The organism is Elusimicrobiota bacterium, from assembly GCA_026388155.1.
Taxonomy (GTDB): domain Bacteria; phylum Elusimicrobiota; class Elusimicrobia; order Elusimicrobiales; family UBA9959; genus UBA9634.
The window spans coordinates 57,183-114,853 of the sequence record JAPLKI010000016.1 but is presented as its reverse complement, the minus strand read 5'-3'; the positions used below and the strand labels follow the sequence as shown (position 1 = coordinate 114,853).

49 protein-coding genes (2 of these 49 cut by a window edge) are annotated in these 57,671 nt (G+C 53.3%); 19 read left to right on the top strand and 30 right to left on the bottom strand.

All coding sequences use genetic code 11. From position 1 onward, the window contains the following. The 8 genes from greA to NTX59_06680 form a co-directional block, all read left to right on the top strand. Window positions 1-394: the 3' portion of a transcription elongation factor GreA gene (gene greA, locus NTX59_06715; protein MCX5785364.1), read on the top strand. It extends 77 nt beyond the left edge of the window; 394 of the gene's 471 nt are visible here — the last part of the coding sequence; its start codon lies off the left edge, out of view; the stop codon is at window positions 392-394. 36 nt (window positions 395-430) lie between these two features. Further along, a complete protein-coding gene (locus NTX59_06710; protein MCX5785363.1) occupies window positions 431-1,783 on the top strand; it encodes a GspE/PulE family protein in 1,353 nt (450 codons plus the stop codon). Window positions 1,784-1,869: 86 nt separating this feature from the next. Further along, a complete protein-coding gene (locus NTX59_06705) occupies window positions 1,870-2,859 on the top strand; it encodes an aspartate kinase (protein ID MCX5785362.1) in 990 nt (329 codons plus the stop codon). Then, window positions 2,856-4,901, top strand: a complete 2,046-nt coding sequence (locus NTX59_06700; GenBank protein ID MCX5785361.1) for a hypothetical protein — start codon at window positions 2,856-2,858, stop codon at window positions 4,899-4,901. The genes NTX59_06705 and NTX59_06700 overlap by 4 nt, the downstream gene beginning before the upstream one ends. Then, window positions 4,901-5,476, top strand: coding sequence for a hypothetical protein (locus tag NTX59_06695; GenBank protein MCX5785360.1), 576 nt, complete (start codon window positions 4,901-4,903; stop codon window positions 5,474-5,476). Before NTX59_06700 ends, NTX59_06695 begins: the two co-directional genes overlap by 1 nt. A 37-nt stretch (window positions 5,477-5,513) precedes the next feature. Then, entirely contained in the window at window positions 5,514-5,723 is a 210-nt protein-coding gene (locus tag NTX59_06690; GenBank protein MCX5785359.1) for a hypothetical protein, read from the top strand. A gap of 259 nt (window positions 5,724-5,982) precedes the next feature. Next, window positions 5,983-7,377 carry a dihydropyrimidinase gene (gene hydA / locus NTX59_06685; GenBank protein ID MCX5785358.1) on the top strand — a complete coding sequence of 465 codons (1,395 nt, stop codon included), beginning with the start codon at window positions 5,983-5,985 and terminating at the stop codon, window positions 7,375-7,377. 449 nt (window positions 7,378-7,826) lie between these two features. Further along, entirely contained in the window at window positions 7,827-8,870 is a 1,044-nt protein-coding gene (locus tag NTX59_06680; GenBank protein MCX5785357.1) for a hypothetical protein, read from the top strand. Between the two features lie 445 nt (window positions 8,871-9,315). On the opposite strand, the gene NTX59_06675 is transcribed toward NTX59_06680, so the two are convergent. The 9 genes from NTX59_06675 to NTX59_06635 form a co-directional block, all read right to left on the bottom strand. Continuing rightward, window positions 9,316-9,603 carry an ORF6N domain-containing protein gene (locus NTX59_06675; protein ID MCX5785356.1) on the bottom strand — a complete coding sequence of 96 codons (288 nt, stop codon included), beginning with the start codon at window positions 9,601-9,603 and terminating at the stop codon, window positions 9,316-9,318. A 360-nt stretch (window positions 9,604-9,963) separates the two neighbouring features. Further along, the gene (ribF, locus tag NTX59_06670) at window positions 9,964-10,875 is read right to left on the bottom strand and encodes a riboflavin biosynthesis protein RibF (GenBank protein ID MCX5785355.1); all 912 of its coding nucleotides are present in this window, start codon (window positions 10,873-10,875) and stop codon (window positions 9,964-9,966) included. A 104-nt stretch (window positions 10,876-10,979) separates the two neighbouring features. Continuing rightward, complete coding sequence (gene truB / locus NTX59_06665) at window positions 10,980-11,711, bottom strand: tRNA pseudouridine(55) synthase TruB (GenBank protein ID MCX5785354.1); 732 nt, start codon at window positions 11,709-11,711, stop codon at window positions 10,980-10,982. Window positions 11,712-11,815: 104 nt separating this feature from the next. After that, window positions 11,816-12,805 carry a bifunctional oligoribonuclease/PAP phosphatase NrnA gene (locus tag NTX59_06660; protein ID MCX5785353.1) on the bottom strand — a complete coding sequence of 330 codons (990 nt, stop codon included), beginning with the start codon at window positions 12,803-12,805 and terminating at the stop codon, window positions 11,816-11,818. Next, a complete protein-coding gene (locus tag NTX59_06655) occupies window positions 12,750-13,160 on the bottom strand; it encodes a ribosome-binding factor A (protein MCX5785352.1) in 411 nt (136 codons plus the stop codon). The genes NTX59_06660 and NTX59_06655 overlap by 56 nt, the downstream gene beginning before the upstream one ends. Before the next feature lie 108 nt (window positions 13,161-13,268). Beyond that, a complete protein-coding gene (gene infB, locus NTX59_06650) occupies window positions 13,269-15,695 on the bottom strand; it encodes a translation initiation factor IF-2 (protein MCX5785351.1) in 2,427 nt (808 codons plus the stop codon). Then, on the bottom strand, window positions 15,670-17,079 hold the full coding sequence (gene nusA, locus NTX59_06645) for a transcription termination factor NusA (protein MCX5785350.1): 1,410 nt from the start codon (window positions 17,077-17,079) through the stop codon (window positions 15,670-15,672). The genes infB and nusA overlap by 26 nt, the downstream gene beginning before the upstream one ends. A 17-nt stretch (window positions 17,080-17,096) precedes the next feature. Further along, window positions 17,097-17,591 carry a ribosome maturation factor RimP gene (locus tag NTX59_06640; protein MCX5785349.1) on the bottom strand — a complete coding sequence of 165 codons (495 nt, stop codon included), beginning with the start codon at window positions 17,589-17,591 and terminating at the stop codon, window positions 17,097-17,099. Window positions 17,592-17,769: 178 nt separating this feature from the next. Then, entirely contained in the window at window positions 17,770-18,489 is a 720-nt protein-coding gene (locus tag NTX59_06635) for a response regulator transcription factor (GenBank protein MCX5785348.1), read from the bottom strand. Window positions 18,490-18,685: 196 nt separating this feature from the next. Here NTX59_06635 and NTX59_06630 point away from each other — a divergent pair, with 196 nt between their 5' ends. The 5 genes from NTX59_06630 (at window position 18,686) to NTX59_06610 (ending at window position 28,856) form a co-directional block, all read left to right on the top strand. Then, entirely contained in the window at window positions 18,686-19,075 is a 390-nt protein-coding gene (locus NTX59_06630) for a response regulator (GenBank protein ID MCX5785347.1), read from the top strand. Between the two features lie 27 nt (window positions 19,076-19,102). Next, on the top strand, window positions 19,103-21,400 hold the full coding sequence (locus NTX59_06625; GenBank protein ID MCX5785346.1) for a gliding motility-associated C-terminal domain-containing protein: 2,298 nt from the start codon (window positions 19,103-19,105) through the stop codon (window positions 21,398-21,400). A 120-nt stretch (window positions 21,401-21,520) separates the two neighbouring features. Next, on the top strand, window positions 21,521-23,134 hold the full coding sequence (locus NTX59_06620) for a type IX secretion system membrane protein PorP/SprF (GenBank protein MCX5785345.1): 1,614 nt from the start codon (window positions 21,521-21,523) through the stop codon (window positions 23,132-23,134). Between the two features lie 2 nt (window positions 23,135-23,136). After that, a complete protein-coding gene (locus NTX59_06615; GenBank protein MCX5785344.1) occupies window positions 23,137-24,636 on the top strand; it encodes a HAMP domain-containing sensor histidine kinase in 1,500 nt (499 codons plus the stop codon). Then, entirely contained in the window at window positions 24,633-28,856 is a 4,224-nt protein-coding gene (locus NTX59_06610; GenBank protein MCX5785343.1) for a fibrinogen-like YCDxxxxGGGW domain-containing protein, read from the top strand. Before NTX59_06615 ends, NTX59_06610 begins: the two co-directional genes overlap by 4 nt. A 124-nt stretch (window positions 28,857-28,980) precedes the next feature. Here NTX59_06610 and NTX59_06605 read toward each other — a convergent pair whose 3' ends face one another. The 17 genes from NTX59_06605 to frr form a co-directional block, all read right to left on the bottom strand. After that, complete coding sequence (locus NTX59_06605; GenBank protein ID MCX5785342.1) at window positions 28,981-30,381, bottom strand: DUF1116 domain-containing protein; 1,401 nt, start codon at window positions 30,379-30,381, stop codon at window positions 28,981-28,983. Between the two features lie 31 nt (window positions 30,382-30,412). Then, window positions 30,413-31,969, bottom strand: a complete 1,557-nt coding sequence (gene fdrA / locus NTX59_06600; GenBank protein MCX5785341.1) for an acyl-CoA synthetase FdrA — start codon at window positions 31,967-31,969, stop codon at window positions 30,413-30,415. A 121-nt stretch (window positions 31,970-32,090) separates the two neighbouring features. After that, window positions 32,091-32,918: a DUF2877 domain-containing protein gene (locus tag NTX59_06595; protein ID MCX5785340.1), complete on the bottom strand. Its 828-nt coding sequence runs from the start codon at window positions 32,916-32,918 to the stop codon at window positions 32,091-32,093. A gap of 109 nt (window positions 32,919-33,027) precedes the next feature. Beyond that, window positions 33,028-33,786, bottom strand: a complete 759-nt coding sequence (locus NTX59_06590) for a hypothetical protein (GenBank protein ID MCX5785339.1) — start codon at window positions 33,784-33,786, stop codon at window positions 33,028-33,030. A 91-nt stretch (window positions 33,787-33,877) separates the two neighbouring features. After that, window positions 33,878-36,286: a xanthine dehydrogenase family protein molybdopterin-binding subunit gene (locus NTX59_06585; GenBank protein MCX5785338.1), complete on the bottom strand. Its 2,409-nt coding sequence runs from the start codon at window positions 36,284-36,286 to the stop codon at window positions 33,878-33,880. Window positions 36,287-36,781: 495 nt separating this feature from the next. Next, window positions 36,782-37,132, bottom strand: a complete 351-nt coding sequence (locus tag NTX59_06580) for a hypothetical protein (protein MCX5785337.1) — start codon at window positions 37,130-37,132, stop codon at window positions 36,782-36,784. A 37-nt stretch (window positions 37,133-37,169) separates the two neighbouring features. Next, window positions 37,170-37,637 (bottom strand): (2Fe-2S)-binding protein, encoded by a 468-nt coding sequence (locus NTX59_06575; protein ID MCX5785336.1) that lies wholly within the window; start codon window positions 37,635-37,637, stop codon window positions 37,170-37,172. Window positions 37,638-37,688: 51 nt separating this feature from the next. Further along, window positions 37,689-38,048 (bottom strand): four helix bundle protein, encoded by a 360-nt coding sequence (locus NTX59_06570; GenBank protein ID MCX5785335.1) that lies wholly within the window; start codon window positions 38,046-38,048, stop codon window positions 37,689-37,691. Between the two features lie 35 nt (window positions 38,049-38,083). Further along, entirely contained in the window at window positions 38,084-38,977 is an 894-nt protein-coding gene (locus NTX59_06565; protein ID MCX5785334.1) for a xanthine dehydrogenase family protein subunit M, read from the bottom strand. 93 nt (window positions 38,978-39,070) lie between these two features. Beyond that, window positions 39,071-39,883, bottom strand: a complete 813-nt coding sequence (locus NTX59_06560; GenBank protein MCX5785333.1) for a cyclase family protein — start codon at window positions 39,881-39,883, stop codon at window positions 39,071-39,073. A gap of 284 nt (window positions 39,884-40,167) precedes the next feature. Continuing rightward, complete coding sequence (locus NTX59_06555; protein ID MCX5785332.1) at window positions 40,168-41,925, bottom strand: proline--tRNA ligase; 1,758 nt, start codon at window positions 41,923-41,925, stop codon at window positions 40,168-40,170. A gap of 111 nt (window positions 41,926-42,036) precedes the next feature. Continuing rightward, a complete protein-coding gene (gene ispG / locus NTX59_06550; protein ID MCX5785331.1) occupies window positions 42,037-43,134 on the bottom strand; it encodes a flavodoxin-dependent (E)-4-hydroxy-3-methylbut-2-enyl-diphosphate synthase in 1,098 nt (365 codons plus the stop codon). Continuing rightward, window positions 43,131-44,207, bottom strand: coding sequence for a M50 family metallopeptidase (locus NTX59_06545; protein MCX5785330.1), 1,077 nt, complete (start codon window positions 44,205-44,207; stop codon window positions 43,131-43,133). The genes ispG and NTX59_06545 overlap by 4 nt, the downstream gene beginning before the upstream one ends. 28 nt (window positions 44,208-44,235) lie before the next feature. Then, window positions 44,236-45,417 carry a 1-deoxy-D-xylulose-5-phosphate reductoisomerase gene (gene dxr / locus NTX59_06540; protein ID MCX5785329.1) on the bottom strand — a complete coding sequence of 394 codons (1,182 nt, stop codon included), beginning with the start codon at window positions 45,415-45,417 and terminating at the stop codon, window positions 44,236-44,238. Then, window positions 45,414-46,223: a phosphatidate cytidylyltransferase gene (locus NTX59_06535; protein ID MCX5785328.1), complete on the bottom strand. Its 810-nt coding sequence runs from the start codon at window positions 46,221-46,223 to the stop codon at window positions 45,414-45,416. Before NTX59_06535 ends, dxr begins: the two co-directional genes overlap by 4 nt. Before the next feature lie 156 nt (window positions 46,224-46,379). Continuing rightward, entirely contained in the window at window positions 46,380-47,087 is a 708-nt protein-coding gene (uppS, locus tag NTX59_06530) for a polyprenyl diphosphate synthase (GenBank protein MCX5785327.1), read from the bottom strand. A 106-nt stretch (window positions 47,088-47,193) separates the two neighbouring features. Next, window positions 47,194-47,763 carry a ribosome recycling factor gene (gene frr, locus NTX59_06525; protein ID MCX5785326.1) on the bottom strand — a complete coding sequence of 190 codons (570 nt, stop codon included), beginning with the start codon at window positions 47,761-47,763 and terminating at the stop codon, window positions 47,194-47,196. A 321-nt stretch (window positions 47,764-48,084) separates the two neighbouring features. Here frr and NTX59_06520 point away from each other — a divergent pair, with 321 nt between their 5' ends. Together NTX59_06520 and NTX59_06515 are read left to right on the top strand one after the other, a co-directional pair. Continuing rightward, window positions 48,085-48,834, top strand: a complete 750-nt coding sequence (locus tag NTX59_06520) for a hypothetical protein (GenBank protein MCX5785325.1) — start codon at window positions 48,085-48,087, stop codon at window positions 48,832-48,834. A gap of 161 nt (window positions 48,835-48,995) precedes the next feature. Then, window positions 48,996-49,493, top strand: coding sequence for a hypothetical protein (locus tag NTX59_06515; GenBank protein ID MCX5785324.1), 498 nt, complete (start codon window positions 48,996-48,998; stop codon window positions 49,491-49,493). A gap of 97 nt (window positions 49,494-49,590) precedes the next feature. Here NTX59_06515 and NTX59_06510 read toward each other — a convergent pair whose 3' ends face one another. The 4 genes from NTX59_06510 to rpsB all read right to left on the bottom strand — a co-directional run bounded on the left by NTX59_06510 (window position 49,591) and on the right by rpsB (window position 52,802). Then, entirely contained in the window at window positions 49,591-50,157 is a 567-nt protein-coding gene (locus tag NTX59_06510) for a D-sedoheptulose 7-phosphate isomerase (protein ID MCX5785323.1), read from the bottom strand. Next, window positions 50,154-50,855 carry a UMP kinase gene (pyrH, locus tag NTX59_06505; protein MCX5785322.1) on the bottom strand — a complete coding sequence of 234 codons (702 nt, stop codon included), beginning with the start codon at window positions 50,853-50,855 and terminating at the stop codon, window positions 50,154-50,156. Before pyrH ends, NTX59_06510 begins: the two co-directional genes overlap by 4 nt. Window positions 50,856-50,918: 63 nt before the next feature. Continuing rightward, window positions 50,919-51,827, bottom strand: coding sequence for a translation elongation factor Ts (gene tsf, locus NTX59_06500; protein MCX5785321.1), 909 nt, complete (start codon window positions 51,825-51,827; stop codon window positions 50,919-50,921). A gap of 99 nt (window positions 51,828-51,926) precedes the next feature. After that, window positions 51,927-52,802, bottom strand: a complete 876-nt coding sequence (gene rpsB, locus NTX59_06495) for a 30S ribosomal protein S2 (GenBank protein MCX5785320.1) — start codon at window positions 52,800-52,802, stop codon at window positions 51,927-51,929. Window positions 52,803-52,965: 163 nt separating this feature from the next. Between rpsB and NTX59_06490 the strand changes: the two genes are divergently transcribed. From NTX59_06490 to NTX59_06475, 4 genes are all read left to right on the top strand, one after another. Next, window positions 52,966-54,612 carry an NAD+ synthase gene (locus NTX59_06490; protein MCX5785319.1) on the top strand — a complete coding sequence of 549 codons (1,647 nt, stop codon included), beginning with the start codon at window positions 52,966-52,968 and terminating at the stop codon, window positions 54,610-54,612. 5 nt (window positions 54,613-54,617) lie between these two features. Next, on the top strand, window positions 54,618-56,042 hold the full coding sequence (locus NTX59_06485; protein ID MCX5785318.1) for a BamA/TamA family outer membrane protein: 1,425 nt from the start codon (window positions 54,618-54,620) through the stop codon (window positions 56,040-56,042). Between the two features lie 304 nt (window positions 56,043-56,346). Continuing rightward, the gene (locus NTX59_06480; protein ID MCX5785317.1) at window positions 56,347-56,946 is read left to right on the top strand and encodes a TetR/AcrR family transcriptional regulator; all 600 of its coding nucleotides are present in this window, start codon (window positions 56,347-56,349) and stop codon (window positions 56,944-56,946) included. A gap of 136 nt (window positions 56,947-57,082) precedes the next feature. Beyond that, on the top strand, window positions 57,083-57,671 hold the 5' portion of the coding sequence (locus NTX59_06475; protein MCX5785316.1) for an ABC transporter substrate-binding protein. The gene runs 125 nt beyond the window's last position; the window shows 589 of its 714 coding nt (coding positions 1-589); it begins with the start codon at window positions 57,083-57,085; its stop codon lies off the right edge, out of view.

Sequence of the window (57,671 nt, the reverse complement as noted above, 5' to 3'; positions counted from 1 at the left end):
GATGGAGCTTGCAAAAGAGATAGGCGAGGCCCGCGAACAGGGCGATCTGCGCGAGAACGCGGGTTACGCCGCCGCCAAGGAACGCCAGGGGATGGTTCTTAAAAGAATAGGCGAAATCGAGGTAAAGCTGAATTCCGCTAAAATAGTTGAAGATTTGACAGTGAACCGCGAATATATACGCATCGGAGCCAGGGTTACGGTACTTGACGCGGCCTCAGGCAGAAAAATCAACTATACGCTTGCCGGAACCGATGAGGCGGACCCCGCGGAAGGAAAAATTTCAGTAAGCTCGCCCTTGGCGCAGGGGCTGCTGGGCTCCAAAGCCGGCGATAAGGTTAAAATCACACTGCCGGGCGGGGAAAAGGATTTTGAAATTCTTTTGGTTGAATACTGATAAATTATTTCACTCTACATCGGCGCAGGAGGCTTTATGGCATTTTGGGGAAACGACAAACAGGAAGGCGGGAACGCTCAGGGACAACAAACGCAGCACTCGCAGCATCCGGCGCTGGGCAGCACCCTCGAGGACGCTTATAACGAGCTTGTAAAGGTCAAAGGACGCACACCCGGCATAGATCTGGCCATCCGTTTGAGCGACCTTATACTTGACTACGCCGTTAAGGAGCGCTCAAGCGATGTGCACATAGAATCCCAGGGCGCGAATCTGCGCGTGCGCTTCCGCGTTGACGGAATTTTGCAGGATATGCTTAATTCTCCGAAGAATTCCGACATCCCTCTTACCCAGCGAATAAGGGTGCTGGCCGGGTTTGACCCCGAACCGCCCACCTCTTTCCGCAACGAGGAAGGCCGTTTTCAGAAGATGATAGGCGGCCGCGCCATACAAGTGCGCGTTTCCTCTTTCCCCACGGTCAACGGCGAAAAACTGGTGCTAAGGGTGCTGGACCGCCAGCAGTTGGGCCTTGACATTGAACAACTGGGGCTTGACCAGGAATCCCTGACTATAATCAAGAAAGTTATCCGCAACCCATACGGAATTTTCTTCATTACCGGTTCCACCGGCTCAGGCAAAACCACTTCGCTCTACGCCATTTTAAAGAACATCAACACCCCGATGATAAATGTGATCACGCTTGAGGACCCCGTGGAATACCGCCTTGAGGGCCTTAACCAGGCGCAAATAAGCGCAAAAACCGGTTTTACCTGGGCTGAGGGGCTGCGCACCATATTGCGGCAGGACCCGGATGTGATAATGGTCGGGGAAATACGGGATTATGAATCCGCTGAAATCAGCCTCCGTTCGGCCCTTACGGGACACCTCCTGTTTACCACCATACACACCATAAACGCGCCCAGCATCATAGAGCGGCTTTTTGAGATGGGCATACCGCCGTTCTTAATCGCTTCGTCAATGCTTGGCGCCATGAGCCAGCGCCTGGTACGCAAGGTCTGCCCGCATTGTTCGCAGCAAGCCGCCCCGCCCTCCGAAGCGGTGGTAAACGAATTCATAAAAAACATGGATCCGGCCGAGGGGAAAATAGTTAAAGAGCTTATACTCAAGCCCGGCGCCACCTACAAGGTGGAAAAGGGCTGCCCCGAATGCCGCAATACAGGCTATCTGGGCCGCACCGGCATTTTTGAACTGATGATAATGAACGAGGAGATCCGCAAGCAGGTTTTAGACCACGCCCCCACCGACCTGATAAAACGCACCGGCGTGCAAACCGGCAAAATGAGAACTCTTTTAATGGATGGCATAATCAAGGCCCGCACCGGGGTTACCACGCTGTCTGAGGTTATCAGGGTTACAGCGACGATGGTGTGATAACGGCAGCGAATAGATAATAGCGAATAGGGATAAGAACGGAATACTTTTCCAGCACCTGAGTTTCAATCCCTCGCCCCAGCCTGATGAAAATCAAAATAATGAAATTCGGGGGAACCTCCCTTTCCGACCCCGAAAAGATACGGCTGGCGGCGGGCCGCGCCGCGGCGGAGAAGAAAAGAGGCTTTTCCGTGGTGCTGGTCCTCTCCGCCCCCGGCCAGGTGACCGACGAACTTCTTGAACTCGCGCGAAGATTAAATCCCGATCCACATGCCAGAGAGCTGGACGCACTGCTTTCCACCGGCGAGAGCTTAAGCGTAACCCTGGCGGCCATGGCGCTTGAAGCGGCGGGGCACCGGGCCGTTTCGCTTTCCGGCGCGCAGGCCGGCATTTTAACCAACTCCGCATTTTCAAACGCAAGCGTGCTGGCGTTGAACCCGAAAAGGATCATTGCCGAATTAAAAAAAGGAAAAATAGCGGTTGTGGCCGGTTTCCAGGGCGTTAACCGTTCCGGCGACATTACCACCCTCGGCCGCGGCGGCTCCGACCTGACCGCCGTGGCGCTGGCTGCCGCCCTCAAAGCGGAAATTTGCGAGCTTTACAGCGACGTAAAGGGGATTTACACGGCAAATCCGGCCATTGTTTCCTCCGCCCGCAAGCTTCCCCGCGTTTCTTACGAGGAAGTAATGGCTTTGGCCGAAGCGGGAACTGAAGTGCGCCAGCTGCGCGCCGTGGCCTGTGCAAAAAAACATAAAATAACCCTCGTGCTTCGTTCCTCCTTTGACAGCGAACCCGGAACTTTGGTGGGGGATTTTAAGCACGCCGGCAAAAAGCCGGAAGTACGATGTTTCTGCATGCGCAAAACCGGAAAACACTCCGAAATAACCCTTATCGGCTCAATGCTTAACAGCGCCGAAATAAAGAGCGCCGTGCGGCGCTCCGCTCTCGCGAACGGCTGCCAGTTGGAGAAAGATGCCTATTTCCCCGCTAAAGCGACACTACTTACGGACCAGCACAGCGGGGAAAATATGTTGAAAGTCCTGCATAAGGTCTTTATAGGGCGCCGGGCCAAATGACCCTTGACAAAAACAGGCGCCGGCATTACACTATAAATACCATGAAAATAAGATTTAACGCTGTATTTGTCGTTCTTTTTGGCTTTGCCGTTACTCCCTGCCTTCTTTCTTTCGCGCAAGAATTTACCGAAGAGGAAAACGCCGCGATACAGCTTTGCGAATCGAACATCACCGATAAAATATATTCACCCAAAAACGCGGAAACCTGCGTCACGGCCCTCCATAAAGATGACGACCGGCTTCTTGAAAAACTCAAGCAAAAAGACGAGGCGGAAAACACCACTAAGCTGCCTTTCATACTGAAACACGAGGAAATGTTCAAAGAGCTGGGGCAATTTTACTCAAGCGATCTCCGCCTGGATAATGGCGGAAGATGTGTTATACGCAAAAAAATGATCAAGCTGTTTGATTTTGACAATGAGGCGAAGGCTTGTTCGCTTTGCGAGTTGGGCCTTGGCCCGCAGCCGGACAGGTTCCTGCCCTGGGTTCAGACCTACGCGAATAAACTTTACATAACAACGGAATTCAGCATGTATGAATGGGACACCTTGAACTACTTTTCGGAATGCAAAAAGAAGCTGTTCGGGGGATATGACTGTACTAAATATACGGTTTCACTTTCCAGCCAGGGCTATTCAGAAGAAACCTGGAAAATGAAAACAGTGAACCGGAGAATGGCCGCGATAATCGCGGACGATGTCCTCACAGGAAGAAACCCCGATTTCATGGACACGGAGAATGCCAGATGCAGCATGATACAGGCGCCCTTGAAAGATTTTCTCGAGCATTATCTTGACCCCGAAATGAGAACTAAGCTTTGGGCGTACCTGGATAAAATCAAAGAAGCAAAAACGGCGGACACCCTGAATACGGGCATTAAAAAAAGTTCAGACAGGATCTCCGCAACGAGCGCTAAGCTGGCAGGCATAAACTCCGATGCGAACAGTTTCTCAACCCTCGGACAGGCTTTTGACGGCTCAAACCTGAGCGGTGCCGAACCGGTGCCCCCGCCGGGTTCTCCGGCTGCAGGGCCCGTTAAACGGGACAAATACACTCTTACTGACGATGAGGCCTCTCAATTGGCCGTGCGGCTTCAGGGCCAGCTGGTGGGGAAAAAAGATGACAAAACCGGCGCCTATTCCGGCGGAGAGTTGAAGGGCACAAAAGTGGGCGATGGCCTGCTTTCAATGTATAATGCTGCGAACAAAGACGGCTCTTCGGAAACCCCGCTTAAATTAAAGGTGATAAAATACAAATCGGACTCTACCGGGGCGGCTTATTGTCCGCAAGGGCTCAAAACTTGCGGCGCTATGAATCCGGCGCCGGGGGAGATTGCGTTAAATAAGACCATGATAGAACAGTGGATGAAAGACAAAGGCGTGACCGCCAAAGAGCTGATGGACCCAAAAAATGATGAATATGTCCAACGGCTTTCCAAACATGTGGCTCCGACCTTTGTGCACGAGGCCACGCATCAGCAGGACGATAAATGGGCCAGAGACCATGGTTTGCCTTACAGATACACGCTTGACGATGAAGTGGGCACTTTCAGCAGGCAGTCGCTGTTCCTTAAAGAAAAGCTGGCCGACCCGAAGACCAACGCTCTTTACATGAGGGACCTGCGCAAATTTGACAACGAAGTGCTTCAAACAGCGGAAACGGGCGGCGCAAGGGGAATTAAACAAATGATCCGCTATTACAATCTCCACGGTATAGAAGGCGAAGCCTCAAAGAGCTTCACCCAGCTTGAAAACGCGCTAAAGGAGCAAAACCTCCGCAAGACCGCCAAAGACTATGCGTTCCCGAAGGCCGACTCCAACAACTGCTGGGCGGGACGGCCGGAGAATTGTTCAAACGCGCAGCTGGACGACATGGTAAGCAAAACCTACCCCTGGTATCAGCAGGCCATGAAAAAGCAGAGGGATAATGTGACTTTTATTGACACGGAGATGAACAGGCTTAACCAGGCCGACAAGTCCGGCAGAGCCAAAAAACTCTATCCCCGCGGCGTGCCCCCGCTTGCAGTTGAAGGAGACAGCTGATGAAAATAAAAATTTTGTTTCCGCTGGCCCTGCTTATGGCCCCGCTTATGCTCAACGCGCAGAACAAAAACAGCCGCCCTTTTGAAAAATTTATCTGTGACGGCAATTTTTTTACCGCCATGATACCCTCCGGCTGGGACAAGCAGGAGGAGATACTCTTAGGCCGTCAGGAAAAGCAGTACGGAGTGGATCTCACGGACACGGAGACCAAAAACAGCGCATTTCCAAGCATCTCACTTATATATTTCGGCCCGGACCACCTGCGCTTTAAGACGCCGGAAGAGTATATCGGCGTCAGCCTGCAAGCCAGGAAAAAGATAAAAGGGGAAACCACCACAACCCCCAAAGACTCCAATCTGAACGACCGGAAAGTAAAGTGTTTTGAAAAGCTGCGTTACATCTCGGTACCCCCCGGAGCCGCTGTTCCCACAATGGTCCTGATGTACGAAAAGTACATTATAATGCCGGCAAAAAAAGGTTTTTTTGTCCTGAGCCTCCAGGCCCCAAAGGACGCGGCGAATACTTATCTAAAGATCTTTTCCAAAGTAGTCGCCTCCTTTAAGCCGAACATATAGCATTGACACTATCAGGGTAAATCTATAGAATTGGTGTATGGCGCTTATCATCCGTTCAATTTTTGCCGTTTTCTGGCTGATCGCCACCTGGTTCATCGGCTATCTGGCCTATATCATAACCCAGACCGAACGCAACCCGCAGGCGATATGGGGCTGGTTCGTGCTTTGCGCTTTCACTTTCATCTCCGCCACCTGGCTCACCTATAACATTATTTTCGCGCATCACCACTCCACCAAGAGCTCGTGACAGAATACTACAAACAATTTGGAGACCCGGCTTTGAGACAAATTCTAGGCGCGACGAGTGAGCATAGCGGGTCTATGTGAGTGAGGAGCAACAAAGAATTTGGCCAAAGAGGGGCCTCCCCCCTGGGGGCCAGGGCGCTATTGGGCTACGACTTCGTCACTCGTCACTTACATACTCCCGGTATGCGCGCTCCTCGTTCCTCGTCTCGCTCCAATTTCGCCATGGCAAATTATTTATATTATTCTGTCACGAGCCCTAAATGAGTTTTGACCTTATAATAAAGGGCGGCAAAGCGGTTATAAAAAACCGCGCGGAGCTTTGCGATATTTTCGTTAAAAACGGAAAAATCGCCCGGATAAAAAAACCATCAAAAAATGCCATTCCGGCTGGCCGCATCATTGACGCGCGCGGCTTGCTGGTCCTACCCGGCATTATAGACGCGCACGCCCACTTCCGCCTGCGCCTTGGTCCCGGGCGTTATACCGCGGACGATTTCATCACTGGTTCCGCCGCCGCCGCCTGCGGGGGGGTGACCACTTTTATTGATTACACCGGACAGGGGCCGGGTGAAAACCTGGTCAAAGGCCTGAACGACCGGATTAAAGGGGCAGCCGGCCGTGCTTATAGCGATTTTTCCTTCCATTGCATGCTAACCGGCTGGGATAAGCTTAAAAAACCTGCCGCGCAAATGGCAGCCGTTGTCAAAGCCGGAGTGCCCACATTTAAGATGTTCACCGCCTATGGCGCGCGCGGCCTTATGGCGGGAGATGCGGCTCTTTTTTCCGCTCTGGAAACCGCCAAAAAGCTGGGCGCGCTTATCTGCGTACACGCTGAAAACGGCCCGATCATAGACCTGCTCACCGAAAGATACGCCGGCACGAAAGGCATAAAAGCCCTGCCATTGTCGCATCCCGCTTTTACTGAAACCGAGGCTGTGGGCCGGGTTTCAGTGCTGGCCGCCGCCGCGAGCGCGCCTGTATATTTTGTGCATCTTTCCGCCGGCGGCTCGGCCAACATAGTCAAGGCGGCCCGTGCGGCGGGCCTCAGTGTGATGGGGGAAACCTGCCCGCAATATCTGGTCTTGAACGACCTCCTCTTTAAGGGCAAAAACGGCCATCTTTATTCCTGCTGTCCGCCGCTGAGGACCAAAGCGGACAACGCGGCGCTCTGGCGCGCCGCTGCGGCGGGGGAACTTCAGGTAATAGCCACCGACAACTGTACCTTCACCCGCGCCCAGAAGAACGCCTGGGGGGGAGACATAAGAAAGCTCCCTATGGGGCTGCCGGGGTCGCAGACGCTCTTGGCGGCGGTTTATACATTTGGGGTGAAGGCAGGCAAAATCAAGATTGAAAGGTTGGTTGAAATGCTTTGCGAGAACCCGGCAAGGATTACGGGGCTTTACCCGCGCAAGGGAGTTATAAGCCCGGGCTCGGACGCTGATTTCGCGATAATAGATCCGAAAGCCGGCCGCAAGGCGGACTGGCGGACCATGAGCCACAACACGGATTATTCTCCCTGGCAGGGCATGAAGCTCTACGGTTTCCCGAAATACACGATTTTAAGGGGCAAAGTAATAGCCCAGGACGGCAAGCTCACCACCCCCAAAACCCCCACCGGTAAATTCCAGCGCCGAATGAAACCCGAAATAGTATAGCCGGGGCTTGCCCCGCACTTTGGCCTCTGGAAAAAGTGCGGGGTCCTGTCACCGGGGTATATTTGCGGGGGTCGGGTAGGGGAGCGGGCCAGGTATGGGGTTGCCCATTCCGCCACGTAGGAAACCCTCCCGTGGTTTCCCTCCAATCAGAATTGGAGCCTCCCATCCGCTATGTGGCTACAGAGCAACCCCACACCCGGCCCTTACAAGGAAATTATTTTAGTTTAAGGTAAATATCTTATCCGGAAAACCCCCGCAAATATACCCCGGTGCCACCCCTCCAGTTTTTATCCATCTTCGCGTTTTTTTAATTAATAGGTTATTTGCCCCACCCTTTTTACGATACATCCGAATTACCCACCCGGTTATATTCCCCAATGAAAATTTGCCACCCGCCCCCAATTACGGTAGGATTATAATCAGAAAAGTGCAGTTATATGGGAGAAAACATGAAATTCATGCTTGGCAATATAACATGGAATAGCAGGCAATGGTCTGGGATCAGCCATGATAAATCTAATTTTAAATGGGTGGGAGCTAATCCTAAGCATATAGCGTCGGAATCTTGGAATTTTAAAACTCAAAAAGGGAAATATCAATATGGTTTTATTGAAAATAACGGAAAATCTTTCCCTTCATTTGAGAAAGGCGGGGTAATATTTTTTATTTCCACAAATATTCCGGAAAGGAAAAGATTTATAGTCGGCCTTTATGGAAAAGCTGAAGAATGCTATAAAGAACGTGCGCAATCAGTAGCAAACTTTAGAGCACCACAACAATTTGCGATACTGCTCCCGCAGTATCTTGAGTTGGACCTTAAATCCCATTTACCAAAGAACAAAGAACCCGGCCGGTATATTACATATATTTCGCCAAAAGAAGCCAAGACTATCTTTGGAAATATCCTGTGGATGCTGAGAAATAACAACTTGGACAAAACCATAGAGTATAAAAAAGTTTTAAAATTAGGCCGCGAATATTTTCCCGGCCTTAAGACAACACCTGCAAAACACTGGCAACATAGCTGTTTCCGAAATATCCCCAAGTCTGAATTGAAAGCGTTTTCCCGCAAAGAGTTTAGTGCCTTCTCTTTTGGTGAAATCTTGCGTATCCTAAAAAACAATAAAAGATTAAAAGAATCTTGCCAGGAACATGAACATTTGAGGGAAAAGATGGCTGGATATCTAACCTGCAATGGTTTTAGAATTTACCAAGATAAGCGTGTTGACCTTCTTGCAAAAAAACACGGAACCAAACTGATTGTAGAGGTAAAGTCCTGTCGTCCTTCCACTCTTGAAAGCCAGTTGCGTTTAGGAGTTGCGCAGCTTATGTACTATGGTTACCTGTATGAGGGGGGGAGCAAAGTCCTAAAATTGTGTTTAGCGATTCAACAGCCGCCAAATCCGGATCTCACTAAATTTGTAAAAGAATATTGTGGATTCGACCTGGCGTTTCTTTCCGGCGGAACCTTAGTATACGAGGAAGCCGTCTAAAAAGTCTCGGTTCTGGACGGGTATACGGGACGTTGTTGAAAGACTGAATATTAGTCTGGCTGCGACCACTAGGCGGGGTATTGGGATGTGAGTAAGGGAGACGCTACACGATATCTCAATAACTTAATTTTTGGGGTGGGTAATTAGGGTGTATCGTAATTTGGGAGGGGGAAACAACCTAAATTTTAAAATTGGTACGACGAAGGGTCGCCGGCGGATTTCCTGCGCGCTCCTTTTAGGGTTTTAAGCACGGGGGCTGGAGCGAATCCCAATGCTTGCGCAGGAGGGGAAACCGCCATGCGGTGTCCCTTAAGCAGTTGGGAAGGGGTCGTCTACCAAGGGCCTATGTCCATCAGACGGCCTGTTATTAGGAACGGCGAGGACCGTTCAAGCCGGACCGCTATGTCGGGCCGGCGCGTTCCGGAGCCGGCGGAAGACCCCGTGCTTATCCGCCAAAACCCGGTCTTGGAGCGCGCGGGAAACTTGCCAGCATGGCGACACCATGTTCCGTAAAAGCCCTTGGCATAACGGAAGAGTGTTTCAAATTTTCAAACCGGTTGCAATTTGCAACCAGTTCATTCTTGTCAGCCGGGGTAAGCCGGAACATAAAGGTTTCAGGAAAGCGTTCTATGTTGCGATTTACCTGCTGATTAATATATTTTGTTTTGACGCCATAAAGGGCCGCAAGGTCGTTATCTATCATCACTCTTCGCCCGCGAACTGGGCGGGGTATTGGGATTTATCGTAAAAAGGGCGGGCCCCGCACTTTTTCCGAAGTGGGCCAAAGTGCGGGACGGGGGAAATAACCTATTAATTTTAAGAAGTGCCGGGGGATATCGCCTGAGAAACGTAATGTGTGACGGTTTTTTGGAGGGGTGACGAGGGGTTTGCCGCGCGGGGGTTTTCCGGAGCCCGACTTGGGCTTGCAGTCAGAGGAGGGCGAGGATAAGGGCCGACGCGCTGGAGGACCCGACCCCCGCGCGGCAAATCCCTCGGCAGGACCCCGCACTTTTTCCAGAAGCCAAAGTACGGGACAAGCCCCGACTGGGCATCTCGCGGAGCCATTACCCAAAGCTATAAACCCGGCGTTACCTTATAGCGCAATTTTTTCTTTTGTGAGTTTTGCGAAGAACCGGCGGGCGTTTACGATATCCTCTTGGATGTGATGAATGAGGGACTCTTTGGAATGGAACTTCCGCTCCGGGCGGATGTGCTTCAAAAAAACCACTTCGAGTTTCCTGCCGTAGATCATTTTTGAAAAATCGAGAATGTGCGCTTCAAGCACCATGCGAGCGCCCAGCGTATCCACCGTCGGCCGCCTGCCCACATTCAGCACAGCCTCAAAAGTCTCCGCGCCCAGCTTCACATGCGCCGCAAATATCCCCGGCGGCAGAATCTTAGCCGGATGCGCCGCGATATTCGCCGTCGGGAACCCCAGCTTCCGCCCCAGCCCAGCGCCCCTCACCACAACACCCGAAACACTGTAATTCCACCCCAGGCAGACATTGGCCTCCTCCACATTGCCGCAGTGCAGAAAAGCCCGGATGAGACTGGAGGAAATCTTATGCCTTCCATGCCGCACGAACGTCATAGCCCTGAAAAAAAGCCCCGCGTCCACGCACGCCTTCCTTAAAAAATCCACATTGCCCCTGCGCTCCCGCCCAAGGGCGAAATCTCGCCCCACTATCAGCCCGCCAGCGCCCAGTAAACCCGACAGAATATCCGAGAAAAACCGCTCAGCCGGCATGGCGGACAGCTTTGCGGTAAAGGACAGCGGCTGCACACAAATGGCGCCCGCCTGCTTCATTAGGCGTTCACGTTCCTCCGGCAGAGTTATAAGGCAGTTCTCGGTCTGTTTTGAAAAAAAGAATTTCGGGGGGTAGGGAAAATAAACCACGGCCGGCTTTAAAGCCAGCTTCCCGCTGTCGCGGAGCGCGGCTAAAATTATTTTGCGGTGCCCCCTGTGCACACCGTCATAAGTGCCGATGGTAAGTAATTTCAACATGGTTTTTCACACCGAAAAATGGATAGTAGATAGTGGAGAGTGTAGTGTGTAGAGTATCTTATGAATTTCTCTATAATCTCTACACTATCCACTATTCACTTCTGTTATTCCCGCTCTACACTATCTACTATCCACTCTACACTCTTTATCAGCCTCGCCCGGATTTCCGGCACGCTTAAGGCGAGCATCGCCTCACGGGTAAGGGAATCAGAGACCTTAAACTGTCCTATAGACTCGCGCCTTAAAGCGGCCAGATGCCCGAAGACTCCGAGCGCGTTGCCAAGCTCGTGCGCTATGGAGCGTATATATGTGCCGCTGGAGCACTCTATCTCGAATTCAAGCTCCGCGCCTTTTAGCGCCCAGGAAAGCCACTTAATTTCCGCGGAACGCTTTATTTCCGGCATAACCGCTTTGTCGCGGGCCATGGCGTAAAGGCGCCGGCCCTGAAAGCGCACGGCCGAAAAAGGCGGGACCTGCTGAGTTATTTTCCCGCTGAGAACGGCCACGGCGGTCCTGACGGCCTCTTCGTTTAAAGCGGGGAACGGCGCTTCAGCCGTAACCTTGCCCTCGGCGTCCCAGGTGTCGGTCTGCGAACCGAATTTTATAACGCCGCTGTAAATTTTTGAATAACCCTGCAGGGCCGCCTGATTTTTGGTGGCAGGTCCCACGAGCAGCAGCAAAAGCCCCGTGGCCATGGGGTCCAGCGTACCGCCGTGCCCTATTTGTTTAAAATGCAGCTTGCACCGCAGCAGGTCCACGGCGTCATGGGAAGTAATGCCTTTAGGCTTGTCAAAAAGGAGCAGACCTGAAAATTCCGGAGGGGGGGTGGCTGGCATTTTGCACTTTTTTTCACTTCTTAAACATTTTCAGGAAGACAGTAGCCAGAATTCAGTAGTCAGTATTCTGAATTCTGGCTACTGAATTCTATCTTCTTGAGCACTTATAGCATCTTAAGCAGCAGCCGCAGCACTTTTGCGCGCACAACGTTCAGGGGCGCTTTAAACCGGCAGCCGGCGGCATGCATGTGGCCGCCGCCGCCGAAAACCTTAGCCGCCGCGCTCACATCGACATTTCCGCGCGAACGGAAAGTCACGTTTATTTTATCAGGGTCCTCGCGCAACAGCACGGCAGCCTTAACGCCGGGCACCATCATACCATGGTTAATGACGCTTTCGGCGTGCTGGGGGGAAGCTCCAAAAGACTTAAAATCGCTATTCCTGAGCGTCATCACAGCCAGCTTTCCCGCGCCTGTTATTTCCAGGCTTTCAAGAGCCCGGCCGAGGATCTTAAGAGAAAGACAGCTGCGCGTGGCGTAAAGAAGATCGTTTATTTCCGAAAAATTAAAACCGGTTTCGAGGAGCCGCGAGGCGGCTTCCAAAGTGCGCGGACTGGTGGCCGGAAAATGGAACCGCCCGGTGTCGGTGACAATGCCTGTATATAAGCAGACGGCTTCGCGTTTGGTTATATTAACGCCCATATTGTAGAAAAGCCGGTAAACTATCTCGGCCGTTGAGGAAGCGCTGGGTTCCACAATATTCACATCCCCGTACAACTCCGCTGTGCGGTGATGATCGATGTTTACCACGGCGCCGCACCGCTTAAGAACGGCCGCGATATCGCCTCCCCGCTCCGGGCTTGAACATTCAAGCAGAATAGCCGCGTCAAACTTTTTATCGGGGACACGAGCTATTTTCACGCTTTTAAGCTGCGGAAGGAAAGCCAGATTCTCGGGCGCCGGATCCTGGGAGAACAGATAAACCTTCTTGCCCAGGCGCTTTAAGACCGAGGCCATAGCGAGCATGCTGCCTATGGTGTCGCCGTCGGGATTCAGGTGACCGGCCATAAAAAAACTTTCCGAGCGCTCTATTACCGCCTCAAGCGCCTTCAGTTGTTTTTCCAGGTCGGGGGTTTTCATCAGAGGGGGGTTCATCGGATTTTTTTTCTTCGGACTTGATCTTACTGAACAGGTCTTCAATGTGGGCCGCGTACTCAGGCGTCCCGTCAAACTTAAAAACCAGATTTGGGATTATGCGCAGGCGCAGCCTTTTTTTCATAGTCTGGCGTATGTCCCATATGGAGGCCGTGAGTATGCGCTCGCAGCGCTCCTTCTGCTCCGGCGTGCCTATTACTGAATAATACACCGCGAGGTCTTTCGCCTCGTTGGTCAGGTCCACGCCGGTTATGGTAAGAATACCCGCTGTGGAGTTCAGGCCGCTGACGCCGCGGAGTGCTGCCGTGACCTCGCGCAAAAAAAGCTCTTTAAGCCGTTCCTCACGTTTAAACATAAATCAGTCCGTTACCTGATCAATAGACAGAATTCAGTAGTCAGAATTCAGAATAATGGAACCTTTCTTATTACTGTTCGCCATTCGCTATTTGCTATTCGCTGTTGTTCAACTATTCGTTATTCTTCTCGTTTTCTCTTCTTTTGTAATAGCCTCGACAATGTCTCCGGCCTGGAAGTCTTTGAAACCTTCTATCAAAATGCCGCACTCAAGGCCTTTGTCCACTTCGCGCACATCTTCTTTGAAGCGCTTGAGCCCGGAAATTTTACCGGAGCCGGCTATTGCCTTGCCGCGCATGAGACGCACGCTTTGATTGCGCACGAGCTTGCCTTCGCGCACCAGCGACCCGGCCACCTTGCCGGAACTGAGGTCGAATATCTGCTGTATCTCGGCGCGGCCCGTAACCGTTTCAATGATTTCAGGCGCAAGCATGCCGCTCATGGCCGCCTTTACGTCCTCTATAAGGTCGTAGATTATCTTATAGGACCTTATTTCCACGCCGGCCGTTCTCGCCGCTTCCTTAACCGACGCGTCAGCGTCAACATGGAAACCGAATATCACCGCGTCCGAAGCCTTGGCAAGAAGAACATCCGATTCCGTAATGTTGCCCATGTTGGAATGCAGCAGGTGTATGGCTACTTCCGACGTGCTCAGTTTTTCAAGCGAGTCCTTTATGGCCTGCATTGAGCCGAACACATCCGTTTTCAGGATGACATTCAGTATTTTCAGGGTCTTGTTTTCGACATCCGACTTCAACGAGAGCAAACTGACATGCTTCTGGTGTATAAGCGCGTCTTCGCGGTGGTACAATTTGCGTTTTTCCGCCATATGCCGGGCTTCTTTCTCGGACTCCATCACCTTCAATACATCCCCCGCGTGCGGCACTCCGCCGCTTATACCCAGCAGTTCCGCCGGCATGCTGGGATATATGGCGTCCAGGCGCTCTCCCCTGTCGTTCAAGAGGGCGCGCACTTTGCCGTACATGGTTCCCACCACAAAGGCATCCCCGACTTTTATAGTGCCGCCCACATTTATAATGGTGGCAAGCACGCCTTTTTTGGAGTCCAGCTCGGACTCAATAACTATGCCGTGGCCGGGTTTATCGGGGTTGGCCTTAAGTTCCATAAGTTCGGCCTGTATGGAAACCGTATCGAGCAGCTTATCCAGGTTAAGGCGCTTCTTGGCTGAAATCTCGACCATGGCGGTCTGTCCGCCCCATTCTTCGGGGTTAAGGCCGTGGTTCGCCAGCTGCTGTCTTATCTGCTGGGAATTGGCATTCGGCAAATCTATCTTATTTATGGCAACTATTATGGGCACATTGCCGGCCTTGGCGTGGTTTATAGCCTCAAGCGTCTGCGGCTGCACACCGTCCACGGCGGAAACCACCAGCACCACAATGTCAGTGATCTTCGCGCCGTGGGCGCGCATGGCCGTAAAAGCCTCGTGGCCCGGAGTATCAAGCACGGTTATAAGACCCTTTGGGGTCTTTACCGTGTAGGCGCCTATGTGCTGGGTTATCTGTCCGGCTTCGGAATCCACGATATTGGACTCGCGGAGCGCGTCCAGAAGCGTGGTTTTACCGTGGTCCACATGGCCCATTATAGTGATTATGGGGGCCCTGGGTTTAAGATTTTCAGGCTTTTCCTTTTCTTCCTTTTCTTCCACCTGCTCATCGCCGAACATAGGCACTATTTCAAGGTCGTAGCCGTAATCGGCGGCGATAAGCGCGGCCGCGTCGGGGTCAAGGCGCTGGTTGATGGTGGCAAATACGCCCATGCCCATGAGTTTTTTTATCAGATCGGTAGTCTTCACATTCAGCTTTTCGGCAAGTTCGCGCACTATAAGCTGAGTGGACACTTTCAATTTGAGCAGCGGCGCGGGAGGGGGCGGCGGAGGGGGAACGACGGCGGCCGGCGGCGCGGCCGGAGCGGGCTTTGGCGGCTGTGCCGCCGGACGAACGGGAACTACAGGCGCTTTCAGCGGCTGGGGCGGTGTAACTGGAGTCTTTACCGCGGGAGAAACCGGAGCGGCCGTTTTTACGGGCGGGTGAGCCGCCGGGGCCGCGGGTTTAACATGGGCCGGCACATGGGGCTTGGCAGCCGGAGCAGCCGGATGAGCGGCACTGTGAGCGGGAGACGCTGCCGGAACCGGCTTTGGCGCGGGGTGGACGACATGCGGGGCCGGTGTTTTAACAGAGGCCGGATGGATCGGGGTTTCCGGCTTGTGAGCCGTATGGGCCGGAGCGGCCGGGACGGCCGGCTTTACGGTTTTCTCCGTGGTTACAGCCGGGGCGGAAGCTTTTATTTTCCTGGTTTTTTTCACCTTGGAGACCGGATCGGACGCACCCACAGCCTCTGCAGCCTTCGCTTTTGGGGGATGCGCGGTAATTTTTTTCGCGGCAGGCTTTTTCTCATCGGCTTTGACAGCAGCGGTTTTTTTAGCCTTTTTAGGCGCGCTGCCTTCGGCCGCGGGCACAGTTCCGGCCTTTTTGTCTTCACTCAAATTTTCATCATTCTTTGTTTTCTTTGGGCTCATTTTGCACCTCTTTTTTCTCTAAATCTTCTGCCGGCTGGTCTTGGACCGCTTCCGCAACAACAGCTTCAACCGCGGCCTTGGGGGCAGCCTGGGGATTTCCGTAGTCCGGATGTTCTTCAATAAATTGCTGCGCTCCGCTTATTATTTTCTGGGCGGTTTTTTCTCCGATCCCTTCAAAGGAGGTCAGGTTTTCAACGCTCAAAGTGGAGAGTTTCCGTATGTCGTTCATCCCCACTTTCACAAGCGTGTCGGCCACTTTGGGACCTATGCCCTCAATTTGCAGCAGGTCCTGCGTGGAAGCCTCGGTGGTTTTCTTTACTTCCTCTATCTTCTGGCCTTCGGACTTCACTTCCAACTGCCAGCCGGTCAGACGTGACACCAGGCGGATATTCTGCCCTTCGCGGCCTATGGCTATAGCAAGCTGGTCGTCCGGCACTATAACCAGGGCTTTCTTATTTTCTTTATCCAGAACCTTCACCGAAGTTACGGTGGCGGGCGCGAAAGCCTTGGCAAGCAGCATCATGGAATCCTCAATGTAGGGGATAAGGTCGATTTTTTCATTGCTAAGTTCGCTCATTATCACGCGGATACGCGAGCCTCTTATCCCCACGCAGGCGCCCACGGGGTCTACCTTGGTGGAATTGCTTCTTACCAGCACCTTGGCCCTGAAACCCGGGTCGCGCACAATGTCGACTATCTCTATGACTTTCTCGGCTATTTCGGGTATTTCCGCTTCAAAAAGGCCTTTAAGGAACGCGTTGGAAGCGCGGGAAAGCACTATCTGAAGCCCCTTGTTTTCCTTGTCCACGCGATGGATGATGGCGCGCACGCGCTGGCTCATTGTGTAATGTTCCCTGCGTATCTGTTCCCCATAGGGCAGTATGGCCTCGGTTTTACCCAGGTCGACGAAAATATCGCGCCCCGCCAGGTGGTGCACCAGCCCGGTCACTATTTCGCCTTCGCGCGGCTTAAATTCATCGTAAATTTTCACTTTCTCGATTTCCCGTATTTTCTGTATCAACACCTGCTTGGCGGTCTGGGCCGCTATGCGGGAAAAATCCTGTATGCTCACTTCGATATTCAGGTCATCTGCGAGTTTGGCCTTGGGGTCTTTCTTCAGCGCCTCTTCCAAAGTGATCTCAAGCTCAGGCGTAAACACCTGCTCCACCACTTTCTTGACCAAAAAGCCTTTCATCTCGGCCGTTTCCGGATCTATTGTCGCGGTAATCTGGGCGGTCTTGCCGAAATATTTCCTGAGCGCCGAAACCAGAGCGTCCGTGATCGTTTTAAAAACATCCTCACGCTGGATATTTTTCTCCCTTTCCAGCTGCTCCAAAGCCACTATCAGTTCGCTTTTACCTTTAAACGCTTTTTCCTTGTTCATTTTATATTCCCCTATTTTTAGGCGCCCTTAAGAATATCCTCGTCGTCAGGGTTAAGCCTGACTTCTTCAATATCCTCAAGGCTGAATTTGAGATCACCGGACAGCAGAACCCGCCCGTTTTCAAAGCCGGCGATAGCGCCGTAATAAACCCTGGCGCCGTCAAACGGCTTTTTGAGCTTAACTTTCACCTTACTGCCTGAAAACTTTTTAAAATCTTTCTCATACCGCAGCACGCGGTCCATGCCGGGAGAGGAAACCTCAATAATATAGCCGCCTTCAATCACGTTGTTCATGTCCAGATACGCCCCGATTTTTTCCGTCAGTATGCCGCAATCGTCAAGGGTAACCCCCTTACCTGCCGCAGGCGCGTGGGCAACGCTTTCCGTCAACCTGTCAACGAAAAACTGCAGCAGAGGCTTGCCGTTCATGCGGGATAATTTAAAATCAGTTATCTCAAAACCGCTCTCCGAAAGTATCGGAGCGGCGGCAGCTTCCAGTTTCTCTTTGTCCATATACGCATCCTGAACAGTTATCGGCAGAAAAAAAAGCGGCTGAACCTCAGCCACCTTCTGATACTATATTAACAGTTATAGCAGGAAAAAGCAATACTTTTCCGGACTCCGCGGACATTTGCGGAAGGGAGAAACCTGAGACCTGTAACCTATGACTTTAAACTTGTGACTTGTGTTCTTACCGTGTGATCTTGCCCGGGTCGGAAAATCTGTAACCGAATTTTTCCACGGATTCTATCCAGCCGGCCGCTTTTTCGCCCAGCGCTTTACGCAGCCGGCTGATGGTGACGTCCACAGCGCGCGTGCTGGCGGAGCTGTCCATTCCCCAGACGCACTCAAGCAGATACGGCCTGCTGAGCACGCGGCCGGCTTTACACATCAGCATTTCCAGCAGTTCAAATTCACGGGGCCTGAGAACCACTTCTTTGCCTTTAACGAAACATCTGTGACATGCCGGGTCCAGCTCTACGGGCCCCAAAGCCAGAACGGCTATGTCCTGGTCGGCGCGCGCCTTATGTCGGCGCAGCGTGGCGCGTATCCTGGCGGAAAATTCACGAGGATCACAATGCCTGGAAACCACGCAGTCGTCGGCGCCCAATTCAAAGAACCCGGCTATTTCCTCGTGCCCCGGATTTTCTCCGGCGACGATTACCGGGAGATCCTTCCCCTCGCGCATTTCACGGAGAATTCCAAGCCAGGACAAGGCGCCTATATCCGGAACGGCGGTATCCAGCAATAGCAAATCCGGCCTATGCGCGATTATCGCTTTAAACCCCTGAGCCCCGGTTTTGACCGTGTCCAGAATATAGCCTCCCTCCCTGGCGCAATCCTGCAGCAGCCCGATAAAAGCCGGATTGTCGGATATCGCGAGAAAGTTCAGACTTTTTATAAACGGCATAGTCTGGTACTACTCCAGTAGACAGGATTCAGTAACCAGAATTCAGAATTCTGACTCCTGGCTGCCATTCAGCAATCTTTAGATTATACCACATGTATCATACCTGATACATGTTACACACATGTTACACCGCTGACACTCCGCTGCATCATCCTCTAATTTAAATATATATAGGTTTTATTTCAGGGAGGCCGCCATGTACCGCATATTATCAGTAGAAGATGACCCGATAATGCAGAAAGTTCTTGAAGCCGCGCTGGTTTCGGCGGGATACGAATTCTTTTCCAGCCTGGACGGCCGGAGCGCCATGCCGATGGCTCTGTCCAAGAAGCCGGATTTGATCCTGCTGGATGTTAATCTGCCGGATATCACAGGGATCGAGGTTTGCCGGGCGCTTAAGACCGAGCCTAAAACCCGCCATATTCCGGTGGTGATGCTCACCGGCGAAGCCCGCGAAGTTGCGGCGCGGGTGAAAGGCCTGGATGTGGGGGCTGAAGATTACATGTTCAAGCCCATAAGCCCCCGCGTGCTTCTGGCCCGGATAGGTTCGATACTTAAACAACTTGCCAAGCCCGCTCAACATTAGACCGCCGCGTAAGTGTGGAAATGCGCCATGTCCGGAAAACAAAAAATTCTCTTACTGATAGCCGCTCTATTCTGCGCGCCCGCGCAGGAAGCTTTCTCCGGCATTCCCATGTCCGGCGGGGATAATTCAATACGCCGCAACCTCGTCTCCGGCGGCGGGGCGCTCTCGTCCGGAACGGGATTCTCACTGAACTGCGCGCTGGCGGAAACCGCTATAACCACAGCCGCCGGTTCCGGCTTCAAGTTCAGTTCGGGTTTAATGCCTATGGCGGCTCAGCCGGGCACGATAATAAGCATAACCGCCGTTTCCAAAACCACCGGCACGCTGGAACTGGCCTGGACCGCGCCCGGGCTTGACGGCTTCCTTGGGGCGGCAAGCGGCGGGCTCTACCGCATTGATACTTCGTCCGCGCCCTCACATATTTTCGACCCTGCGGTATTCGTGACGGAGTTCTCCACCTCCGTTACTCCCGGAGACCCGCAAGTTTATGTTTTACACGGGCTCGAGCCCAACACCACCTATTACACCCGCATTTATCTGGCCGACGCCCGGAAAGTGGTAGCGGAATATTCGGCTCCGAGCGACGAATCCAGCCTGGCCGCTCTTCCGGTATTGCCGGCGGTTAGCGGAGTGTATGTGTCCAGCGTCGCGTTTACCTGGAACATACCTCCGGGAGACGCGGAAGGCTACCGGCTGAATGCCTCTTCCACAAATTTCGGCGCGCTGTTCGCGGGCGGCGTGGTTTATTCATCTTCCACCGATAAGGGCCTGCAGCTTACGCTTACCGTAACAGGACTCCGCCCCGATACCATGCATTACTTCAGGCTGGCGAGCCTCAACTGGCAGGGCGACGTAAATTTCGGCGCCATCATAGCTACCCGGACGCTTATGGGGTTCTTTTCTCTTCCGATAGAAAATCTGGCCGTTCTGCCGGAGGCGCTGTCGCGCAGGGTGCTGTTCAGCTGGACAAACCCGGCTTCCCCGGACCCGCTTGGCGTATTGGTACAGGTGAGCACACAGCCCATTACCGAAACCGTTAAGGATGGTATTGATTATCAAACCGGAGACGTCATAGCGGACGGTTCCGTGGTTTTGTCCAGCGCCGCCGGGACCGGTCAGATGCACGCGGGGCTGCTGCTTGACAGTACCTATTATTACCGCTTCTCCAGCCGCAGTACCGCGCACATCTATTCCGTTTTCGTGTCCACGGAGTGCCTGCTTGATCTTCCGCCTATGTCTCCCGCCGGGCTGCAGGCCTCGCTTAACACCTCCCGCACCGAAATAACCGTTACCTGGAACGACGTGCGTTCAAACTATGACGGCTCCAGCTTCAGGTTCACGGCGGAGCCGCTTGAGCTTGCCCGCTATGAAATATACCGCGCTACGGGAATTATAAACACCGGCTGGACACTTATAACTTCCGTGCCGGTTTCTTCCCGGAGCGTGACCATGCCGGTGCCCGACCCCGATTCGGTTTATTACTACAAAGTGGCCGCCGTGGATTCTGTGGGAATACCCGGCACTTCAATGGTAGTGGATACGGACAGGAACTTGTACGCCGTGGCTCCGGACAAGGTTTCGCGGCTGAAAATACCTTACGAAATGGCGTTTTTGCTGACCCCCGGCGGGAATTCCACCAGCAGCCCGCTGTTCGTTGCCGCGCTTGATAGAGCGCAGGACGAAGGAGGAAAGGTTGTGAAGTCGTTGGATTTCTCGCTTATACAGGCCCCTACCGGAGTGGGACTTGATAAACTCGCGCTTGAAAATATGAAAATGGATATAGTATTGCACTATCAAACCGAGAACGGCAAGGTCGTCCCGAGCAGTTTCAAAAATGCTTCAGCGGCCGCGGTTGCGGCGTTAACACCCTCCGTCAGAGCGGCCGATGCCTCCTCCGAACTGGGAGCGTACTGGTTCAACGGCCGGGAATACGTAAAAGTTTTCGGCACCGTTGACCCCGCGGTCCAGACCGTAACCGTGCACTCCGCCTTCCCCGGCAGGTACCAGATACGGACCCTGGCCAGAAGCTCAGGCGTCAGCTTTGGCGTGAAGGAAATCTCGAACAAGGTCATTACGCCCAACGGCGACGGATTGAACGATTACGTGGTTTTCACGCTTGATAATCCGCAGGACTCCGACATCAGCGGGAAGATTTACGACCTGAGCGGCGCGTTCGTGGCCGATATGCGGCCGGGGACGCAGATCGCCGATACCCTGACATGGGACGGCAAGTCCGGCGGCGCTGTCGTACCGCGCGGCGTCTATGTTTACCAGATAAAAACGGAGGGGAAAACATTTAACGGCACGATAGTGGTGATCAGATAGCGAATAGCAAATAGCGAATGGCGAACAGGGTTAGAAACAATGGGCAGAGGCGGGAAACAAATAAGAGCTGGTATTATGAAAAGAGCAAAAGCGGGAAATGGGAGGTCTAAACCGGGGATTATGTCTCCGGCTCTTCCGTTTGTTTTTGCCCTGTCCGTCTTTTTACTTCAGCCTTCAATCTTCAGCCCTCAGCCTGTCTTCGCCGCGTTTGACGACCTTGGCGCAGGCGCCCGCGGGCCGGGCATGGGCAACGCCATGGCGTCCGTAGCGGACGACGTGTACGCAGCGCACTATAATCCCGCGGGATTGGGCACGCTCACCCAGCCGCAATTCACCGCGGCGTATACGCAGCATTATATGGGCCTTACTGACGATTCGAACCTTGGCACCTCGTTCTTCGGCTACGCGCAGCCGATAGCCGGCGGCAGACGCGGAACGCTCGCGGGCGCGCTTAATTCGTTCACGCTGAACGGCAGCCTTTACCGGGAAAACACGCTGTATCTATCCTATGGCCGCCGGATCTGCACGCGTCCCGGCGGAGCCGAACTTTTCATGGGGACAACCTTGAAATATCTCTATAGCTCTTTCGGTTATTTTACGGAAAGCGCCGACGCGACCAGCGGCATCAGCCGCACCGGCCAACCCGACCCGCTGCTTAGCGGGAACCTGACCCGGAAAGCTTTTGACGCGGATTTGGGGCTGCTTTACCGGTTCATGACGCATTACCAGCTGGGGCTGCAGGTTGCCCACCTGACCCGGCCTGACATGGCTTTAAGTTCCGGCGACTCCGACCGTGTGCCGGCGGACATAAAGCTGGGTTTCAACTACAAAAGTCTTATTTCAAATCTTGTCGCCCAGGCGGAAACCAAAAAAGCCCCGGACGGTAAAGCGGACAATATATTCACCGTAGCCGCGGAGCGCTGGTTCCCCAAAGCGTTCGTGGGAGACCTCGGCGTGCGCGGCGCCATGGGCATGGGCACCAGGGATTACAAGCAGTTCAGCCTCGGGCTTTCCTACCGCAACCGCAGGGTGCAGCTGGATTACGGTTTTTCCCTGCCGCTCGGCACGATCGCGTCGACTTCAGGCAGCCATCGCATGGCCATAACCTTCCACTTCGGAAAGCCCGGCGAACAGGAAGAAACGCTGGAAATGCTTATGGAAGCCCTTCGCAACCTTAAGACACCCCCGGCCGCGGAAGTGCGGACAACTACCGTTACAGTCTTCGTTACCCCGGAACTTTCCGCGATTGAGCGTGCCATAGCCGAAAAACTATCCAGGTCGGAGGAGGCTATAAAGGACGGCCGTTACCGGGAAGCCGTAAGCCTGTCGTCTTCCATAATAGACCTGGATCCGAAAGCTGCGGCGGCCTGGCAGAACATGGGGATAGCTTACCTGGGAATGGAAAAATATAAAAATTCGCTGTACGCCTGGAATAAAGCTTACGAATACGAAAAAAGCCTCGCTCTCAAGAAAGCGATAAAGGGGTATATAAACTCCATTTCACGGCTGGCGCGTTCCGCGGCGGCTCCAAAGCCCGCGGAACCCGCCGCCGCCCCCAGGCCCGTGTTGTCCCGGGAAGAAATAGAGAAGATGCTTGATCTCGGCGTGAACTATTACGCGAACAAGGAAATTGACAAAGCGCGCGAAATCTTTGAGCAAGTGCTGGAAGCGGAGCCGGACAACTCCGATGCGCTCAGCGCTTTGCGCCGCCTGAAGGACGAGAAGGGCAGGTAATTATGAAAATAAGGCACAAACAGCAGTTGATAACCTCGGCGCTGATCATGTCGGTCGTAGTTTCCATCGCGGCGATGGTCATACATACCCAGCGCAAAATGATGCACAGCCAGGCCATACAGCGCCTTGAGGCGCTGATGGAGGGAACTACGCACATAGCCAAAGAATCGTTTGACAGCCACGACAGGCTTATGGCTGTCAGCTATCTTATGTTCCTTCAGAAAGCGCACCCGGAGCTCGCGTTCGCCTCAATTTCCTACGGCGGACATAATTTTAAGATAGGAGAGGAAAGCAGGGAACTGTTTTACCTTGAGCGCAATGTTCTGTCTTCGGCCGGTCCTGTGCGCTACACTGTTTCGCTTTATCCTTCAGCCTCGGGCGCTCCGCAAAGCAGCCTGCAGGTTTCTACCGGCGGGATCTCCCTGCAGGTTTCCGGCAGCTCCACAGTAAAGATCGAAGAGCCCGCGACGGACAGGGGCCTTGTGCGTTTCGGCTTTATCCGCAGGATCATTGACGACGAGGTTAACAGCGCCCTGGCTCCGCTTATAAACTGGACAGCGGGAATAGCCGGGGCCTTCCTGCTGCTGGGCCTGATAGTGAATGCGTGGGTTGCCCGCCTGTTTACAGGCCCCATCGAGGTGCTGGCGCAGGCGACCGGCCTGCTGGCCGCCGGCCGCATGGATGTTTCCGTGCCGGTGCGCACGAATGATGAACTGGGAACGCTGACCCGCAGCTTTAATTCAATGGCCGGGCGTCTTCATGAACTGCTGGAGTCCCGCGATAATATACTCCATACACTTACGCATGAGATAAGCGCGCCACTCAGCGGACTGAAAGGATATCTGGAACTCTGGCAGGACGAAAAGATAGCGCGCGACACGAAAAGCTCCGGTGAAGTTCTGGAAACTATGACGGCGGCTGTGCTGCGCATGGAGAATTTGCTTTCAAACGCGCTTAAGCTGTTCAGGGGAGACGCGGGGCTGTATTCCGGCAGCGAAGTGAAAGACGTGCCGCTTGATAAGATCTTCAGGGAAACAATGACTATTTTTATGCCTATTGCCCGGACCAACGGCGTAAAAATCCGGCCGTTGTACCAGCTCACTAAAGCGGTTACAATAACGGCGCCGGAAGAACTGATAAAGCAGATAGTAAGCAACCTCCTGCTAAACGCGATAAAATATACGCCGAGCGGCGGTGAGGTGAACGTATACCTTACGGAAACTGTCGACGAGGCGGTGTTTCACGTGCGCAATACCGGGCCCGGGATCGCGTCAGCGGATATACCGCATCTCTTTACCAAGTTTTACCGCGCCGGACAGGACAGGGAAAGAGGCGGGAGGATTCCCGGCGCCGGGCTGGGGTTGAATATAGTTCAGAAGGCCGTTACCGCATTGGGCGGACGGATATTTGTAGACAGCAAGATTGACAAATATACGCTGTTCCTGGTCAGACTTCCAAAGAGAAGAAAAGCACAAGAATTTAAGGGTAAGGAGTTGTTATGAAAAAGGCCAATATCCCCGTTTTTTATATTTGTATGGCGGCGCTGTTCCTGGCGCTGATACCGCAGGCTTCCGCGCAAACCCCGCCGGGGCTGATGAATTTCCAGGGGCGCCTTACCGACTCAGGCAATAATCCTCTTAGCGGGCCGCATGACTTTACTTTCGGCGTATACGACGCTCTATCGGGCGGAACCCAGCTTTGGACCGAGAGCCAGACCGGCATTACCGTGGCTAACGGGGTGCTGGCCGTGCAGCTTGGGGCCGTCGCCGCCATCCCTCCGTCCGTCTTTAAAAACACGGACGCCTGGCTTCAGATCACCGTGGACGGCACAGCGCTCAGCCCCAGGCAAAGGCTTATAACGGCGCCTTATGCATTCAACGCCTACAGCCTTTCCGGGCGCGCGTATGACGCCTTTGTTTCCACCGACGCCTCCGCTCAGACTATCGCCGGAGATAAAACCTTCACGGGAGCGCTTACCATGGCGCAATTGCGCCTGTCCGGGAACGTTATAGTGTCTTCCGAAACCCTGCCCGCCTTAGGAGCGGGCGTCAGGATATCCACCAATGTTTATATAGTCGGTTTTTCATCCGCGGCAAAATATTACGGCGACGGGGGCGGACTTTATAATGTGCTGGCGTCCTCTGTGGCGGCCAACGGCGTGCGGCCCGGCTCCATCGCGGCAGGCGCTATTACCGATGCGGACATAAGCCCCGCGGCGGCGATAGCAATATCAAAATTGTCCGCAACAGGCGTTTTGGGCGGCAGTGTCGTTGTCTCGTCGATAGCCGCGGGGGCGATAAACACTCCGGCCCATATATCCAACGCCGTCATAACATTGGCAAAGCTCAACCAGAGCGGCTGTACTAACAATCAGGTTCCGAAGTGGAACGGTTCCGCCTGGGCATGCGGCGACGGCACCAGCGGCACGCCCTATACCGCCGACGAGGCCGCACTGCACCTTGCGGGCACGGTATTCAGCGCTCTGAATTCAAGCGTGACATTGCAGGGCAACAGCTTTAATGCGCCGGACAAGCTGGTGAAGCTGGACGGAAGCGGTAATTTACCGGCGTTGAACGGCTCGGCGCTGACGAACATAAATTCCCAGCAGTTCAGCGCCGTGGCAGCCGATACCACCACTATAGCCGGAAACCTTGCGGCGGAAATAACCAGCCGCGTCAATGCGGACAGTTCATTAAGTTCCAGGTTTAACACGGTAGCGGCGGATACCGCCACACTGAACAGCCAGCTTGCGGCTAAGGCAATACGCGCCGATGTCGCTGCCGCCACCGCTACGATAGCGGGGAACCTGTCAGCGGAGACAACCGCGCGCTCAAGCGGCGATGCCGCTATAAGCGTGGCTACAGGGACATTGCGCACCGACCTGAACGCGGTGACAGCGTCTACTGCGCCGTTGGCTAATGCCGCCAACTGGAACACCGCGTACGGCTGGGGCAATCATGCCCTGGCGGGATATGCAAACGGTTCGGCTGTCGGGATCTCCACCGCGGCGCTTAGGACCGACCTCAACGCAGTAATCGCGTCCACTGCGCCGCTGGCTAATGTCGCCAACTGGAACACGGCTTACGGCTGGGGTAATCATGCGCTGGCTGGGTATGCAAACAGCTCCGCTGTCGGTATCGCCACCGCGACGCTTAGGACCGACCTTAATACTGTAATAACGTCCACTGCGCCGCTGGCTAATGCAACAAACTGGAACACAGCCTATGGCTGGGGCAATCATGCGGCGGCGGGATATGCGAATGCTTCCGCTGTCGGCGTCGCCACTGCTACGCTTAGAAACGACCTTAATGCTGTAATCGCGTCCACTGCGCCGCTGGCTAACGCCGGTAACTGGAACACGGCTTATTCATGGGGTGCGCCTCTTATAACCTCCACCGCCGCGCTGGTGGCTTCGACCGGAACAATACAGTCCAGTTTAAGCGCGGTTATTATTTCCACCGGACCGCTGAAGGATTACGCCAACTGGAATACGGCCTACTCATGGGGTGCGCCTCTGATAACCTCCACCGCCGCGCTGGTGGCGTCGACCGGAACAATACAGTCCAGTTTAAGCGCGGTTATTCTTTCCACCGGACCGCTGAAGGACTACGCTAACTGGAACACGGCCTACTCATGGGGTGCGCCGCTGATAACCTCCACCGCCGCGCTGGTGGCTTCGACGGGCACGATACAGGCGAGCTTAAACGCGATTATTCTTTCCACCGGCCCGCTGAAGGATTACGCTAACTGGAACACGGCTTATGGCTGGGGCGACCACGCCGGCGCAGGTTACGCTAAGGTTACTGCCGCGCAAATCTTCACTGGCGCGAGCACCTTCACGTCAACGGCGGCTTTCACCGCGCAGAATGCTTCCGTGCCGGGGGTTACAATATCATCTGGGTTGGTTGTTTCAGCGGGCAACGTCGGCATCGGGACGACGGGACCGGTGACGGATCTGCATATACAAGGTTCGACTGCCTATGATTCCCTGACCGGATTAAACCTGGTTAATGGTTCCGCTGATTATGGACGCGCCCAATTACGTTTGACCGGCAGATTTCAGGCGGGGAATGACGGGTGGGCGATGAACGGGAGAGACAATATTCTCTTTGCCGCAAACGCAAACGCAAGCGGCGTAGGGATCGGCGCTCTCGGCACGGATAAGTTTGCTATCCAGTACCAGATGGCTGATGACAAGCTTGGCATTCTTTCCGCTGCCGGCGGAGCAAGTCCGCTTATGGTTTTCCAGCAGAACGGCAACGTCGGCATCGGGACGACGGCGCCAGGCGGTGTTCTTGAAATCGGAAGTCCTTTGGCTGACAGTCAAGGTAAAATCCTGAGGTTCACCTCCGGCAGCACTGAGTGGCTAAAGCTTACCCGTTTAGATTCATCCTCTACGGCGATGCTGCAGTCGGCAGCGAACATAATATTGCAGCCAACGTACGGCAGCGTCGGCATCGGGACTACGGGGCCGGGGGCATTAGTGGATGTCAATGGAACGGGTTTATTCAGGAGCGCTTTGAATCTTGGAAGTGTCGGGTCTTCCGGGGGAACGGCAGGAACTTTGGCTTTTGGAGGTATATCCGGTTCGATAGACGGTTTTACAGTTACAAATACTGCGGGTAATTATCTTAGTTTTAAGGCTAATTCAACCGCTTCAGCATATTTTATTATAAATAATCTCGGCAACTTCGGTATCGGGACTACGGGGCCGGGGGCAAAGCTTTCCGTGTCTGGTGGTATGGCAGTGGGCAGTTCGTATGCCACGACAGCGGTCCCGGACGGGAACGCGATAATAAGCGGCAGCGTCGGCATCGGGACGACGGGCCCCCAGGCCACGCTGGATGTAAATGGCGGCGTAAGGGTTGGAAACTTTACAACTGCGGGAAGACCCTCGGCAACAACTGCGAATAAGGGCACTTTTATTTTTGATACAACCGAAGGAAGGCCTTATGTGTCCAATGGATCGGTTTGGAAACCACTGGACAGCGATTATGATAAGGACGGGATAACCGATGCGATAGATGCTGACGACACCAATCCAAATGACGCCACTGCCGTTGCGTCTGATCTGGCATACAATAAAACATGTTATGCACGGGGACAGCGCCTAACGGGAACCTATATGCCGGTTTATCCGTCATGTAAAGCTATTAAAAATGCTGGCGCCTCTACCGGAGATGGAATATACTGGATTGATCCAAATGGCGGCAGCAATTCAGATGCCTTCCAGATATATTGTGATATGACAACCGACGGCGGTGGCTGGACCCTGATCGCCGGCATCGCCGATAATCAGGCGCATAATGTGGCCGCGGCGGTGACCCCCGGCAATCTGACCTCGGTCAACGGGAAAGGGAAGTTGAGCGATGCGGTCATTAATAGCATCCGTACAGCCCCGGGCAGCGAGGGTATAGTCAGGTTGAACTGCCAAGGCAACGGCGGCTCCGCCCCGGACTATTTTGACTATCGAACCACGGCCTGGCACGCTGACTTCGGCACCGCCCCCAACGGAACGGGCTGGGATGTGTACACGCAGCCCTGGGGAACCGCTCCCTACACCACCGGTGGCGTGGGCTACGAGACGAGCGGCTCTGGATGCTGGTCGTATAGCACCTGGGGTGGTACGGAAATTTACGGCTACAACGGGTGGACCGGCTGCTACCCCGGCGCCACAAACGGCAGCTGGCCGTTTATAAACGGTTGGACATGGATAAGATAACTCTCCGGTTGAGCCGAAGCCGGATTTAGGGGACGGGATTTAGGGAAATGCAGGAAATAAAGGAAATGGGGTCAGCCACCATTTATGAGGTGATGATATACTATACTTATGCCAAAAGCAGGCGTCAGCGAATATTTTTTGCGAACCATTCAAAAGCCCTGGCGAACGGTTCAGGTGGGGCGCTCAGCACGCCCGCGCCCACCTGCCCCACGCCCGCCTTCTTGTGTGCAACGCCGGTGTCTATAAAAGGCAGTATACCTGAACGCGCCACTTTTACAACATCAATACCGGTGGGCGTGCCGCGAAAGTCCAGATAGGGAATTTTATAGATATTACTTTCGCCCGCCGTTATTTCATACATGGCCAAAGTGTAACTCACGGCGTCGGCGGCCTTGCCGCCCACGAACTGCACTATAGCCGGCGCCGCCGCTATGGCAAAACCGCCCAGGCCATTGGTTTCGGTAATGGCTGAATCGCCTATATCGGGATTCGCATCCGCCTTGGTATAGCCGGGGAAATATAACGCGTCCGGCACGGGCGCCGGGCCCGTGAACCAGCGCCCGCCGCCGCCTGAAAGCTGCACGCCGAAATCCGTCCCGTTCCTGGCCATCACCGCCACCAGGCTTGAGTTTTTTACTCCGCACCCGGCGTCAAGCGAGGCCTTGCTTAAGGCCATGGAAAGGTTCAGGAAAAAATGGTCATTGCCGTTTATAAATTCAAGGGCTTTTGCCGCCGCCGCAGGTGTGGAGGTTTTTATAACGGCCGGAGCTATGGCGCGGTAGAACAGCGAAGTGGCCGCGCGGTTGCGGTTATGCACCTCGTCGCCCATATGAAGGGCCTGTGCCACAATGGCTTTAAGGTCAATACCGCCCAGCAGTCCGATGGCGGCTTTAAGCGCAGGGTAAAGCCCGGTCTCCATCCATTTCAGGCGCTCGATGACCTCAGGTGAATAAGCGCCGTAACGCAGCACCTTACCCAGCCCTTCGTTCAGCGTGGCGTAGGAGTAATTTCCGGCGGCCGTGTTCTTGACTATAAAAACCGGCATGGAAGCGGAAATTATTCCGGCCATGGGTCCTACGGCGGAATGTTCGTGGCAGGGAGCGTATTTTATTTCACCCGAAGCCGCAAGCTTTTCAGCCTCTTTCGGATTTTTTGCCAGGCCCTCGTACATCAGCGCCGCCATTATGCCTCCGCGCATGGGCCCGCACATCCGCTCCCAGGTTATGGGGGGGCCGGCGTGAAGTATAAGGTTCCTTTTCATGCCGGGTATCACCTTAAGGGCGATGTCCATTCCCACAAGCGCCGGCTTCGCCGCCAGTATCTTTGCGAGCGCTTCCCGGTTGGCCTTCGCCACGACGGAGACACGCTTTTCAACTTTTTCAAAAAGCTTCCTGTCGCCCACCAGCGGCGGCTTAAACTGAGCCTGCACGCTTTTAACGCCGGAGTCCGAAAGCCCTTTCCGGAAAGACTCCAGGCCGATGCTGATCACCTTTAATTCGCTGTCAAAAAGCCCGTTGATTTTCATAAATTATCTCCAATTTATCAAAAGTCCTGTGTTATTTTTTTGCGCTTATTTTAACTATTCGGCCGGCCAATCTGCACGCCGCGGCGTTTGACGGCATTATCAGCACGCCTTCGGCCTCAAGGCCCTTTACCACTTTTGAGCGTGTCTGCGGATCCGTCTCGGTGCCGGTTACCGATGCCACAATTGAAAGGCCTTTATTGGACCGAAAGGCTTCGCGTATAGGCGGCAGGATATCGTCCAGAGGCTGCATGTTCGAGCCATAGCCCAGCACGACGTCAAGCAGGATAACAGACACCTCCGGCTTAGCGGCCTCGGAAACTATCATTTTGTTGCGCAGGGAATAGTCTATCATCGGGTGGGGGCGGCCCACGGTGAATTCGTCCTCGCCCAGATCCACAACCGCGTTACCCGTGAGACGCATGGAGTCTTTCAGTTTCCATTTCTTATCCAGCGGCGCATTGGACCAAAGCGGGCCTATAATCTCAGGCAGTATCACCTGCGCCTCGCTTACAAAAGTGCCGCCGGAAAACAGGCCGCGCAGGTGTTTCTGGGCGGATTTTTTACGGGCCGCTTCCTTACGGGCAAGTTCTTCCGCTTTCAGGTTGGCATCGTAAATAATTTCCCTGGCCCTGGCCATTTGCCAGCCCTTGCTCAGGCAGACCGCCTTTAACGCCGCTTCTTCAAGGGTCTTTGACGGATAAAAATCATCTTTTATTTTTTCTTTGATCTCTCCACCCAGAAAGATCGCCGCCACCGGTTTCTTGATTTTCTTGATCTCCGCGGTTATTTTTTTAAGTATTTCCGGGTGGGGGGGTTTTGAGACTATGAGTATCACTCCGGTGGCAGGGTCCGCGGCCAGCATTTTCAGGCCCTGCAGCAGCGTAAGCGCGCCCACCTCAAGTTTAACATCGCGCGAGCCGGTGCCTATGGCCTGTGAAACCCCCGCGCCTTCGTTTGAGATAAGAGTGGACACTTCCTGCAGACCGGTGCCGGAGGCCGCCACTATGCCTATGTTGCCGCGCCGCACGGAATTAGCGAAAGCGAGCGGCGCCCCGTTTATGATGGCGGTGCCGCAGTCGGGGCCCATTACCAGCAGGCCTTTACCGATGGCCAGCTTTTTTAATTCCACCTCTGTTTCAAGCGGAACATTATCTGAAAAAAGCATCACATTAAGATTTTTTTCAAGGCAGTCAGCCGCCAGCGCCCCTGCAAAACGGCCCGCCACGGAAATTATGGCGAGGTTGGCGCCGCCAAGCATTTTAACGGCTTCATCAAGGCCCGCGGCTTTTCTGTCGGCGCCGGTTTCGGCCCCGGCGGGCTTTTTGTTAAGCAATTCCTCGGCGGCCTTAAGAGCCGATGCCGCAGCCTCAGGGGTTTTGGCTTTAACCGCAATGGCCAGATCGCTGTCGCCGGCCTTAAGCACTTCCGGCGTAAGCAGGCCGGAGGCTTTTATAATGCCCTTATTTTCTTTAGTGGCCATTACTACGGCCGAATCAAGTACACCGGGCAGGGAGTTAAGTTTTTTCGCCACCTGCATAAGCGAAACAGAGTCAAAATAAGCGCCTCTCTTGATAACGGTCTTTATCATAATATGACCCCTTTGTTCGAAAGCGAACAGCGCATAGTTTACAATTCTTAAAATACGGTCTACGTTCAATGTTTTTCAATTACACCGGATATTCCCACATTTAATCCTTATTCGCTACTCGCTATTTGCTATTCCCTAGCGCGTCTTGAAGCGCGAATATCAGCCCGGCGCAGAAATCGGCTCCGGAAGTATGGCCGGTTTCCAGCGCCTCAGTGGCGGCGGCCTTAAGCTCCTCTTTATCGGCGCCGGACAAAGCGCGCATAAGCCGGAGGATTTTAGCGTTAACCTTGCCCTCATAAGAAGCGCGCAGGAAAGCGTTTGAAATAATATTATCTCCTTCGGCGTGCCGGTAAATTTCCTCTATGCGGGCCTTCATGTTAAAACGGAGGCTGCACAGCGCATAATTGAAACCGGCAAGCAGGCCGCTTAAAAAATCGTCGCCGGAGGGTGTCAGGCCGAACCCCAGTCCCCGCATGGTTTTAGTGCCGCGGGCATATTTACCGGCCCGGAAAAATGCCACGGCTTTTTTCATGCGCGCGAGCAGATGTTTTTCGAAAACGCGTTTAAAATCTTTTTCACGCTTCGGCGTAAAAATAAAACACAGGCTTTTTTCCGGCGCGGCCGCGGCAAGCACGTAAACCAGCTCCGCCAGGTTCGCGCTTACGATTTCCGGTTCCGCTTCCAGCACAGGCACAGCGGAATCGTAAAGCGCTTCCGGCGCTTTTCTCAGACGGTTTTCGTCTATGTAAAAGTAAAAACGCGAAGCACGGAAACGCTTTGCTCCGGCGGGCATATGTTTAAGCACTACATTCATAGGACCTGAACCGGCGCGGGGGGGAACGAGAGAGACTATAATGCGCCCCTTCCGGAAATTTATGGCGTGCTCAAACGCCGAATGCAGGCGGTAGTCGCCCTCAGGAATGCTGTCGCCGTATGAGATCAGATCCATATTTAGGATACAGCTTTAAATTTGCCGGTAGGCTTGTATGCTGGTATGCTTTTTAGGAGTTCCTAAGAAAAGCCTACTAGCCTGCCCGCTTACCAGCAAGAATTTCCTGCTACCAGGGGAAATTCTTTCTTTCCCCTATAAACGGAAATCTCTCGCGGGTCTTTGCCACCAGCGCCTTGTCCAGCGGGACCTCGGATATAAAAACACCTTCCGCCGCACCCGCGTCTATAACCGTCTTTCCGAGCGGGTCATAGCACATGGAATTGCCGCAATACTGCACCATGCCTTCAAGGCCGATACGATTTGTTCCCGCGCAATAAGCCTGGTTCTCAATGGCGCGCGCCCGGAGCAGCGTCATCCAGTGTTCGGCCCGGCGCATGGGCCAGGCGGCTATCACGATATAAATATCCGCCTTCTCCGCCATGTTCCAGAATAAATAGGGGAAGCGCAGGTCAAAACAGACCGCCGGCATTACCTTGAAACCTTCAAGCTCAAAAAGCTCCTGCTTTGAACCCGGCTTATAGCATTTATCCTCGCCGCCGAAGGCGTAGAGGTGTATCTTGGAATAAGTGTTTATCCGGTCTCCGTGCCTGTTCAGCGTTATCAGGTTGTTAAAGCCGTTTTCCACTCCGCCGTAGGAGATGTTAATGTTTTTCTTTTGGGCCAGATCGCGGAAGAAATTCCTATCTGAGTCGCTTAGCTCAGCGAGGGCCGTGTTCATGGTAAACCCGGATAATGTCATCTCCGAGAAAATAAGCCAGTCAATCTCGCTCTTGCGCGGGCACTTCTCTATCAGTTCTTCTATTTTTTTCTTATTTGCTTCCTTGTCTTCCCACTTGATGCCGTACTGGAATAAGGCTATCCGCATGATGTCTCCTGTGGTAACAGTCTTAGTGTCTTAGAGTCTAAGGGTCTTAGAGCCGCCGATTTTCAGAATCAACTCCATGACTCTCAGACGCTTAGACTCTCAGACCCTTCGACCTCTTGACTTCAAGCGCCACTTTTTCTTTCGTCACCGGCATAGACTTTATTCTCACGCCGAGCGCATCCTCCACCGCGTTGGCTATCAGCGGAGCCGCCGGTATCATGGTATGCTCGCCCACTCCGCGCGCGCCGTAGGGGCCGTCGGGCTGAGCCACCTCAATTATTATCGGCACAACTTCTTCGGGCATATCCATGGCGGTGGGAATTTTATAATCCGAAAAGTTGGGGTTTAAAAGGCGGCCCTTTTCGTTAAAGCGCATATCCTCATAGAGCACGGTGGCAAAGCCCTGCAGCAATCCGCCCACTATCTGGCCTTTTACCAAGTCCGGGTTTATGGCTTTGCCGCAGTCCACGGCAAGCACCGCCTTTTTTATTTTCATTTTGCCGGTTTCCTTATCCACTTCAAGTATTATGCCGGCCGAGCCTGTTGTGTAATGCACATTGGGATGTCCGCCCTGGCCGGTTTCCGGGTCGCCTATGGCGGAGGAGAATTCCGGCATGAACATGCCTGTGCCCATAATGGGGCCGCCCTTGAAAGTGTGGTCTTCGGCCTGTATGCCGTCGATCACAAAGTCCCGCAGGCGCAGCTCAAAGTCCGGTTTGGTGCGGCAGCGCACCATTTCATTTTTCAGGTAAAGCGTGGACTTGTCCAGACAGCGCACGCGCTGCACCAGGTCGAATATCTTTTCCCTGGCGTCCAGCGCGGCCCGCTTTACGGCATTACCGCAGCCCCAGGTTACGTGTGAGCCCACTGTCTGCCACTCATATGGGTTGCGGTCAGTGTCCGGGGTTTCCACGCGTATCTTTGTTACCGGCACGCTCAAAACTTCGGATGCGATCTGCGCCATTACGGTCAGCAGGCCCTGGCCCAGTTCCATGCCGGAAACGAGGATATTGATGCTGCCATCCTCGTTGAACTTCAGGAAAGCGCTTGAAGCGGCATTTGGCGGCATGGCGGGGGATTTCCAGAAGCAGACCAGCGCCTTGCCTATCGCTTTTTTGGGGTCCTTTGACTTCTCCTTAACGCCCCACTTAATTTCTTTTTCCACTTTTTCTATGGCTTCTTTAATGCCGTTGGGGTTCATGTGCGCGCCATAGGGCAGAGTGTCGCCTTCCTTTATGGCGTTCTTCTTGCGGAAAGCCACCGGGTCCATGCCTATTTTATTGGCCACACGGGTGATATGCGATTCCAACCCGAACAGGAACTCGGAATAACCGAAACCGCGGTAAGGCCCGCCGGGGGGAAGATTGGTATAAATGCACATGGAATCAATTTTTAAGTTATCCACCTTGTAGGGGCCGGAGGCGGAAAGTCCCGCCGCGTTCACCACATTTGCGCCATATTCGACATAAGCGCCGGCGTCCCAATACATCTCGTAATCCAAAGCGGTAATACGGCCGTCTTTTTTCACTCCGATCTTGATTTTTGCGGTTACACCCTGGCGCTGGTAGGTGTTGTAAAATTCCTGCGCCCGGTTCCAAAGCACTTTTACGGGCCTGCCCTGCACGGACATGGCGAGAGCCGCGCCCATTATTTCCATACTGACCCCGGCCTTGCCGCCGAAGCCGCCGCCGATATAGGTGCTTATCACGCGCACATCCTTGTGGCTTATGCCCAAAGGTTCAAGCGCCTGCACAAAAACGTTTCTCTGCGTGAAGGGGGACTGTGAGGAGGTCCACATGGTGAGGCGGCCGGATTCGTCGTAGAGGCCGATGACGCAGTGCGGCTCTATGGCGCAATGCGCGTATCTGGGGACATAATACGTATCTTCCATTACCAGATCAGCTTCTTTGAAGCCTTTGGCCAGGTCACCTTTGCGGGTTTTGCGCCAGTGGGCTATGTTGGTTTTCGGTTTTGGGAAAAACCACGGCACATGACGGTAATTTTCAAGGTCGGGGTGCACAAGGGGTGAATTTTTCTCAAGGGCTTTTACCGGGTCAAGCACGGGCGTGAGTTCTTCGTATTTCACTTCCACCAGCGCCGCGCCTCTGAGGGCGATTTTAGCGTCCGTGGCGACCACGGCAGCCACCTGCTCGCCGACAAAGCGCACGGTGTCAGTGGCGAACACATAGCGGTCTGTCATATAAAGGCCGAACTTATGTTTAAAATTCTCACCGGTCACTACTTTTACCACACCATGGAGTTTTTCGGCCTTGGCTGTGTTTATGGATTTTATTCTGGCGTGTGCGAACGGGCTTTCCACAACAGCCGCGTAAAGCAGCCCGGGCCCGAATTCCAGATCGTCGGTATACTTGGCCGCGCCTTTGACCTTCTCCCACCCGTCCACGCGCAGCACGCTTTGGCCGACGACTTCCAAATTTTCTTCAACCTTTGTGGATTTAATAGGTTTTTTAGTTTTGGTGATAAGTTTATTGATGTCCATATTTACCTCGTCAAGGGTAGTCTCAGGTTACAGGTCTCAAGTCACAGATAAAAATTGCTTAATTTTTCACAGACCTGCAAGTTTGGGTCCTGCCGGCGACTTTAAAACACTATATTAAAGGTGCCAGGCACCTTTTCTCTTTGTAACTTAACTGTCCTTTACCGTTTCCGGACGTAAAAACTAAGCCCGACGCCTATTCGGGCCGGATCTCTTTACGATATTCAGCTCCGGGGCATGGGTTTGCGTGTCATCGTTTGATCTGGAATAAACCTTATCGGGTATGTAGCCTTTGCCCAGCGAGACAAACGCCGTTGTCTGGAAACGGTCCGGAACCGCAACAGGAACTACGCGGGGACTGATCAAACGGCCCGGCCCCGCAGTATCTTCATCAATTCTCGCGCGGCGCCCAATATTAATTATTTTCATCGGTAATTAACCTCTTCACTATCCGGCGCGTGCCGTAATTTGTGACTTTCTCAGGTGCCTGACACCTTTTTAATCCGCGAATTCCATACCGGCTACATAGACTCCGTCGGCGCGGAGCGCCCTGAGTTTCGGCCCCACCAGCGGGTCGCCCGGCTCATAGGTATCGCCATCTATGCCGATAGTCTTGATGCCCCTGGCCGCCGCCCATTCCAGGATTTTCAGCACCTCGGACGGAGCGTTCTTTTTAACCAGCCTGACCGCCACTTTCGAAGCCTTCAACTCCGGGTTCTGCGCCTGCAGGGCGGTTATAAGCGACTGCGCCCTGGTATTATCAGTGGCAATAACCACAGCTTTCGGCTGGTTCATGAACCAGCATCCCGAAAGTGAAATGGCGGCTAAAATAAAAAATATTCTTTTCATGGTCCCGTTTCCCCTGTTCTTCACTATCTGCCCGCCCTCACCTGCCCTTGGCCGCTTCTTCTATGGCTTCCACTATCGGCTCGTAGCCGGTGCAGCGGCAAAGATTGCCGGCTATGGCCTCTTTTATGTCGTGCACGGAAGGTCTGGAATTTTTCTCAAGCAATTCGGTGGCGGAAAGTATAACGCCGGGAGCGCAGAAGCCGCACTGAAAGGCGTTTTTTTCGTGGAACTTCTTCTGAAGTTTCTGCGTCCACTTGCGGCTATTGGCGCCTTCAAGCGTGACCATCTCCGAACCGTCGGCTTCCACTGCCAAAGCCAGGCAGGAGCGGATGGTTTTGCCGTTCATCAGTACGGTGCAGGTGCCGCAGTCGCCACGGTCGCAGCCCACCTTGGGGCTTTTTATGCCAAGTTTATAGCGGAGCACATCCAGCAGCACATCGTTGGGGTCAACGTCTATTGAGACTTTCTCGTTATTTAACTTGAATTGGATATTGTGTTTTTTCATAATGTTTCCTTGCTATTAGTGTAGAGTGTAGAGTAGCTAGTGTAGAGTAAATCATGGTTTAGAATTCTTTGATGCCGACAATCCGCTAATCATTCTCCCTATCTCTTCCGTACTGTTGTAAAACCCCCGATATTGCTCATCGTTTATATACGACAACTCACGGCAAATTTTCAGCAAAGTGGCTGTTTCACATACAGAGCCGTATGCAATAGAAAGAAAGTGTTTAAATTCCTTCTTTGAAGTCCTGCCAGCGCCCTCAGCTATATTAAGAGACACTGAAACTGATGCTCTTCTTAGTTGTGAAGTTATCCCGAATATTTCGTCCTTGGGGAAAGCGGAGGTAACGCCGTAAATTTCTTTAGCGAAATCCACAGCCTTCTGCCACACCAAAAGTTTTTCAAAACAGAACATTTTTCCCTATGTCTCTACACTCTCCACTATCCACTCTACACTATATTTTCCGTTCCATACTTCGGGCCCTTTCCAAAAAGCCTTGCCACCGCTATTTCAAGCGCGCGGCCAAGCATAATTCCGGCCATGTGCAGACGGTATTCCTTGCTTGAGCGGATATCGGAAATCGGACTGATTTCGGAAAGTATAATTTCTTTGGCTTTTGCCAAAACCGGACCGGAAAGTTTTTTACCGTTAAGAAATTGCTCGGTTTTGTAACAGCGGGCGGGTTTGGGGCCAAGGGCGCAGGTTGCCACGCGGTAGGTATTATCCGAGAAAACCAGCACGGCTATGCCGCCCTGAGCCAGGTCTTCGCCTTCATAGCGTGAAAGTTTCATATAGCAGCCTGCGTGTTTTTTCTCCGGAAGCGGAAGTTTAAGGCCGGTAACTATTTCATCGGCGGCAAGGATTGTTTTTTTAGGGCCCGCGAACCAGTCGTGTATGGAAACGGCACGCTCCCCCGTTATACTGCGGGCCAGCACCACCGCGTCGTAGACAGCCAGCGCCGGAGCGGAATCAGCCGAGGGTACGGCGGAGCAGATATTGCCGGCCACGGTGGCGCGGTTGCGCACGCCCACCGAAGCCACGGTAAGCGAAGCTTCCCACAGCAGGGGGAACTTGGTTTTAACCATGTCGGATTCAATAAGGTCCGCAAAAGTGGCAAGCGCCCCTATTTTCAGCTTATTCCCTTCAAGCTTCAGCCCGCGCAGCTCTTCAAGGGCTTTTATATCCACAACTATTTCCGGTTTTGCGATCTTTTCTTTAAGCTGCACGACCAGGTCAGTGCCGCCCGCAAGGGCTTTGGCCTTCTCCCTGTAAAGTGAAAAGACATGAAGCGCTTCGTCCATGTCTTTGGGTTTAACATATTCGAATTCGGCTGTTATAGGCATAAATACTCCTTGTTTAGCGTATAGCGTATAGAGGCTTGGGGTATAGGGAAGGAAATGTTTTTCACCCTCACCTCTATACGCTATCCCCTGTCGTTAAGCCGTCCAGGCAACCACGCGGCCCATGGCGGATTCAAGCTCTATACCATTTAAGGGAAAGAAGCCCAGCCAGCAGCGTTTGTTGGAAAGTTTTTCTATTTCGCCGCCGATATTTTCGGCATGGACGAGGCGCTTGGGGAACAGCTTCAGGTGCATCACCTGATAATATTCTTCATACGGGAACATCTCGTCCCATGCCTTGCCGTAATTAGCCTTCAGCTTATTTTCCGCTTCCACGAACAATTTGGGATGCCAGTTGCGGATTATGGTGTTCATGGGGTGGTCGGCGGAACCGCAGTCAACGCCTATCCACTTGAATTTCATGGCCAGCGCCCATTTGTGAAATTTGGGACCGGGGCCCGGATGCTTGCAGAAATAGCGCACCTCATCGCAGCCCTTTTCATACCAGGCGTAACGGTGATAGCCGGTGTTGATGATGAGGATATCGCCCTTGCGGATGTCGGCGCGCTTCATAAGCATTTCAGGCTCATAAAGGTCGTAATCCCCGACGTCTTTGGAAATGTCCACAACAACCGCGTTGCCTATCCATTCGTTCATGGGCACCTGCCCTATGCTTCGGCCGGCGCCGTAAAAGTGAATCTCCCCATCCATGTGCGTGCCGACATGGTTGGAAGTCTTCATTATCTGGCCGTTGGCGCCCTGGCCCATGTGCGCGCCCGCGATGCGTTTGAAATACTGTAACTGCAGCGGCATGTAGCTCGGCCAGGGGGGGGTATGGATGCTCAGCGGCTGGGTAAGGTCATACATTTTGGCCTTTTCCATCACTTTAATAAAGTCATTGGGTTTCATAGTATTTTCCTCCGGAAAATGCCGTAAGCTATAAGCCTTAAGCCCTATGCAAAAGTCATTTGCTATTAAGCTTCAAGGAAACTCCTTAATAGCTTATGGCTTAAAGCGTACGGCATACGGCGTAATAAAGCGGCTTAAGCCGCTTTATTACTATGAATTCTAACAAATGCGGGGGGGGGGTTCAATGGAAGAAAGGGGACATGATTAACCCTGAAAATGAAGTTGAATTTTCCGGGTTAAGGATGAGGGAACATACGCGGGGAAACAAAGAGATTTTGTCTGCCTTAAGCCTTAAGCCTTAAGCCTTCTGTCAGTTCTGCCAGTTTGACGGGAAGTTCGGAAAGTTTCCAGCGCAGCGCGGTTTTTTCAGCTCGCTTTTTAAACTCGCATTCTCCGTCCTTCAGGGTTTTGGTGCTCACCACAATTCGGTAAGGCAGGCCGATGAGGTCGGCGTCCTTGAACTTGACGCCGGGCCGCTCGTTGCGCTCGTCCCAAAGAACCGAAAACCCGGCGGCATGGATCTGTTCATAAACTTTCTGGGACTGGGCCATTGACTCCTTGTCGTCGGTTTCAATGGTGATCAGTGAAAACTCAAAAGGCGCGAGCGCCGGCGGCCAGATTATACCCCACTCGTCATGCGACTGCTCAATGGCGGCCGCCACGGTGCGCGTTACGCCTATGCCGTAACAGCCCATTACCATGGGCGTCTCTTTCTGATGGTCATCCAGAAACTCGCACTTTAAGGATTTTGAATATTTGGTGCCCAGCTTGAAGGTCTGCCCCACTTCTATGCCGCGCTTGAACTCAAGCGGCTTTTGGCAATTGGGGCAGAAGTCTCCCTCACACGCCACGCGCAGATCGGCGAAGCTGTCCGGGGTGTAATCGCGGCCTATATTTATGCCGGTGGAGTGAGTGTCGTTCCTGCAAGCGCCGGAAACCCCGTTAAACACGCCCTTGATCGCATGATCGGCTATAACGGTTTTAAGAGGCTTGGTATCTTTGCCCGGAATATACTTATTTTTTATATCAACGGGACCGGCAAAGCCGGCCGGGCATCCCGCTATGGCTTCGTAAATATTGGGCGGCGCTTTTTCCAGCTCTGAAACGCCAAGGGCGCGGCGCAGCTTGTTTTCATTAAGTTCGTGGTCGCCGCGTACCAGAACCATCACCGGTTCTCCGTCCGCTATAAAAAACAGCGTCTTTATGAATTGTTTCTTGTTCATTTTAAGGAATTTAGCCACATCCTCAACGGTATAGAGGCCCGGAGTAGGCACATCTTTAAGCGGCTGGAATTTGGACGGATCGGCGGCCCGGACCGGCGTTTCGGCCACAGAGGCTTTTTCAGTATTGGCGGCGTAGCCGCAAGCCGGGCAAAGGGCTATTTCAGCCTCTCCGGTGTCGGCGATCACCATAAATTCGTGCGAGTGATTGCCGCCTATGGGGCCGCTGTCGGCTTCCACGGGTTTGAATTTAAGCCCGCAGCGCGTGAATATCTTTTCATACGCGCCATAAGCGAGGCCGTAGTATTTTTCACAATCGGCCTCGTCGGCGTGGAATGAATAGGCGTCTTTCATTAAAAATTCCCGCGAACGCATCACGCCGAAGCGGGGCCGTATTTCGTCCCGGAATTTGAGGCCGAACTGGTAAAGCATTATGGGCAGCTGCCGGTACGAACTCACGTCGCGGCGCACCATATTCGTGATAACTTCTTCGGCGGTGGGGGCAAAGCAGAATTCCGAATCTTTCCTGTCTTTGATGCGCAATAGTTCCTTGCCGTAGATCTGCCAGCGTCCGGTTTCCATCCACAGTTCCTTGGGCTGTATGACCGGCAGCCATACTTCCTGCCCGCCTATGGCGTTAAGTTCCTCACGCACTATATTTTCCACTTTCCGAAGCACGCGAAGACCCAGCGGCAGCCACTCATAAATGCCGCTCGCCAGTTTGCGTATCATGCCGGCCCGGAACATCAGCTTAACCGAAACATTGTCCGCGTCCTGCGGGGCTTCCCGCAGGGTGGGGAGAAAATAGCTGGAAAGTTTCATTATAGATTCCTCGGTATTTTAGTTGTCAGTCGGTGGTGGTTAATTGCTGGTTGTCAGAGCAGGAATTTCTTAAAAACAACCAGCTACAAACAACCAACAACCACCTGCTTATTATTTTGTGCTTCTGATCTTCCTGATGATCTCGTTTACCCACTCGCTTTCGTTCACCACTTTGATCTGCTTGCCCTTCTCTATCCAGACGCCCTTGCCCTTGCCGCCCGCTATTCCGAAGTCCGCCGAGCGGGCCTCGCCGGGTCCGTTTACCACGCAGCCCATGACTGCGATTTTACGTCCTTGCGAGCGCTGCAGAAGGTTCTTGTCGGAATAGATCCTGTCTTCAAGTTCGTGTATCACTTTACCCACTCCCACCTGACAGCGCCCGCAGGTGGGGCAGCTTATAAGGTCCGGGCCATAGACGCGCAGTTTCAGGGCTTTTAAAATTTCATAAGCGGCGCGAACCTGCATAACAGGGTCCTCGGTAAGCGACACGCGCACGGTATCGCCCACTCCCTGGGAAAGCAGCAAACCTATGCCAAGCGAGGATTTTACCGTACCGGACAGGAAACTGCCGGCCTCTGTCACGCCAAGGTGCAGCGGTATATCCGATTTCTCGGAAAAGAGCAGATTGGCCATTACCGTGCGCTCCAGATCATCGGCTTTCAGCGAAACCACAATATCGCTAAAATCCATGTTTTCGAGAACGCGAACCTGGCCTAAGGCCTCTTTAACCATCATCTTCGCCCAGTCATAGGATTCCCATTTAGGGTTGGGATCGGTTTGAAGAGCTTTGAGCGACCCGGCGTTTACGCCTATCCGTATGGGCACGCCCGAGGACTTGCAGGCCCGGACCACTTCTTTAACCTTGTCCTTATCGCCTATATTTCCGGGATTGATGCGTATTTTATCGACGCCCTGCCTTACGGCTTCAAGGGCGAGCCTGTGGTCAAAATGGATATCGGCGACCAGCGCGATCCCTATGGCGCTCTTTATACGCCCCAGATTTTCCGCCGCTTCCATGTCGGGCACGGCCACCCTTATAATTTCGCAGCCGGCGTCTTCAAGGCGCCGTATCTGGTCTATGGTGGCTTTAAGATCGCGCGTATCGGTGTTGCACATGGACTGCACTGAAATGGGGTTTGAGCCGCCGATGGCGAAGCGCCCTACTTTCACCGTTCTGGTTTTTTTGGGGTTGGAATGGCTGTGTGTCATGGCTGTGAAGGCGCGGAGGCCGCGGCCGCTTTGCGCAGCTGACGGGAAGTTATCATGCGGTTTATATCATTATATGTGGCGAACACAAAGATCCCCACTATTATGGCTATACCAACGGAATTAACCACCTGCATTATTTTCGGGGTGATCTTTTTTTTAGTCAGTCCCTCAAGCACATAAAGGAAAGCGTGCCCGCCGTCCAAAAGCGGAATGGGCAAAAGATTGAAAAATCCCACGGCGACGGAAATCACGCCTATAAGAAAGATCAGGTCCGAAAGTCCGTTATGCGCCGCCTTGCTTACGATGTTCACTATTCCTATAGGCCCGGATATATCGGGTTTTTCCCTGTGATAAATATTGGACGCCAGCGTTTTTACCGTTAACGCGGTCCAGAACCAGCACTGGTAGGCGGCCATTTTTCCGGATTTGATCAGCCCGACGCGGATGTATGCTATGCCTTGGGAAATACCTATAATGCCCTGCGCCTGAGGGCCTTTGACCGTTTTTATTTTAACTGTACTGGTTTCAGTTCCGCGCCGGTATTCAATGACGGTTTCTTTCGCGACCCTGGCGTGGATAAGCTCGGCCATCCGGTCCCAGGCGGCCACGGGCTTTCCGTCCACGGAAAGTATTCTGTCGCCGGCTTTTAAGCCGGCGGCCTCGGCCGGATAGCCCAGGCCTATATCGCCTATAACGGGCTCGTTCGAAGGCACGGGCTCTCCCACGGTAATTATAACTCCCGCGAAAAGAGCGAAAGCGAGTATATAGTTCATCGCGGGCCCGGCAAAAACTATACCCAGACGCGAATACCAGGGCTTTGAAAAGTATTCGTCCGGAGCCCCGGTGGCCTCTTCAATATTTTCACCCGCGGGCTTTACATAGCCGCCAAGAGGGATGGCGCGAACGCTGTAGCGGGTGGCGCCGGAAGTGCGGCCGAAAAGCTCGGGCCCGAAGCCGAAAGAAAAGGCCTCCACTTTGATTTTTACGAGTTTGCAGACTAAAAAGTGGCCGAATTCGTGCAGGAAAATAACAAGCCCGAAAGTGAAAAGCACCGCTATTATTGAGATAACCATTATGTCCTTTTCAGGGGCTGCGTAAAAGTCAGCAGCCCCTCTTAATGCGCGCCGCGATTTCCGAAGCCTTGTCCCTGGCCCACTGGTCGGTTTCAACAGCCTCGGCAAGCGTTATCGCGCCCGGTTTGTTTTCATGATGCAGAGAAAGCGTTTTTTCCACTATTTCGGCGATAGCCGTGAAACGGACCAGGCCTTTTAAAAATTTTTCAACCGCCGTTTCGTTGGCGGCGTTCAGGACCGCCGGGTAGCCTCCGCCCTTTTTAGCCGCCCACAGCGCAAGCCCAAGGCAGGGGAATTTTTTAAAATCGGGCCTTGCGAAATCAAGCCTTGCGAGTTTAAAAAAGTCCAGCGGACGCACAAGCGAACGGCGCCTTTGCGGCCAGGTGAGCGCGTACTGTATGGGCAGACGCATGTCGGGCCAGGACATCTGCGCCAGAACCGAGCCGTCGTAAAATTCCACGCCCGAGTGCATTACCGACTGCGGATGTATGAGCACCTGTATTTTTTCAAGCGGCACGGAGAACAGGTTGGCTATCTCTATGGCTTCAAGCCCCTTGTTCATCAGCGTGGCGGAGTCCACGGTGATCTTAGGGCCCATGCTCCAGCGCGGGTGTTGCAGCGCCTCTTTCACGGTAACCGTTGAAAGCCCTGATTTGCGCGCGTAAAAAGGCCCGCCCGAAGCGGTCAGAAAAATTCTTGAGACAGCGGCATTATAATTTCCATCCTGCACACCGGCAAGGCACTGAAAAATAGCGGAGGGTTCCGAGTCCACGGGAATAAGTTTCGCCTGCCAGCGCACGGCCTCTTTCATCAGAGCGGGACCGGCCATAACCATAGGCTCCTTGTTTGCAAGCGCTATGTGTTTTGAGGCCCTTATGGCCGCAACAAGCGGGGCAAGCCCCACCGCGCCGGTAACGGCGTTAAGAACAATATCAGCGTCTTTAAGCGACGCCATTTCGCTTAAACCTTCAACACCAGGCGCGAGCAGTTTTACGCCGCCCGGTAGAAGATCTTTAACGCGCTTTGAGGCCGCGTAATCAAAAACTGAAACATAGCGGGGATGAAAATACCTTATCTGGGTCAGCAATTCTTCCAGGTTCGAGTTGGCGGCAAGCCCCAGCGCTTTGTAGCCGGGTCCGAGTTTTTTAACGGCACTCAGGGCGTTTCTGCCTATGGAGCCGGTAGAGCCTAAAATCACTATTTTTTTCATCTTGTAAACACGGCCAGGTAATAAATTATGGGCGCGAGGAAAATGTATGAATCAAACCTGTCAAGCACGCCGCCGTGCCCCGGCAAAAGGTTGGAGGAATCTTTCACTCCCACTGCCCGCTTCAGCATGGACTCCGCAATATCGGAGATCTGGCCGAAAATGCCTATCAGAATGCCTGCAGCAAGCGCGAAGGCGGGGGAAACGGTTGTTTTCGCGGCCATGCGCAAAACGAAAACCGTGCCGATAGCGAAAATAAAACCGGCCACCGCGCCCTCCCAGGTTTTTTTGGGGCTTATAGTGGACAGTTGGCGTCTGCCGAAACGCTTACCGATGAAATAGGCCGCTGTATCCATTATCCAGACCGTCACTATCAGCATAAAAGTAAGCCATTCCCCGTCGGGCCTGAGGTCCCGCAGAGCTATAAGATGAAAAAGGCACCAGCTCAGCATAAAAATACCCAGCAAAGTAAACCCTATACGCTCAAGATACTTTTGGGTGGAAAAAAGCTCGTAGAGCATGGCGAAAATTACGGTAAGCGAGATAAAAAACCCGGCAAAATTATCGCCTCCCGCCTGGGCCGCGTAGTTATGGTCAAAATAAAGCGCCGCCGGCAGCAGCAGCCCCATTATAAAAAGCGTGGCCCTCTGCACCGGCTTGCCGCCCAGCTTAAGCAGGGTGTGATACTCGTATAATGAAAGCAGGATTACGACAAAAATAAAACCGGCATAGGGCAGACCACCCGCGTGGATCAGCAAAACCACCAGCGGGATACCCGCTACCGCGGTTAAAAATCTGGGTAAAGGCATAATCTATCCTCTTGCTTGCAGTGACTCTGGCCTGTCGCGGGCCTATGGCGCTGTCCGCGACTGTGACTCTGGCCTGTCGCGGGCCTATGGCGCTGTCCGCGACTGCGCCATATCGGGACCTATGGTCGACAAACGACCTTGTGCTCTTGTGACCTGCTAGGCTCCTCTCCTTCTTTCACGGTTCTGGTAATCCGACAGGGCCTGGGCAAATTCCTTCGCACCGAAATCGGGCCAAAGGGTATCGGTAACATAAAACTCAGCGTATGCCGTCTGCCACAGCAGGAAATTTGAAATGCGCCGCTCGCCCGAAGTTCTTATCAGCAGATCCGGGTCCGGCAGGGCGGGAGTATAGAGCAGCGAAGAAAATGTTTTTTCGTCCACTTTTTTAAGGCCGGAAGCGAGTGCGGCGTTGACGGCGTCAAGTATCTCCTGGCGGCCGCCGTAATTGATAGCGACATTAAGCGTCATGCCGGTATTATGCGAAAGTTCTTTGGTCGTAGAATCGATTTTTTTCCTTGCGCTCGCCGGCAGGGCGTCAAGCCTTCCGCTTATCACCAGCCGCACCCTTTCGCGGTTAAGCTCTTCGGCATAGTTGGTGATGGCCTGCTCAAGCAAAAACATTAAAGCCCTCACTTCCAGCTTTGAGCGGCTCCAGTTTTCAGTGGAGAAAGCGTAAAGAGTAAGCGCTTTAATGCCGGCGTCGCTGGCGGCTTTTACCACGGTATGCACGGCTTCCACGCCTTTTTTGTGGCCCGCCACCGAGGGAAGGCCCCGGCTTCGGGCCCAGCGGCGGTTGCCATCCATAATAATGGCCACATGTTTGGGGAGGTGCGGGCGGTCAGGGGATGTAATATTTTTTTCCATTAACAGATTAAGGTCATCACTGCCATAAGCTTGACGCTATAGGCCATAAGCTATAAGGGAACTCCTGAAAAGCATATGGCCTAAGGCTTACGGCTTATGGCGTTTTTCACACCGTCAGCAGTTCTTTTTCTTTCCCGGCCACCATATCATCCACGCTTTTTATATAGGTGTCCGTTGTTTTTTGCACGCCGGTTTCGTGGCGTTCCAGATCATCCTCGGTAATTTCGCCGGCTTTCTGTGACTTCTTTATTTTTTCAAGAATATCGCGCCTGACATTTCTTATGGCTACTCTGGAATCCTCACCCATGCTGTGCACGACTTTCACCATTTTTTTACGCTGGTCCTCGGTCATAGCGGGCAGGTTTATGCGTATAACATCGCCGTTCCTTGAGGGGGAAGTGCCAAGGTCGGCTTTCCTGAGTTCCAGTTCCACCGCCTCTATGGCGGTTTTGTCCCAGGGCCGGACCTCAAGGGTTCTGGGTTCGGGAATGGAGATGGCGGCTATCTGCTTTAACGGAACGCGGACGCCGTAATACTCAACATACACGTTATCCAGCAGCTGCGGGTTGGCGCGGCCGGTACGCAATGAAGTAAGCTCCCTCTTGAATTTTTCCACTTTTTCCATCATGTCCAGTTCAAGCTGTTCAAGTATATCGCTTATCTGTGGTCCTGGCATAAAAGCATCTCCTTGCCAATGCGTTAAAACAAAGCTATGAATTATATACTGATTATATAACTTTAAAGGCCGGCAGGGGAAACACAAGGGGAAAAGGACACGGACCGCCTAAAAGCTGCCGATGTGGTGATCTGTAGTAAATATAAGGGCGGCTATCGCATGTTTTACAGAAGAGCGCCCTTTCCTTTCACCGGAATTTGCTAAAACACTTCCCCTATCGCTATAATAGCGGATGGGCGTGAGCTACGGCGTTTTTCAGTTTTGCCGCTGACACTCTTACGGGCACATGCTTCAGGTTTCCCGCAAACAGGAGAATTATTCATGAAACCGCTCAAAATCACCCTTATATTTTCACTGGCTATATTCGCGGCAGCGGCTTTAACGATTGCCGCGCAGAATTCGGCAGCCCCCGCTGACACGAAAACGGAGAACGCGCCCGCGAAGCGAATTAAGCTTAACAAACGACCGGTAAAAGCACCGGGCGATAAAAAGGCCGCGGGACACAAAGGGCAAACGGTCTTTTTCCCCGCGGACTTCGAGGCCCAGGGATTTCGTTCCGTGACTTCGCAGGAGCATCCGGGCAATGCGGACCTTTCCAAAGTCAAGGTCTTCAAGCGGGGCGCTAAAATCCGCATGGACTTCCTGGGCCACAATGACAGGGTCTTTTCGACACAAATTGTCGACTTGGACAGGAAGCTTTTTCAGGACCTCAACGTGCTGGATAAGAGTTATTCCGAGACCGCCTTAACCCCTTTGGCGGATACCTGGATGAATATAGGCTTCCCGATCGGCAAGCACACTTTGGAGAAGTCTGCCGGGCAGAAGGACGAGAGCTGCACCTATTACAAGGTGAAACCGGCTTTCGGGACCGAGGATATGGCCGCCTGGGACTCGGTCAAGACCCGGATGTCGGTTTGCCTGAATCCGGATGGCTCCCCGGCTTTGAGCATAGTAAGCACCGTCGAGAAGAACGGAAGTGAATGGAAGAACATACTGACCTTAGAGCAGTTCCAGGCCGGCGCGCCGCAGGTGTGGTTCGCTCCGCCCGATGATTACCGCAAAATTCCCTGATGCCGCTCAGCCTTTTTATACGCTCTTAGGGCCCAGCCGGGGCTGGGCCTAAATACTGCGCAGCCTTGGGCACAAAGCCTTATGCGGCGAACTGCGGCTAATTTATAAAATAATCCCTGTCAGGCTTTCGGCCCAGCAGGGCCTATTTTAAGGAGAAATAAATGAAGATATTAATGACCGCAGTTCTGCTCGCCGCCGGTTTTTCCCCAGTTATAGCCGGGGATTTGGCGAAGCAGGGGAACTCTTTTGCGGCGCTCACCGCCCAAACCAACAAGAACGACATAAAGATCCCTTCCCCGACGACGCCCGCCAAGGTGAAGGACAAGACCGCGCAGCAGGCGCAGAGCTGGACCGACGCCGCCAAAGCGGCCTATGAGAAAGCCCTGGACGATGGCGGCCTGACGGTTTTCGCCGACCTCAAGGAGCTCCCTCCCGGCGCGCGCCGGCAGCTGGAACAGGAATTGCAGACGCTGCCGCAGGGCCCGGGCAACTCCTCCGAGGCCTTCAAGATGGCCGTCAACGGCAGGACCGCCTTCGTGGTGCAGAGCTACATTTACAGCGACTCGCTGCGCGTCTATATCTTCAACGCCGCCGGCGTGCTGGTGGCCCGCGGCGAAGGCAGCTCGGACACCCCGCTTAAATGGCTCCCGCTGCCGTAATCTGACAGCCGGCAAAAAAGGCCCGGGGTTTTAGCCCGGGCCTTTTTATTTGTGGGAATAACCGCCTGTCCGCCTGTGAAAAGCGGGAATGCCTGTTTCAGGAAGCGACGGAATCTTCTATCAGTTCGCAGATTATGTGGGCGCAAAGCAGGTGCATTTCCTGGATGCGGGGGGTATCGGTTTCGTCAATTACCAGCGCCAGGTCACAGGCGGCCTTTATGGAACCGCCGCCCCGGCCCAAAAAGCCCACAGTAAGCATGCCGAGCTCGCGGGCTTTTTTGGCGGCATTAAGAACATTGGCGCTTCCGCCTGAGGTGGAAATAGCTATAAGGGCATCGCCGCGGCGGCCAAGCGCTTCCACCTGGCGCTCAAAAACCCGCTCAAAACCATAATCGTTGGAAAGGCAGGTAAGTATGGAAGTGTCGGTGCTCAGCGCCACGGCCGCTATGGCGCGGCGCTCTTTTTTGAAGCGGCCTACAAGTTCGCCGGCTATGTGCTGACTGTCGGCGGCGGAGCCGCCGTTGCCGCAGACCAGTATCTTGCCTCCGGACGTTATAACGCCTGCAAGAGCGGAAGCTACGCGTTCTATTTCCGGCGCCAAAGCTTCCATTTTTTCTGCCGCCGCAAGGTGGCTTTTAATGGCGGAGGATATTTGAGAATTCATTTTATGAGTGTGCCGACTTTTTCGCCGTGAAAGGCTTTTTTTATGTTGCCGGGAGTGTGCAGATTGAACACAAGAATGGGGATGTGGTTTTCCATGCAAAGCGTGAGAGCGCTGGTGTCCATGAACCGCAGGCCTTTTTTCACCGCGTCCATATAGGAAATGCCTTTTATCAACCGCGCTTTTTTGTCGGTCTTCGGATCGCCCGTATATACGCCATCCACCTGCGTCGCCTTGAAAATAACATCGGCCCCTATTTCCGCCGCCCTGAGCGCCGCCGCGGTATCGGTAGTAAAATACGGATTGCCGGTGCCGCCCGCGAAAATAACCACGCGCCCTTTTTCAAGGTGGCGTATGGCGCGCCTTCTGATGAACGGCTCGGCCAGGCTTGAGATCTCTATGGCGGTCTGGACCCGCGTTGAAACTCCCTCATGCTCAAGGGCCGACTGCAAAGCCATGGCGTTGATTACGGTGGCAAGCATACCCATGTTATCCGAGGTAACGCGATCCATCCCCTTGCCGTCGCGCGCTCCGCGCCAGATATTTCCTCCGCCGATTACTACGGCAAGCTGCAGGTTTTTTTTCAAAGCCCGGCGTATTTCGCCGGAAATATAAGCAAGCGCGTCAGGGCCTATGGAACGCCCGCCAAGAGGGCTTGCCAGCGCCTCGCCTGAAAGCTTAAGAAGGACTCGTTTGAACATAAGATATCGGAATTAAGGAACTCCTTCCCTATTCGCTAATCGCTATTCTCTATTCGCTATCCCTTACTCCACGCCTACGATATAGCAGTCAAAACGCTTGACGGTGATATTGCCACCGAGCTTTGCCGCCATATTTTTCACCGTCTGCGACACGCTGATTTTTGCATCCCTTATTGAGGCCTGCTCAAGCAGGCAGGATTCCTGGTAAAACTTGTTCACGCGGCCTTCCAGCATCTTGACCATGCCTTCCGGAGACTTGGCCTTGTGGGGCTTGCCGGTCTCGGCGGCCAAGGCCTTGGCGTCTTCCTCGTCTTTCTCCATCTTGGCGCGGTATATCTCGCGCTCCTTCTCAATCATATCGGCCGGCACATCTTCTTTCCTGAGCCACTTCGGGTGCATCGCCACGCTCTGCATGGCGATTTCCTTGGCGAGGTTCAAAAGTTCGGTTTTGGCCGCGGAAAGCTCGCCGTCAAATTCCACTTCCACCATGGCGGCTTTTCTGACGTCGGAATGGAGATAAAAATTTACAGCGGATTTGGGCCCGGAGTGATAAACCACGCCGCGTCGGATCTGCATATTCTCGCCCATTTTGACGGCAACGGCCTGCAGTTTTTCTTTGGCGGAGGCGTTACCCGCCGGGTCAGCCATGGAGGCGTCGCCAAGCATGGAAGAAACAAGCTCCAGCGCTAAATTGCCGACTGCGGGGTTTTTTGCCACAAAATCCGTTTCGCAGTTTATTTCTATCATGGCGAATGTTTTGGCATCGGGAGAGGCTGCAAGCGCCACCACGCCTTCCTTCATCAGGCGGCCGGCTCGCTTGGCAAGACCGGCAAGGCCTTTTTTCCTTAAAAGCTCAACGGCTTTGGACAGGTCGCCGGCGGATTCTTTCAGAGCGCTCTTGCAATCCATTATGCCGGCTCCGGTCTGACTTCTTAAACTCATTACCTGTTCGCTGGTTATTGTGGGGGTCATGATATTCTCCTTCAAGGTATGATGAAAATTTACTTTTGTTTTTTAAAACGCCCCCCCAAATTTGGGGGGGCGTTTTGGCTGTGTATTTCAACAGGCCGGTTATTCCTCAGTTTTCACAGATTCAGTCGGCATTTCCAAGGGGGCCTCTTCAACCGCTGCCGGCTGCGCTTCCTGGGCCGGCTGTTCTTCCGTCACAGGCTGCTCGGCGGCGGGAAAGTCCGATACCTGGAGTTCGGCCTGCTGCGCATCGGGGAGTTCCGCCGGCTGAACGGCAGGGGCCTTTGCCGCTTCCGCTTCGGCGCGTCCATCTATCACGGCGTCGGCCATAGTGGCGCAGAAAAGCCGTATAGAGCGCGCGGCATCGTCGTTTCCTGGAATGGGCCAGTCAAGCATGTCGGGGTCGCAATTGGTATCGCAGACGCCAACCAGCGTTATGCCGAGTTTCTTGGCCTCTCTGAGGGCGTTGTTTTCTTCAATGGGGTCTACGATAAACATGACTTCAGGCAGATTTTTCATGTGGCGTATGCCCGTAAGCAGTTTCAACATCCGGTTTTTTTCTTTCGTCAGGCGGGAAACTTCTTTTTTTGACATGACGCGGAAAAGACCGTCGCTTTCCATCTTTTCCAGTTCTTCCAGCCTTTTAACGGATTTTTTTATGGTCTCGAAATTAGTGAGCGTGCCGCCGAGCCATTTTTCATAAACGCAGGGAACATTTGCCCTCTCGGCCTCTTCCTTAAGGATATCTTTGGCCTGCTTCTTGGTGCCCACGAAAAGAAAGCGTTTGCCTTCCTTGGCGCAGTCTTTCACGAAGTTGTAGGTCTTCCTGATTTCCTTTACGGTTTTCTGCAAATCCAGAATATGTATCCCGTTCCTCTCGCCGAATATATAACGGGACATTTTGGGGTTCCATCTGTAGGTCTGATGACCGAAATGCACTCCGGCTTCCAGCATGCTTTTCATTGATATGTTTAACATTTAATTTTTCTCTCCTCCGTGACCGCAGCGTTTCTTTTCCCGCCCTCAAGGAGCAGGATTTCACTTTCGTTATGTTATCATATTCGGGAAGCCCAATTCAACGGTTTTTTACACGGCCATGCCTTATTTCCTATACTCTAGCTAGGATGGCAGAAGGAATGTTATGAAACTAGCCGTGGCGCAGATAAATCCGAAAGTGGGCGACATTGAGGGCAATCTGGCCCGCATAAAAAAATTCGCCCTGGCGGCGGCCGCGGCCGGCGCGGAAATAACGATTTTCCCCGAACTGACGCTGACCGGCTATCCGCCGCTGGACCTGCTTGAGAGGGAAGACTTCGTAAAAGCGAACCTGACGGCCCTTAAAAAACTTGCCGCCTTCAGAATTAAAACCGCTATCGTAGTAGGCTGCGTGGATTTCAACCCTTCCCCCAAGGGCAAGGCGCTGTTAAACTGCGCCGTGCTCGTGGCCGGTGGGAAAATACTCGCGCTCAGGGCCAAGTCGCTTCTGCCCACCTATGACATTTTTGACGAAGCGCGCTATTTTGAGCCCGCCGGAGAAAACCGGCCGGTTATATATAACGGGCGAAAACTGGGTTTGACTGTCTGCGAAGACATCTGGGCCGGCACGGAGCTTCTGCCAAAACGCCTTCTTTACAAAAACAACCCCGTTAAAACACTGAGCGCGGGCAAAGCGGAGATCCTTATAAATATTTCCGCCTCTCCTTATTATTACGGCAAAACGGCAAAGCGCTTCAGCATCCTTTCCTGTCTGGCTAAAAAAACCGGGAAAACCGTTGTTTATGCCAACCAGACCGGCGCCAATGACGAACTCATTTTTGACGGCAACAGTTTTATCCTGGACGCCAAAGGACGCCTGGCGGCCAAGGCCCTTTCTTTCAGAGAGGACCTTATACTGGCCGACACCGCGCTGGAACACGAGCGCCTTGAATTTGCCCTGCCCCCTAAAGGGGAAGAACTGGGTTTGGCTCTTACGCTCGGCATCAGGGATTATTTTATAAAATCAGGCCATTCAAAAGCCGTGCTGGGGCTTAGCGGCGGCATAGATTCGGCTGTTGTGGCTGCGCTGGCAGCGCGCGCGCTTGGGCCCGGCAATGTTACCGCCCTTCTCATGCCGTCGCACTACACTTCGGTTCAAAGCGTTTCAGACGCCCTGAAGCTGGCGAAAAATCTGGACATAAACTCGGAAATACTGCCCATAAAAAATATTTATTCGGCTTTTCTGAAAACATTGGGAAGCGCACGCAATAAGGGAATACCCCTTTACATGCAAAACCTTCAGGCGCGCGCGCGCGGCACGCTTTTAATGGCCCGCGCCAATAAAGACGGGGCGCTGGCGCTTGTAACCGGCAACAAGTCCGAAATAGCCATGGGCTACTGCACCCTTTATGGAGATACAGCCGGGGCTTTGGCCCCGCTGGCCGATTTGGTGAAAGAAGATGTTTACGCCGTGGCAGCCTGGCTGAATTCAACCGGTAAAGCGATACCCCGCTCCATAATAAACAGACCGCCTACAGCCGAATTGAAACCGGGCCAGAAGGACTCGGACGACCTGCCGCCCTACAAAATTCTTGACCGCTTGATCCGGCTCTATATCGAACAAAACAAAACCCCGTCGACAATAGCCGGTATTCTGGGCCTTGGCAAAAAAACGGTGATAGCTCTGTTGAAGCGGCTTGAAGCTAACGAGTACAAGCGCAAGCAGCTGCCGACCGGACTTAAGGTCTCGGAAAAATCCTTCGGCTCCGGCAGAAAAATGCCGTTGGCGAAAGCCATGGATTTTATTTCGTGAAGCACATGAACCGCGCCGGCTCCCATTTCCGCCATTTTTCAGTTTACACTTTTCATTTTGCACTCCCCATACTTCTCGTTCTGGGCCTTTTCTGTACGGCCTCCGCCCAAGCCCAACCCGCTAAGAAGAAGAAAAAAACGCTCCATCCCACCACCGCTTCAGCGAAACCGCCGAAACTGTTCAGCGGAAATTCTATCCCTCCGACAAAAGCGGAAATAATAAAACAGCTGGAACCGCCGGCCACAGCCTATCAGGAAAATATTTTTGGCCGCCTGATAAGCAAACTTTCCGTGGAAACCGCCAATGGCCCGCTGATAACTTTGCCGATAATGGAATCCAGCAAAGATACGGGGGCCGACTACGGCATAATGCCCATAATGGCCATAAGGAATAAAAAGAACCAGACCGTGAAAGCGGTAATTGCGCCGTCGCTGGATTATAACCGCAATCTGGGCGCCACGTTCACCTGGCGCTATTACATGTTCCCGAACGACAAACGTCTTATTGTAATGCGCGCGGCCCTGTCGCAGCATGTTGAAAAAGACTTTCTTTTTACTTATTACGCTCCTGATTTTTATAACAACCGCCTGCGCCTGCACGCTGAAGCGCGCGACTGGATAACCGGCAAGCCCTCTTTTTACGGTATCGGCCCGAACTCGTCAAAAAGCTCTAAAGCCAATTACGCCCTGCACCAGCGGGGGGAGGAAATAGGCCTTGAAACGCTTTTAATAAAAAATCTGTACGTGGACCTGACGCACTCTTTTTATACCCAAAGTATTTCAAGGGGCCCGCTGAAGGGCGTCCCGCAACTGGCCGACACTTTCCCCTCGTACTTTACACAGGCCGCGGAAGACAACGACTTTCTGGTCCACCGCCTGTCCCTGATCTACGACGACACAGATCATCCATTCCTGCCTAAGATAGGCACTTATGCCTCGCTTTCCGGCGCTTTCTCTTCAAAGGCGTTCATGTCGGATTATTCATACAGCCTCTACACAGCCGAAATCAAGCAGTATTATAATTATAAGGAAGAGGGGCGCTTTGTAACCGCCGTGCACTACCTGCTGCAGGAGCAGAAAGGCGACACTCTGCCCTTTTACGCCATGCCTCAACTGGGCGAATCCACCGGCTTGCGTATGGCGGGAGACGGCCGCTTCACCGACCGGGGACGGTTAGTGATGAACATAGAAGAGCGGATAACGCTTTCGCGTTCGCCGTTCATGAAATTTGTAAGTGAAGTGGAAATATCGCCTTTTTTGGATGTCGGCACGGTATTTCCGGGGCTTTCAAAAATGCGTTTCAAAAACCTCAAATGGGGTCCCGGTGTGGCGACGCGTCTGCTGATAAGGCCGCAGGTGGTGGCAACGATGGACTTCGCCTTTGGCTCCGAAGGGACCAACGCTATTATAAAGGTGGGGTATCCGTTTTGAATATAGGGTATGGGGGCAGGATTCGCCGCTTCGACGTCCCCTTTTTACTTTCCAGCAAAACTTAAGCGCACCGATAACCGGTCCATCCCGCCCGCTCCAGCCGCTCCTCAACGCTGCAGAATAATTCTTCACGCACCTTTAAAGCTGAACAGGAAAAGGCCCGCGGCGAGGGGGAAAAAGAACTACTGAGGCCCGCACCGCGGCAGACGCTATGCACAGCACCCGCTGATACGCCCGACCCTTGACATTCTCAGGAGCATGTGTTATTTTATACTAGAAAACGATATTCGTTCAATGGTTGAACATGAAAAGAGCAAATTCCGGCAAAAGCGACATAGTTGGCGACGAGATCCTTCTCGCTGCCAAGAACCTTTTCCGCACTTACGGCCTGGACAGGACGACCATGGAAAGCATAGCCGAGGCCGCCGGAAAAAGCAAAGGCACTCTCTATTATTATTTCAAAAGCAAGGAAGATGTTTTCTATGCGATAGCCTCCGCTGAACGCAAAAAAGCGCAGCAAGAACTGGAAAGCGCCGTCAATTCGTGTGCATCGGCAACGGAACGCCTGCGCACATTTTTCCAAGCACGGGAGGACATAATCAACACAAAGAGAAAGCTTTACCCGGTAATCTTCAAAGAACAAAAAAAGCATATTGAGCTCTTTTATAAGCTGCGGAGGGAAAACAGCGTGCAGGAAATAAACCTGCTGAAACGTATTCTTCTTGAAGGGGCAGGGTCCGGGGAATTCAAGAGGATCAAAAAATCAGATTGCGATATCATAGCCAGAGCCGAAATAGACTCCCGCCAGGGGAGATTTCTGAACCTGATCCTTGACGGAAAAGATCCGGTAAGGAATCACACAGTGGATATAATGATAGATATTCTTATACGCGGCATAAGTTAGAATGTATTTTTTCGCGTTTTTTTAACCAATACTGAACCGGAGAAAGCAAATATGCGGCCGATATAATCTTGCGGACGGGCGGAGCCCCCGGTTACCTGCCCAAACACCGCCCGCACAGGAGTTGATAACGACACTTATGCGATCCATCATAAAAAAACTGCCGGAACATGTTGCTCTATCCGCATTTTTCGCTGTTTTCTCCGCCATAGCGCTTAGCGCGCAGAACACCTCCGGCGCGGCCGGGCCTATTGAAGCTTCCACACAAACCGCTGCTGCTGTCGGGTCTGTTGAAGTCTCGACACAAGCCGCCGGCGCTCCGACACTTGCTATCCAGGACCTTATAGACTCAGCTAAGCAGTACGCCGACGAAAAGGACCCCGGCCTGGCCCCGGAGGAGAAGCAGCGCAGGCTTTCCATGAAGGACCGCATAAACGGTATCCTGGACCTGAGCGAGATGGCGCACCAGATACTGATAAAGCAGTGGGACAAGCTCAAGCCCGCCGACCGCGAGAAATACTCCCACCTGCTGTCCGCGCTGGTACAGAAGGTCGGCTACCCGCAGATAGCGAAATATTTCAACGGAAAGCTGGAAGTGTTATACACCGGAGAAAAACCGCTCGAAGGCGGCAACAAGGAAGTTTTGACGAAAGTATTCTACAAAGACGAGGACCTTACCCTTTTAAGCGAATTCCGCCTGCATCCCACCGATAAAGGCTGGCGTGTCT

Excerpts from the sequence above, each read along its gene's own strand:
- NTX59_06710 (MCX5785363.1), top strand. The coding sequence starts at position 431 with ATGGCATTTTGGGGAAACGACAAACAGGAAGGCGGGAACGCTCAGGGA.
- NTX59_06705 (MCX5785362.1), top strand. The coding sequence starts at position 1,870 with ATGAAAATCAAAATAATGAAATTCGGGGGAACCTCCCTTTCCGACCCC.
- NTX59_06700 (MCX5785361.1), top strand. The coding sequence starts at position 2,856 with ATGACCCTTGACAAAAACAGGCGCCGGCATTACACTATAAATACCATG.
- NTX59_06695 (MCX5785360.1), top strand. The coding sequence starts at position 4,901 with ATGAAAATAAAAATTTTGTTTCCGCTGGCCCTGCTTATGGCCCCGCTT.
- NTX59_06690 (MCX5785359.1), top strand. The coding sequence starts at position 5,514 with ATGGCGCTTATCATCCGTTCAATTTTTGCCGTTTTCTGGCTGATCGCC.
- hydA (MCX5785358.1), top strand. The coding sequence starts at position 5,983 with ATGAGTTTTGACCTTATAATAAAGGGCGGCAAAGCGGTTATAAAAAAC.
- NTX59_06680 (MCX5785357.1), top strand. The coding sequence starts at position 7,827 with ATGAAATTCATGCTTGGCAATATAACATGGAATAGCAGGCAATGGTCT.
- ribF (MCX5785355.1), bottom strand. The coding sequence starts at position 10,875 with ATGTTGAAATTACTTACCATCGGCACTTATGACGGTGTGCACAGGGGG.
- truB (MCX5785354.1), bottom strand. The coding sequence starts at position 11,711 with ATGCCAGCCACCCCCCCTCCGGAATTTTCAGGTCTGCTCCTTTTTGAC.
- NTX59_06660 (MCX5785353.1), bottom strand. The coding sequence starts at position 12,805 with ATGAACCCCCCTCTGATGAAAACCCCCGACCTGGAAAAACAACTGAAG.
- NTX59_06655 (MCX5785352.1), bottom strand. The coding sequence starts at position 13,160 with ATGTTTAAACGTGAGGAACGGCTTAAAGAGCTTTTTTTGCGCGAGGTC.
- infB (MCX5785351.1), bottom strand. The coding sequence starts at position 15,695 with ATGAGCCCAAAGAAAACAAAGAATGATGAAAATTTGAGTGAAGACAAA.
- nusA (MCX5785350.1), bottom strand. The coding sequence starts at position 17,079 with ATGAACAAGGAAAAAGCGTTTAAAGGTAAAAGCGAACTGATAGTGGCT.
- NTX59_06640 (MCX5785349.1), bottom strand. The coding sequence starts at position 17,591 with ATGGACAAAGAGAAACTGGAAGCTGCCGCCGCTCCGATACTTTCGGAG.
- NTX59_06635 (MCX5785348.1), bottom strand. The coding sequence starts at position 18,489 with ATGCCGTTTATAAAAAGTCTGAACTTTCTCGCGATATCCGACAATCCG.
- NTX59_06630 (MCX5785347.1), top strand. The coding sequence starts at position 18,686 with ATGTACCGCATATTATCAGTAGAAGATGACCCGATAATGCAGAAAGTT.
- NTX59_06625 (MCX5785346.1), top strand. The coding sequence starts at position 19,103 with ATGTCCGGAAAACAAAAAATTCTCTTACTGATAGCCGCTCTATTCTGC.
- NTX59_06620 (MCX5785345.1), top strand. The coding sequence starts at position 21,521 with ATGTCTCCGGCTCTTCCGTTTGTTTTTGCCCTGTCCGTCTTTTTACTT.
- NTX59_06615 (MCX5785344.1), top strand. The coding sequence starts at position 23,137 with ATGAAAATAAGGCACAAACAGCAGTTGATAACCTCGGCGCTGATCATG.
- NTX59_06610 (MCX5785343.1), top strand. The coding sequence starts at position 24,633 with ATGAAAAAGGCCAATATCCCCGTTTTTTATATTTGTATGGCGGCGCTG.
- NTX59_06605 (MCX5785342.1), bottom strand. The coding sequence starts at position 30,381 with ATGAAAATCAACGGGCTTTTTGACAGCGAATTAAAGGTGATCAGCATC.
- fdrA (MCX5785341.1), bottom strand. The coding sequence starts at position 31,969 with ATGATAAAGACCGTTATCAAGAGAGGCGCTTATTTTGACTCTGTTTCG.
- NTX59_06595 (MCX5785340.1), bottom strand. The coding sequence starts at position 32,918 with ATGGATCTGATCTCATACGGCGACAGCATTCCTGAGGGCGACTACCGC.
- NTX59_06590 (MCX5785339.1), bottom strand. The coding sequence starts at position 33,786 with ATGCGGATAGCCTTATTCCAGTACGGCATCAAGTGGGAAGACAAGGAA.
- NTX59_06585 (MCX5785338.1), bottom strand. The coding sequence starts at position 36,286 with ATGGACATCAATAAACTTATCACCAAAACTAAAAAACCTATTAAATCC.
- NTX59_06580 (MCX5785337.1), bottom strand. The coding sequence starts at position 37,132 with ATGAAAAGAATATTTTTTATTTTAGCCGCCATTTCACTTTCGGGATGC.
- NTX59_06575 (MCX5785336.1), bottom strand. The coding sequence starts at position 37,637 with ATGAAAAAACACAATATCCAATTCAAGTTAAATAACGAGAAAGTCTCA.
- NTX59_06570 (MCX5785335.1), bottom strand. The coding sequence starts at position 38,048 with ATGTTCTGTTTTGAAAAACTTTTGGTGTGGCAGAAGGCTGTGGATTTC.
- NTX59_06565 (MCX5785334.1), bottom strand. The coding sequence starts at position 38,977 with ATGCCTATAACAGCCGAATTCGAATATGTTAAACCCAAAGACATGGAC.
- NTX59_06560 (MCX5785333.1), bottom strand. The coding sequence starts at position 39,883 with ATGAAACCCAATGACTTTATTAAAGTGATGGAAAAGGCCAAAATGTAT.
- NTX59_06555 (MCX5785332.1), bottom strand. The coding sequence starts at position 41,925 with ATGAAACTTTCCAGCTATTTTCTCCCCACCCTGCGGGAAGCCCCGCAG.
- ispG (MCX5785331.1), bottom strand. The coding sequence starts at position 43,134 with ATGACACACAGCCATTCCAACCCCAAAAAAACCAGAACGGTGAAAGTA.
- NTX59_06545 (MCX5785330.1), bottom strand. The coding sequence starts at position 44,207 with ATGGTTATCTCAATAATAGCGGTGCTTTTCACTTTCGGGCTTGTTATT.
- dxr (MCX5785329.1), bottom strand. The coding sequence starts at position 45,417 with ATGAAAAAAATAGTGATTTTAGGCTCTACCGGCTCCATAGGCAGAAAC.
- NTX59_06535 (MCX5785328.1), bottom strand. The coding sequence starts at position 46,223 with ATGCCTTTACCCAGATTTTTAACCGCGGTAGCGGGTATCCCGCTGGTG.
- uppS (MCX5785327.1), bottom strand. The coding sequence starts at position 47,087 with ATGGAAAAAAATATTACATCCCCTGACCGCCCGCACCTCCCCAAACAT.
- frr (MCX5785326.1), bottom strand. The coding sequence starts at position 47,763 with ATGCCAGGACCACAGATAAGCGATATACTTGAACAGCTTGAACTGGAC.
- NTX59_06520 (MCX5785325.1), top strand. The coding sequence starts at position 48,085 with ATGAAACCGCTCAAAATCACCCTTATATTTTCACTGGCTATATTCGCG.
- NTX59_06515 (MCX5785324.1), top strand. The coding sequence starts at position 48,996 with ATGAAGATATTAATGACCGCAGTTCTGCTCGCCGCCGGTTTTTCCCCA.
- NTX59_06510 (MCX5785323.1), bottom strand. The coding sequence starts at position 50,157 with ATGAATTCTCAAATATCCTCCGCCATTAAAAGCCACCTTGCGGCGGCA.
- pyrH (MCX5785322.1), bottom strand. The coding sequence starts at position 50,855 with ATGTTCAAACGAGTCCTTCTTAAGCTTTCAGGCGAGGCGCTGGCAAGC.
- tsf (MCX5785321.1), bottom strand. The coding sequence starts at position 51,827 with ATGACCCCCACAATAACCAGCGAACAGGTAATGAGTTTAAGAAGTCAG.
- rpsB (MCX5785320.1), bottom strand. The coding sequence starts at position 52,802 with ATGTTAAACATATCAATGAAAAGCATGCTGGAAGCCGGAGTGCATTTC.
- NTX59_06490 (MCX5785319.1), top strand. The coding sequence starts at position 52,966 with ATGAAACTAGCCGTGGCGCAGATAAATCCGAAAGTGGGCGACATTGAG.
- NTX59_06485 (MCX5785318.1), top strand. The coding sequence starts at position 54,618 with ATGAACCGCGCCGGCTCCCATTTCCGCCATTTTTCAGTTTACACTTTT.
- NTX59_06480 (MCX5785317.1), top strand. The coding sequence starts at position 56,347 with ATGAAAAGAGCAAATTCCGGCAAAAGCGACATAGTTGGCGACGAGATC.